Origin of the sequence: Tolypothrix sp. VBCCA 56010 (assembly GCF_050875635.1) — a bacterium.
In the GTDB taxonomy this organism is placed as follows: Bacteria; Cyanobacteriota; Cyanobacteriia; order Cyanobacteriales; family Nostocaceae; genus Hassallia.
In genome coordinates, this window is record NZ_JBPAOH010000049.1 from 1 (window position 1) to 45,863 (window position 45,863).

A 45,863-nucleotide genomic window follows, 5' to 3' on the forward strand; every position below is an offset into this window, starting at 1 on the left:
TAAAAAAGCCCCTTGTCCCCCCCCCCCCCCCTGCCCCCCCCCCCCCCCCCCCCCCCCCCCCTTCCCACCCCCCGCCACCCCCCCCACCCCATACACACCCACAACCTAAACCCACTCCCCCCCTCCCCCCACTCCCCCTCTCCTTTTCAAAACTGTAGTCGCCAATTATGCAAGATATAAGTTAATGATTGAGATAACACTAAATTTACACTTCTGCTTTCCAAGCGCCTATCCTCAAGAAAGGACTATCCTACGGAAAGGGCTACGCTCTCAAGAGCGAATTTGCAGGGATTTTATCTTGAACGGACAGTTTGTGTGAGGATGAAATCACATCCACATCAAGCCCAGTAATGTTAATTTGACTGTCTAGCTTTGCAGCTATTCTTTTTTTGAAATTTCCATGTCAACTCTCGTCATCGTCGAATCTCCTACCAAAGCTCGTACCATTCGCAATTACCTGCCGAAGGACTATCGAGTGGAAGCGTCTATGGGTCATGTACGTGACCTTCCCCAGTCGGCTACAGATATTCCCGCTACTGTCAAAGGGGAAAAATGGGCGCAACTGGGGGTAAATGTAGATGCCGACTTTGAACCGCTGTATATCGTCCCCAAAGACAAAAAGAAAATTGTCACCCAGCTCAAAGATGCCATGAAAGGCGTAACTGAACTGATTCTGGCAACGGACGAAGACCGGGAAGGTGAAAGCATAAGTTGGCATTTATATCAACTGCTCAAGCCGAAAATTCCGACCAAGCGGATGGTATTTCACGAAATTACCTCAGACGCGATTAAAAAAGCGTTGAAAAACTGCCGCAATATTGACGATCAGTTGGTTCGCGCCCAAGAAACGCGGCGAATTTTGGATCGGTTGGTGGGCTATACCCTATCGCCGTTGCTGTGGAAAAAAATCGCTTGGGGATTATCTGCGGGGCGGGTACAATCGGTAGCCGTGCGGGTTTTGGTGAAGCGGGAACGCCAACGCCGCGCTTTCCGTGAAGGTACATATTGGGATTTGAAGGCTTACTTGCAGCATGAAAAAGCTGCTTTCACCTCGCAGTTAGTGACGCTGCAAAAAACTAAAGTAGCAACAGGCAGTGATTTTGATGCAGCGACCGGTCAAATTATTGCTGGGCGCAAAGTCGTGCTGCTTTCAGAAGCGGAAGCATTAGCCCTCAAAGAACGGCTGACTGGTAAACCCTGGAGTGTGACAGACATTGAGGAACGCCCGGTAACACGGAAACCCGCGCCACCGTTTACCACCTCAACGCTGCAACAAGAATCTAACCGAAAATTGCGCCTTTCTGCGCGGGATACGATGCGAATTGCTCAGAAATTGTACGAGGAAGGATATATTACCTACATGCGTACAGATTCGGTGCATTTGTCAGAACAAGCAATTTCAGCTGCGCGTGATTGTGTCGAAAAGCTTTACGGCAAATCATATCTCAGCCCCCAACCAAGGCAATACACTACCAAATCCAAAGGCGCACAAGAAGCACACGAAGCCATACGTCCGGCGGGTAGCAGCTTCCGCACGCCGCAAGAAACTGGCTTAAGCGGTCGAGAACTGGCGCTGTATGACTTGATTTGGAAGCGCACCGTAGCTTGTCAAATGGCTGATTCTCGCCAAACGCAAATTACCGTACAGTTGCAAGTTGAAGATGCGGGTTTTCGTTCTTCTGGTAAGCGAATTGATTTTCCCGGTTTTTTACGCGCTTACGTCGAAGGTTCAGACGACCCCGATGCAGCGTTGGAAGACCAAGAAGTAATTTTACCGCCGATGAAAGTCGGAGATCGCCCGAATTGTACGAACTTAGAGGCGATCGATCACGAAACTCAACCACCAGCTAGATACACTGAAGCTACCTTGGTGAAAACTTTAGAAAGTGAAGGTATCGGTCGTCCCAGTACTTACGCCAGCATTATCGGCACAATTATTGATAAAGGTTACGCCCAATTGGTGAATAATGCTCTCATACCCACATTCACCGCTTTCGCTGTCACCGACTTGCTGGAAAAACACTTTCCCGACATCGTAGATCCCAGCTTTACTTCCAAAATGGAGCAAACTTTAGATGATATTGCTACCGGCGAAGCAAAATGGCTACCCTATCTGCGGGAATTTTATTTGGGAGACAAAGGTTTAGAAACGCTGGTCAAAGAACAAGACAGCCAAATTGATGCTACCAAAGCTAGGACGGTAGAACTAGAAAATCTTGATGCTAAAGTCCGCATTGGTAAATACGGTCCTTACATCGAAGTCGAAAATGGTAACGGTGTTGTCACTGCTTCAATTCCCAAAGACCTCACCCCTGCTGACCTCGACCCGAAAAAGGTAGAAGTTCTACTGCGACAAAAAACTGAAGGTCCCGACCAAGTAGGGCGTCATCCAGAAACTGGCGAACCGATTTATGTGAAAATTGGCGCTTACGGTCCTTACGTTCAGTTGGGTGACAAGACCGAAGAAAACCCCAAACCCAAACAAGCTTCTTTACCCAAAGGTCAAAGTCCAGAAAATGTCACTTTGGAGATGGCTGTTGGTCTTTTAGCGCTACCCCGGACATTAGGAGTTCATCCGGTTACAGGTGGCAAAATTCAAACAAGTTTAGGACGTTTTGGTCCTTATGTTGTTCATGACCAAGGTAAAGAAGGTAAAGATTATCGCTCTTTAAAAGCTAGTGATAATGTTTTAACAATTTCTTTAGAAAGGGCTTTGGAATTGTTATCTGAACCGAAAAAAGGACGCAGCAGCACTAATAGTAAATCTAAGGCTGCTTTACGCGAATTGGGCGCACATCCAGAAGACGGCGAACCAGTCAATATCTACGATGGTCCTTATGGTCCTTACATCAAGCACGCCAAAACAAACGTGAGTATCCCCGAAGGTCAATCGGTAGAAAATGTAACGCTTTCCACAGCACTGGAGTTGTTAGCAAGTAAAGCATCGTCGGCAAAATCCACACGCAAGACAACGAGTAAAACTACAACCAAAACCACGCGGAAATCAACCACTACTAAAGCTAAGTCAACGGCTAAGTCGTCTACCACAACTGCGAAAAAACAAGGGCGAAAGGGAGAATAGGGAACTTGGTAATTGGGCATTGGGCATTGGGCATTGGGCATTGGGCATTGGGCATTGGGCATTGGGCAATGGGAATTAAACAAGTTCAAGATCGCTCATGCGTCTTCTAATACGATTCTTTTCATGCCCCATGCCCCATTCCCCATTTCCAATTCTCCATTCCCTATTTTCTATTTGCTTGTGAAACAATACCTTTCTTTGGTATGATGCAAACCTATAGGTTGCTAATGTGATACTGTAGTAAGTATGGGAGATCGCAACACAAAATTTGACCAATGGCTTATGCCTAAAATAAAGTGATGTGTATCAAGCCAGTTTCAAGCCAGAGGTGCGTTTGAACGCCAGTTTCTGCTTAACTGTGAATCAATTATTAAGGTAGTATCTCAGGAGCGCTCAGTTAAATGGACTATATAGATAAGGTACTGGAGAAGCTTAAAGAATTAGCACGCAAGCTGATTGAAGCCCTGCTAGGTCCAGAGGCTGAGGCAGAACCGGAACTAATTCCGATTCCTGTAAATGACCGATCGCGCCGTCGCTAAAAGCTTAAAAGTGGTTGTATTGACATTAGAATATTTAAGCGTTCTGGTACTACACGGACCAAACCTAAATCTACTAGGACAGCGAGAACCAGGAATTTATGGTTCACTCAGTTTGGCGGAAATTAATCGCCTGTTAGAAGAAGAAGGAAAAAAACTACAGGCGAAAGTTTCTTGCTTGCAGTCAAATCATGAAGGAGTTTTGGTAGATGCGATTCATGGCGCTTTAGGGCAACATGAAGGAATTTTAATTAACGCTGGGGCGTATACTCATACAAGTGTGGCATTGCGAGACGCGATCGCCGCTGTTAATTTACCAACAGTAGAAGTACATTTAAGTAACATCTACCGTAGGGAAGAATTTCGCCATAATTCATATATAGCACCAGTGGCGATCGGGCAAATAAGTGGTTTTGGTGTCCAAAGCTATTTATTAGGTTTACAAGCGTTAGTGGATCATTTAAGAAATAAAACTTAAAATTTCAGACTATTGAGTATGAGCGGGGGAAACCCGCCCCTCCTTTATGCGCTATTCTCTGGAAAGTCGGTTTAGAGGTACAATAATCGGGGCGTTTCTTGGGGATTTAGCCTCTGGGAGTAAAGAACAGCCGAAAAATTGGCATGAAATTGCGCTCTTAGGTGTGGAAAGTTTAATAACGACTTCGCAACTGAATTTAGATGATTGGATTTGCCGTCAGCAAGTACAATTTCCTCATTTAGATACTAGCGATGGCGTTTCCTTAAAAGCGATTATTGCTACGTTGCCAGTGGCGCTGTTTTACTTTGACAATACAGTTAAGCTGCGACAAAACTTGAGTCAGGCGATCGCAATCTGGGATCGCGATTTAGTAGTGCGCGATGCAACACTAGCTGTAGGCTATGCGATCGCGCGATCATTGACAGAAAAACTAGATATAAAAACCCTCATACCCCAAACAATTGACTTTATTGGCGAAACGCCAACTGTCTTACCACAAGCTTTATTAAAAGTCAATAATTTATTACTTCAGGGTGCTGGATTAGAAAGAGTACAAGGGGCGTTAAGCCGAGAAGAAAAGCTAAGTAAAGCTGTTGCTATGGCGTTTTATTGCTTTCTTAGTACCTTAGAAGACTTCCGTTTGTCAATATTGCGGGCTACTGACAACAGCGATGCGCTGTCCGCTACAGGTGCAATTACTGGTGCTTTATCAGGGGCTTACAACAGTTTAACGGGCATTCCCGTAAGTTGGCAGATGAAGTTATCTTCAGCAAATTCGGCAACATCAAGACTCAGCAACCGCAAGCAGATGATAGAATTAGCTGATGGACTGGTGGCTGTATGGTCAGGAGCGTATGACCTTGCCCCATATCCAAAAGATTTACAGCAAGAGGGACATGCAATGTCTGACAAACAGGGTACGCTATGCGTCAGTGCAGCTCCTCGCGTCATTCGGTTGCGTTAATCATCAAAATTGATAATTGGGCATCGGGCATTGGGCATTGGGCATTGGGCATGGCACATGGGGCATTGGGCATTGGGCATTGGGAATAGAAAAAAATTGTCCCCTTGTCCCCCTTGTCCCCCCCTCTCCCCCTGTCCCCCTCTCCCCCTCCCCCCTCCTCAAATTTCCCCAACCGGAAAATTTTAGTGATATTTTATATAGGTACTGTACGGGAAACGCTAAAGCTTATTCTTTGGATAGCTATTGTGGCAAATCAACTTCAATTTGAGTATCGCAAGTGAAGTTTCTATGGATAGAAAAGTGCGATCGCATCAATGTCAGGGTATCTTGTTTTAAGCTATCAAAGTAAGTAACTGCGGTCATAGGTAATGAAAACGCAGCCATTTCTTCAATCAATGACCGAGAAATTGACCCACTGGCAACGACGTTACAAGACGCTACTAAATAAACGACACTTGCTTGGGGCAAGAGGTGTCATCAATGATTTTCTGCTCTCATTATCCCAAAGAAGCGATTGTGGCGATCGGCAAAAACTCAGAACTTCCAGATCGATTCAGGCGTATAAAACTAATAGAGGCACTTGTGTAAGCATATTGGGCTATATTCACCGACGTACCCCGGTTATTTATGCGATCGCATTAGTGTCCCTCACAGGGGTGATGGGGCATAAATTATACAACACAACAAAGCTGAAAGCAGGGACTATCGCCCCACAAACGATAAAAGCTCCCTACTCAGCTAACATCGAAGATAAGAAAAAAACCGACCAAGATCGCAAAACCGCTACTAAAAGTTCTTTATCAGTGTTAATGGTCGATGCACAAGTTAACGAAAAAATTCGTCAAGATTTGCAACAATTTTTGGATACGGGTAACGAAATTCGTGCAACTGCCGGGTATTTTCCTTTTTTTGACACTTTAGTTTTACCTGTTTCTACCCAGCGTTATCTGCGTTCTTGTTCTAATTCTGAATGGCAAACGCTGCTAAATGCCGTAGAAAATACGAACGTGCAGCCGAAGTTCGCACTCAAAACTCAAAAGCAAAGCAGTAAAATTGCTGTCATGAAAACGGCGATAGAAGTGCAAAAAGATACAATTATTCTAAAGACTGCCGGCGGAAAACTTGATAATATTTCCCAAAAACCTGACTTTGCTCAAGCAGTGGCGGAATTAGAAACTTACCGTTTGACGACTTCACAGCAAAACTTGTCCTCACTCACCGCTCAAATCTCCCAAGCCCGTAAAGCATACGCTCAAGCAAACGCCAAATTGTTACAGCTTAAGGCTGTTAACCCGAAAACAGTATATAATGACACTTTTATTTTGAACTTGTCAGATGAGGACTGGGGAAAAACAGAAACGGGAATTCAACAAAGTGCAGAGCGGATTCTCGCACAAGGTATCCCACCAGGACTGCCGCCAAATATCTTACAAGATGCCGTGAGGCTACAAGTGCAGACATCAGTACCACAAGAAGCCGAGTCTTTAGCAAGAAAACTTTTGCTGATTGTACTCAAACCGAATCTCAAGAAAGATGAAGAACTAAGCAAACAAAGTGGGGCACAAGCTGCTGCTGGTGTCAAACCTGTGATGGTGTCGATGCGGCAAGGTGAGGTAATTGTCAAAAAAGGAGAGACGATTACTGCTTGGGACTTTGAGGTGCTAGAGCATTATCATTTAGTACGGCGGGAAATTAACTGGCTGGGTTTGACGAAGCTGGGAGGCATTGTTAGCGCATCTATTGGCATTTTTGCTTTTGTGGAACGGCGAATTCAAACAAAAATGCGGCAACGCGATCGCCTGTTAATATTGTTGCTAACTATAAGTGTGCCCGGAGTGCTAATAGGTACACCTTATACTACTTGGAGCGCCATTGGTTTGTTGTTGGGTAGCTTCTACGGAGCTAATTTAGGTATAACAGTTATCGGATTGCTGGCTTTACAGTTACCATTTAGCTTGGAAATTAGTAGGACTGTGCTTTGGAGTGGTGCTGCTGGCGGAATCTTAGGTAGTTGTATCGCCAAACGTTTGCGATCGCGTGAGGAACTTGCACTTCTTAGCGTTGGTGTTACTTTAACTCAGGGTGGCGTTTATCTAATATTCAAGCTGTTAGTCGGTGCAGCATTTGGTTCTGGCTGGTACATCGTACTTAGAGAAGCCGGATTCTTTGCTTTATCCGGCTTAGTTTGGAGTGTTGTTGCCTTGGGCTTGAGTCCTTATTTAGAAAAACTTTTTGATTTAGTCACCCCGATTCGTTTAGCAGAACTGGCGAATCCAAATCGTTCTTTATTAAAACAACTGGCGACGAAAACTCCTGGGACTTTTCAGCATACCTTGTTTGTGGCTACTCTTGCCGAAGCTGCTGCCAAACACCTTAAATGCAATGTCGAATTGGTGAGAGCTGGCACATTATACCATGATATTGGGAAAATGCATGACCCTCTGGGATTTATTGAAAATCAAATGGGGGGACCGAATAAACACGAGACGGAAATTAACGATCCTTGGAAAAGTGCGAAAATTATCAAAAAGCACGTCAGTGAAGGATTGGCGATGGCGCGAAAACACAGTTTACCTACAGCGATTCAAGCTTTTATTCCCGAACATCAGGGAACAATGCTAATAGCTTATTTTTATCATCAAGCGCAGCAAATGGCAAAAGAAAATCCAAATTTAACAGTAAATGAAGCGGATTTTCGCTACGATGGACCGATTCCCCAGTCGCGGGAAACAGCAATTGTGATGCTAGCAGACTCTTGCGAAGCGGCGCTGCGATCGCTTAAAGATCATAGCCCAGAACAAGCTTTCTTCATGGTTAACAACATCCTCCGTGCGAGATGGCAAGATAATCAACTGCTAGATTCAGGTTTAACACGAGAGGAAATGTCACAAATTGCGGAAATTTTTGTAAAAGTTTGGCAGCAATTCCATCATAAACGCATTGCTTATCCTAAGTTAAAGCCTTGCAATTAAAAGTAGCGATGTTTACATTTTAGTTTGACTTTTGTTGCAAGTGTCTAATAAAGATTAGAAGAATGCAAATTGATATCAATAGTCAACGACACGATGCAGATAATTGCATTATATTAAGCATAATTGGGAAATTATTTTACCTCGAAAAATAAAAATTTAGCATCTTATGTATTAATTATAATTAAAAATATTTATCTATACTGTATTGATATCTTGATAAATTAAATTTTCCGGGAATAGATGGTTTGAAGTGAAATGTGCCTATAGTATGACTTAAAGAGTACTGATGCTGCCTAGAATAGCAACATAATAAATATAATGGATGTCTATTAATCAGCAAAAAAAACCATTGAAGCTGGATGAGGAAGCAAACCAATTTTTATCAGTAAATACTAGGTTATTTTTTTATGAATAGTGATAAAAGATACTTATTGAATGAATCAGCATATATTCTCACCTTAGGGCTGGGATGGTTTCCCAAAACACCAGGAGGGTTGGAGAGGTATATTTATGAACTAACTAAAGAATTAGCCAAAAATGAAGACAAGGTAGAATTATGTGGCGTTGGGCTACCAGAAGCGGAAGAAAATTTGCCGATAAAGTTGACTAACTTAGCTTCTCCAGATACTGTAATTTGGCAACGCTTGTGGTCTATTCGCACTAATTTTCAAAAAACTAGAGTAGGCACACCAGATGCAATTAATTTACATTTTGCATTGTATAGTTATCCGATTTTGAATCTTTTGCCAAAAGAAGTGCCAATTACTTTTAACTTTCATGGACCTTGGGCATCTGAAAGTCACGAAGAAGGAGTTAATAAAATTACCGCTTTTCTGAAGCACTGGCTGATAGAAAAAAGAGTTTACGCTCGCTGCGATCGCTTCATAGTTCTCAGCAAAGCATTTGGCAATATCTTACATCAACAATATCAAGTACCAAGTGATAAAATTAACGTAATTCCTGGTGGAGTTGATATTAATCGGTTTGAAGCAAATCTATCACCTAAAGAGGCTCGTAGCAAGTTAAATTGGACTCAAGATCGCCCAGTAATATTTACATCCCGTCGGTTAGTAAATCGCATGGGGCTTGACAAATTGTTAATAGCGATCGCTACAATAAAACCGAAAATTCCTGACGTTTGGCTGGCGATTGCTGGTCGTGGACCATTAGAAGCTGCACTAAAACAACAAACGGCAGAATTGGGACTCGACGACCACGTTCAATTCTTAGGCTTTTTACCTGATGAAGAATTACCAATAGCTTATCAAGCTGCCGATTTGAGTGTAATGCCCAGTCAATCTTTTGAAGGATTTGGATTAGCAATAGTCGAATCTTTAGCCTGCGGTACTCCAGTTGTGTGTACTCCGGTTGGGGGAATGCCAGAAATTTTAGAACCATTCTCACCACATTTAATTACTGACTCTATCGAAGTGTCAGCTATTGCTGAAAAATTAGAACAAGTATTACTAAGAAAATTGCCAGTACCTTCACGAGAAGACTGCCGCAATTACGCCGTTACACAGTTCGACTGGCAGAAAATTGCAACTCAGGTGCGCTCGATTCTTTTAGCCTAAACAAGTATACATGAAAATTCTCTTTTTAGACCAAAGTGGTAAACCGGGTGGCGCAGAATTATGCTTGATAGATATTGCTAAACCTTATAGCGATCGCTGTCTGGTAGGCTTATTTGCAGATGGTTCATTCAATAATTTACTACAGCAGAATAAAATTACCGTGCAAGTTTTGGCAACTCAAGCAATACAAGTTCGCAAACAAAGCAGCTTGGCACAAGGTTTAGGAAGTTTAGGACAACTTGCGCCGATAATTAGTAAAGTAGTTAAAATTGCGCGTGAATACGATCTAATTTACGCGAATACACAAAAAGCGTTAGTTGTGGGTGCGATCGCTAGTTTTCTCAGCCGTCGTCCTTTGGTATATCATTTGCATGATATTCTTTCTGATGAGCATTTTAGCAAAACCAACCGTCGCATTGCTGTAACTTGCGCCAATTTTGCATCATTAGTAATTGCCAATTCTCAAGCGAGTAAAACAGCTTTTGTGAAAGCAGGTGGACGCGCAAACCTTACGGAAATAGTTTACAACGGCTTTGACTCGAAAAATTATCAAATTTCTGAGTCTGATGTTAAGCAATTGCGGCAAGAATTAAGTTTAGAAGGACAATTTGTAGTCGGACATTTTAGCCGTCTTGCACCTTGGAAAGGACAGCATATATTACTTGAGGCACTTGCTAAATGTCCTCAAGAAGTCACAGTGCTTTTAGTTGGTGATGCACTGTTTGGCGAGCAAGATTATGTTGATAGTTTACATCGTCAGGTAACAAATTTAGGATTGGAAAAGAGAGTCAAATTTTTAGGATTTCGTTCAGATATTCCTCAATTAATGTCAGCCTGTGACTTGGTAGCACATACCTCTATTTCTCCAGAACCTTTTGGTAGAGTGATTGTTGAAGCGATGCTATGTGGAACACCTGTAGTTGCAGCTGCATCTGGGGGTGCAATTGAATTAGTAGAACACGATATCAATGGTTTTTTGGCGACACCAGGAAAACCTCAAGAACTTGCACAAATAATTACCGCTTGTCTTCAAGAACCAGAAAAGACAGCGGCTATAGCTAATAATGCGCGAATTACTGCAAGTCAGCGATTTGATGTGGCAATTATTAATCAGCAAATTGCTGAGTTGCTTGAGCGTTATTTTGAATGTAAATAAACGCTCTAAATGTAGTAAGGGCTTCAGCCCTTGAAAGTTTTAGAATTGAGCGGTGAGCCAGCGCGGTCTTCTCCCAAAGGGAGAGGCTAACGCCAAGGGGAGCCACTGCGTTGGGCGGCTCTGCCGACAGTCACGCAAGTGGCGTGGTTTCCCCCATGAGCGACTGGCGAACCCGTTCGCGCAGCGTCTCGAAGAGAAGGGTGAACCGCTCACTACGTAATTACAAACCAACTAATTCACGAGCTTCAAAATCGTTGAGTTGTTGAACTATAGCTAGTCTCGCCTCTAATTTAGCTACACTAAACTGGTTGCGGAGATATTCTAAATGAGCGATCGCATTTTGTTTTTCTGCGGTTAATCTAATCAGGGTATCCATTGACTTTTGATATTCCTGATTCACCAACAGTACTTCAAAGCGACGTGCTTTGCGTTGAGCATCATTCTTCAAATCAGATTCAAAAGCAGAAACGCGATCGGCATTGCCTTCAAATCGGTTAATTTGGTGCTGAACTGCCATCAACTGAGAGTCTACTTCATTCACTCGTTGGGCAGCTTGAGCGATCGCAGATGGATAATGACTCAGTTGCAACATCAAAATAATTTACCTCTAACAAATCTTAATAAACAAAGCTCCGAAACTGTGCCTTAACTACGCTACTTCCCTCAGCTGAGACGGAACACTCACCTCACCAATATTCAGTGATAGCTGTTCAGCATGAGACACCACAGCTTGCTCTAATACTTGAACTTCGATATTTACACTCACCAAATAACTGCCTGTATCTGCACCAACCGCTTCCGCAATTAACTTAGCAATGTCCGGACGTTTCGCAGTCAGCGGATCGCGTAGAATACAACGATCCCAGTCGTGCTTCGCAGTCGGGTTGAGGCTGAGAATATAGTGTTTAATCATAAAACAAACCCTTGAATCATATTTCTGTGAAGGCTGTCACAGATCCGCGATCGCACTTCACCAGGCTTGGACGCTATATATATATTGTAGTATTTATGTACTGTTTTGCCCACAAGCAAACAGTGAGTTTCCTCTCTGAAGCTGCGTTTATTGGGGAATACTGTTTAGAGGATTCAAAAACAACATGATTCAGCAACTAGCTGAAGATAGTTGTTTTTACTGATTGAATAAGTAAAAAGATAGATATATGTATATCTATCTTTTGGCGGATGAGGTTTATTTAGCATGATTTCCCCTTGGCAAAGTCCACTTCCTCTGGAAGAACACAAAACGAGACGTGTCGTTGTCTACTTTTACAGCGACAGATTAAGCTTATGGATTCCGATAGTGTTTTTCCAGTTGATAGAGGCGCTAGAACTTCACCGCAAAGGACTTTTCAAAGGGGTAGAATTTTTCATTTTCCCACCTGATTTAGATCCTTGCAACTGGGGAGAGGGGGAGAGGGGGGAGCACAGGGGGAGATGGGGAGAGTTCTTGAGAGGGGGGGATGGGGAGCTACATCTTCCCTATTACTCATTACCCATTACCCATTCGCAATTACCCATTACCCATGACGCCAGATGCTTCAAGTCGGCAGAGCCGACGGCAGATGCTCCACTTGGGGAAACCCCAAGACCGCACTGCCTCCCCAACGCACTGGCTCCCCCATGCCCAATGCCCAATGCCCAATAACTAATTCACCTTGTCATCAAACTGAGATTTCAATAATTGAGCATCATTGACCCAAATCGCTTGTTGAGGTAGAGGAATAGAAACTCCCGCTTGGTCGAAGGCGATTTTCAAACGACGGCGAAATTCTCGCGCTACATCCCATTGCTTGAGGGGCTGTGTTTTAATCCATACACGAATTATCAAACCGCGATCGCCAAAATTATCTACACCCAAAACTTTCGGCGTTTCGACAATTTGCTCTTGCCATAGCGGATCTCGATCCATCTTGAAGGCAATATCTTCAATTAATTCCAAAGCCTTGTCAATATTGGTTTGATAGCTAACCGGGATATTTAAGTCTGCACGTGACCACCGACTAGAAAGATTGGCAACAATTTTAATTTCGCTATTGGGAATTGTAATTAAGCGTCCTTCTGCATCGCGTACCTGAGTCATCCGCAGATTTAGATTTTCTACTAAACCGCCAACTTCCCCCACATTAATCACATCGCCTAAAGCGTACTGGTCTTCCAGGATAATCAGAAAGCCGTTAATTGCGTCTTTAATTAAACTTTGCGAGGCAAGGGACAGTGCCACACCAACTAAGCTGGCACCAGCAAGCAAGGGAATAACATCTATTCCCAATATGGTCAGAGTAAATAAAGTACCAACTACGAGCAAAGCAAAGGTAGCAATACTTTTAGTTACACCAGAAATCGTAGAAACTCGTAACTGTAGCCGTTCCGTAGTTTCCGGAGTTAGTAAAGTACTGCTGTTGATTAAAGCAGAGGCGAAGCGGTCAGTTAAAGCATAGGTAAGACGCACTGCCACATAAGTTAACAGTAGCACAATACCTACTTGCAAAGGAATTTTCGCAGCTCTGAGAATTGCGATTTGCAGCGATCGCGTGTAGGGAAATAGACCAAGGATGAAAAAACTGCCCCCTCCCCAAATTATTGCTTGCGCTAGCTGAAACAGTCGCCGCTTTGCTTCTTGAATATGTCGATTTTGCTGTCGATTCAGCTGTACCGTAATCGGTTTGGTCGCAGGTGAAGTTGGGGGAGTTGGCTGTACTGAATTTCTAGATCGACATTGCCACCTATACATCCCCCAACTGATGACAATCATCCCCAGTACGGCTGCACCAGCAATTTTACCTTGGTAAATTAAAAACTCAGTTTTTCGCTCTTGTTTCGCCTGTGGTAATTTTTGCAGCAACAGCTGCTTAAGTTCTTCAGCCAAACTTTCCGGGTCTTGTTGTCTGATGTTGGCATCCTCTTGTGTTACCGTCATCAGATAATTGCCATTGACGCGAATAATCGGTGAACCGTTTGCAGCGTGGTCAATTTGCACCTTAAGCTTCGCATCAGGCGTTTGAAAGTAGTTTTGGCTAATTGTATCTAAAGCTTGTTGGATATTTTCTAAACGCTGTGGAAGATTTGCTCTTGTATCCGCTATTTGAAATAAACGCCGACCATCCAAATAAACTGAGTCATTGACAATTGTTTTTTCTGTGTCAGAAATTCCTAGTTCGGGTGATTGCAGATCGGGTAAAAACGGTATCTGCGCCGTAGCTTTTGGCACATCATAATTAGTGACAACCATAAAGGTGGCGATCGCCCCAACTGCAATCCAAATTAACTTTTGAAGGCGGTTATATCGTAGAATTCGCATGGCGTAACCTGGCATAGCCAAAAATTTATAGCGCACGCTCAACACCTCCTTAAGCTAAACCTACAGCCATCGTGCAAAATCAGTCTGGGTAAATGTACCTGTCTAAAGTTTCATTTTGACAAATCTTTATAATCTAAAGACTTATTTTTTGCATTTTTCATCTGCCCTAAGACAGATGACACAGAAAATGTGGGCATGGGGCATTGGGCATTGGGCAATGGGAATTAAAGACGCTTTTTCTGATGCGCGTTCTAATACAATTCTTTCCATGCCCCATGCCCAATGCCCCATGCCCAATTCCCAATGCCCCAATCAAACATAAAGTTAAGGCAAAGAAAAACTAAATAAAGTTGACATTATTCCCGGCAAACGTCAAGCTAGTGCAAAGAAGCCTTGATTAGTTGCTTAAAATTAACTAAGCATAGCTAATCATGGAATACTCTATTAAAGTACGTAGAGTATTACGTACCTTTTTACATTTTTGAGGAAATTTTGATGACCGCAACTTCTCCCCGATTAAAGCACGAGGTTAAAGACCTCGCCCTAGCTCCCTTGGGAAGACAGCGCATAGAATGGGCTGGACGCGAAATGCCAGTATTGCGGCAAATTCGCGATCGCTTCGCCCAAGAGAAACCCTTTGCAGGGATTCGCCTTTCAGCTTGCTGCCACGTAACAACAGAAACAGCGCATTTAGCGATCGCTCTCAAAGCGGGTGGTGCAGATGCCCTGCTAATTGCTAGCAATCCCCTCTCAACACAAGATGACGTAGCCGCGTGTCTCGTCGCCGATTACGACATTCCCGTGTTTGCCATCAAAGGTGAAGATAACGACACTTATCACCGCCACGTCCAAATAGCCTTAGATCACCGTCCCAACATCATTATTGATGATGGTTCTGATGTAGTTGCAACTTTAATTCAACAACGTCCGCATCAAATCGCCGATTTGATTGGCACCACCGAAGAAACCACAACCGGAATCGTGCGCTTGCGTGCCATGTTCCGAGACGGTGTGCTAACATTCCCGGCGATGAACGTCAACGATGCTGACACCAAGCATTTCTTTGACAACCGCTACGGTACAGGTCAATCAACTTTAGACGGTATTATCCGCGCTACCAACGTTCTGCTTGCTGGTAAAAACATTGTCGTAGTTGGTTACGGCTGGTGTGGCAAAGGAACCGCACTCCGCGCACGCGGACTCGGTGCAAACGTAATTGTCACCGAAATTGACCCCATCAGAGCAATTGAAGCCGTAATGGATGGTTTCCGCGTCCTACCAATGGCGGAAGCTGCACCCGTTGGCGATTTGTTTATCACAGTCACCGGCAACAAACACGTCATTCGCGGCGAACATTTCGACGTCATGAAAGATGGCGCAATTGTTTGTAACTCCGGTCACTTCGATTTGGAAATTGACCTGAAAACCTTGGGTCAAAAAGCAACGGAAGTTAAAAATGTCCGTCCTTTCACCCAAGAATATCGCCTCAACAGCGGTAAATCAATTGTCGTTCTCGGTGAAGGACGCTTAATCAACCTCGCTGCTGCGGAAGGACACCCCAGTGCAGTGATGGATATGAGTTTTGCTAACCAAGCTTTAGCTGCCGAATATTTAGTAAAAAATAAAGGTAAGCTGCAAGCTGGTTTACACTCAATTCCTACCGAAGTAGATCAAAACATTGCCTTGCTGAAATTGCAAGCGATGGGAATTGAAATTGATACTCTAACCCCAGATCAACATGAGTACATCAACTCTTGGACTTCTGGAACTTGATAGAGACGTTCCAGTGAAACGTCTCTACTGGATAGGCTAAATATATTATTTTTGGGATAGGTAATTTACCTATCCTTTTTTAATATTCATAATGAGGGATTGAGCGCTGAAGCGCTCACTACGAATGTTATATCCGTATATTTGCAGAACAAATATAAAAAGTCGATAAACCAGTGTTTTTATATTGACGATAAAAGAATAATTATGCCAAGTTGTAGAAGTTTCTGAAAGTAAAGCAAATCAACTTTATTACAGAACTTTCGATTAATTGGCATGAGTTTATATCAATAAAAACCGGGGTTTTGAATTATGAAAATCAAAAAAGTCCTAGGAATATTTTTGCTATCCAATATAGCGATCGCTAGTTTTTTATCTGCCAATCCAGCAATGGCAGCAAGTGTTAGCGTAAATCATCAATCGACCTCTTCAATCTTGCTAGCTGACATTAAAACCAAATACCTCAAAGATGCTGACGAAAATCTCGACTCTGCTTTAGAAGCAATGAACAATGCGGCTGAGGCTGAAAGCGATGCAGATGCAGTGCAGTATTTCGATACAGCTATGGAACATTTAAAAAATGCCGCCACTGCTTTGAAAAAAGGAGGAATGCTTGATAATGCAAAAAAAATAGAAAATGCCATACAAGCTTTAAATGATGCTGTTGAAACTGATTCAGAAAAACAACAAGATAAACTGATTGAAATCGCAATAGATTCTTTGAATCAAGTAGATGAGGCTCTTAAGGCAGTTTTGAATTAAAACTTAAAAGTGATAAATCAGGATTTAGCATCACTCATAATTTATAAATATTCAACATCCAGGGGCAGGCTTGAGCTTCATATCCCCGACTTCTTTAAGAAGTCGGGGATATTGTCTTTCACACGATTTAATTCCGTAATTCGGAAAACAAGCTTGTATGAATTTAAAGGTGTAACGTATGAGAAAGCAAACATGACCGAACAAACAACTCAAATACCCAACTTATACGCTTTATTGATTGGTATTGACTACTATCTACCAGGTCTATTACCGGATGGAAGTTCATATGCCAGCCTTGGAGGATGTGTACGCGATGTTAAACGGGTAGAAGATTACCTCAAGAAGACGCAGAAGCCAAAGCAAATTTTTAAGCTGACATCTTCTAATACCGGTGCTACGGAACCACCCGAACCTAAAGAGCAATTGCCTACTTACGAAAATATCGTTGTCAAGTTTCAGGCAATTACTGAGATAGCGCAAAAAGACGACCAAGTTTATATTCATTATTCTGGTCATGGGGGGCGTGCAAAGACAATCTATCCAGAATTAAAGGGTGAGGGACAACCTGATGAAGCGCTTGTACCGATGGATATTGCCAAAACAAACGAACGCTATCTCCGAGACGTTGAAATTGCAACACTCCTGAAAAAGATGGTGAATAAGGGGTTAGTTGTCACAGTGGTGTTTGATAGCTGTCACTCTGGAGGTACTACACGAGGGGATACGGCAATTCGAGGACTGGAAGGAGAACCAGACACGACATCACGACCTACAGACAGCTTAGTGGCATCGCGTGAAGAATTAATTAATAACTGGCTTGAACTTACACAGGGAACAGCTCGCAAAGCTAATGCAGGTGATTGGCTTCCAGAATCGCGAGATTATGTTTTGTTAGCAGCTTGTCGCCCTTCGGAGTATGCTTATGAGTCTGTGTTCAATGGTAAGGAGAGTAATGGAGCGCTTACTTACTGGATGTTAGATACTTTAGCTAATCCAAGTCCAGACTTGACGTATAAGTTACTTTACGATCGCGTTTACGCCAAAGTCCAAAGTCAATTTCAAACCCAAACACCGATGCTATTTGGCGAGGGTGAACGTCAAGTTTTTGGCAGAAGTTACGCAAATGTACATTATACAGTAAATGTTCTCAACGTAGATACTGCTAGAAATCGAGTGCAATTAGATGCAGGTAGCGCTCAGGGACTCGGTGAAGGAGCAAGATTTGCCATTTATGCACCAGGTACAACAGATTTTAGCGAGAAAAATAAGCCGTTAGCGATCGCCCAAGTTACAGCAGATATTACTCCCGGTGACGCTTGGGCTGCGATTGACCCAGATTCGCTGCGTGGAGATATTGAGCAAGCATCTCCGGCAATTATGTTATCAGCTGCGATCGCACTTGTGCGACGAGTTCGTCTGTTTGAGAAGCAAGACAATAGCACAAATTTACCAAAAAATCAAGTGCTACCGTCAGAATTGCTGAAAATTCAAACCACAGCACTGACAGCAGTCAAAGCTGCAATTCCCAAATCTGGCAAAGGTTGGGTAGAGTTAGCAAATGAAGGTGAACACTATCAAGTAGCGATTAATGCTTCGGGCGAGTATGAAATATGCGATCGCAACGGTACGCCATTTCCCAATTTACGACCAGCGCTGTTAGCAAGCGATGCGGATGCGGCGGAAAACGTAGTTAAGCGCTTAGTTCATCTGACTAAATATCAGGCTGCACAAGAACTAGAAAATCTTTCCGTTTTAACCAACAAGCTGCTAGTTCAGTTAACTGACAAAAACAAAAAGCCATTAGCTGACCCTACAAAGCAAACATTGCAAACTGGAGAAAATACATTTTTATATATCAAGAATGAGTCTAACCAAGATTTGAATGTTGTCGTCATGGATCTTCAGTCAGATTGGGCTATTTCTCAACTTGACATCTTAGAAGATGGGGCACCTTTTGCTACTTTTAACCCGAAGCAAGAAGAATTGATTCCTTTAAGATTCAAACTGGCAGAGGGGTATAAAGAAGGTAAAGACATCTTAAAGGTATTTGCGACAGTTGGATCTGCTAAGTTTCGCTGGCTAGAATTACCGTCTTTGGACAAACCGATTAAAGCCAAAAAAGCAGCATTTGACGAATACGACGAAAACACACCAAGAAGTGGCGATCCGCTTGACAAACTTTTGTCAGCTATTAGTGCCGATCCTGATGAAGTACCTCCTACCCGTGAAGCACAAGTTATGGCTTCAAATCGAGGCTGGACAACAAAAACAGTGACAATCACTGTGAAAGCGAATTAATCCCAAATCGCCCGCAGGCACCGAAGCCTGGGAGCAACGCGGGCACACAAACAAAGCCTGCCGACCCAGGCTACAACATATTAAGTCCGCGTAGGCGGACTTTGTTCGTTTAGCCGCGACTTTAGTCGTCCGGTACTAAACGATTGAACAACAATTGATTGAGAAAACAAAACTATGACCGAACAAACAAACCCAATTTCAGACTTAGAATTTCGTCAGGCTTATGTTGTAAGTTCAGAGTATGAACCCGTGAATCAGGGACGCTCTATTATTGTGACAATTGGCATCGACAAATATGAGCAATGGTCTCAGCTTCGTAATGCAGTAAATGATGCTGTCGGTATTCAACATAGTATGACGAAAAACTCGCTTTCTGTGGATAAGTAAAGATGCGATCGCTCTCCCCTAGAAACCCGGTTTCTTTAAGAAACCGGGTTTCTGAAGATTCAAGCCGCACAAAAAATAGGGGCAGGCTTGAAACCTACCCCTACTTCTGGTATAATCCGCCCAACTGCGGCGGCTACGAGTCTTAAGCTATCTACCAAATCCACCATGTCTTCTAAAGACAGCGCTTGACGGGCATCAGAAACGGATTTTTCCGGTTCTGGGTGACATTCGATAATTAACCCATCTGCGCCACAAGCTACCGCAGCCTTCGCCACAGGTGCTACTAATTCGCGTTTGCCTACGGCGTGGGAAGGATCGACAATTACGGGTAAGTGAGTAATTTGCTTGAGAGCCGCTACTGCGCCTAAATCCAAGACGTTGCGGGTGTAATCATCAAAGCTGCGAATACCTCTTTCGCACAGTACCACATTTGGGTTGCCGTGACTTAAAATATATTCGGCTGCCATAACGAATTCTTCAATTGTCGCGGCTAAACCACGTTTGAGGAGTATTGGCTTACCCGCTTGTCCTAAAGCTTTGAGTAAATCGAAGTTTTGCATGTTGCGGCTACCAACTTGCAGCATATCAGCATGGGTGGCGATCGCTTCAATTTGCGAGATTGACATAACTTCGGTGACAACTGGGATATTGTAGCGCGATCGCACTGCGGCTAAAATTTCCAGTCCTTCTTCTCCCATTCCCTGAAAAGCGTAGGGTGACGTTCGCGGCTTGTAGACACCGCCACGTAAAGCTTGTACGGGCGCAGCAGAAAGCTTTTCGGCGACTGTTTCCATTTGCTCTAAGCTTTCCACCGTGCAAGGTCCGCCGATAATCACCAGTTCTTTGCCGCCAAAAGCGACTTTTTCGGAGACTTTGACGATTGTTTGGTGCTGAGGATGAGATTGTGAAGCAAGTTTGGCATTAATCACTCTTTAGATTCTCCTTACAATAAAAAAGCCCAGAACTTTTAAGTTCCGGGCGCGTTCGATACATCAGCATGACGCTATTCACCCGGTGCTTGCCCCGCGCCAAAAGTAAAAACCATAAAACCAGCTACCGAAATGAGTCATCACGCTGAAAATCTCCTAAAAAAACAAAAACCGCAGAGTTCGCTCTGCGGTTCACCGGGCTGTTTCCACTGGGAAACTTGACTCACCCCCGGTGAACCACCCTAAACCAAAAATAAAAGTAGGAATTACTGCTTAACATTTGCGCGGTGCTTTGTTGTGAAATTTCATGTAAAACTACATTAACAAAGAACTTATCACAGCGCTTCTAACCTTGTCAAGGCTCCCACCAGACCAAAAAAGAGTTAGAAGTTAGGTAGAGACGTTCCACACTCCCACGTCTGTACAAAAGTTAGGAGGCGCAAAGTTATGAGTTAGGAGGAGCGGAGTTATAAGTTGTAAATTATAAATTATAAATTATGATTGCGACTCCCCACTCCCCCACTCCCCCACTCCCCCACTCCTCCACTCCCCCACTCCCCCACTCCCCCACTCCCCCACTCCCCACTCCCCACTCCCACCTTAAGTTTGATTATGCCTAGTTCCAAAATATTAGCCGTGCCTTTAAATTATCAAGGAGTTTACCCTTGCCCAGTCTGTCGTGTTGGTAAGATTCGCGACATGCATTTAATGGAGGCTATGTCTTGTGACTTCTGTCATGAGATTTTTACCGTCAATCTAGAACAACAGCAACTGAAGATGCCTTCTCGTCAACCACCGCTGACTTGGCGGTGGAATGGCTTTAATTGGACAGAAACTCAGTTGGAAGGTGTGGAATTGGGTTGGGGTTATGCCCTAGGTGCCGTTGCTTTTGTGCTTTTTCCGACTATTATCATCGGCATAGTCGCTTACAATTTTCCTTTAGATCCACATGCTCCGATTACTTGGTTGCCTTCTATCTGGACTTGCTTAACCTTTTTGCTGCATTTCTCAATTATTGTTTGGCTGTTGATTGAGATTTATCAGGTTCCTCTTGGTGCGTATTGGAGAGGTATCGTCCGATGGAGAGAAGTCCGAGCGACGCTTACCAGCGCTCGGAACTTCCAAAGAAATAGCGTTATCAGAAACGGGGAATAGGAAATAAGGAATAGAAAATGGGAAATAACCCTCTGTTTGTACCAGTCGCTAGTATTATTTCTTATGCATTAAAGAAAATTATGTCACTGCGTCAGGTAGCATACAAGTATGTTTTGTTGGGCAGAAAACTCCTGCCGCTTGCGTGAGATATCAAGAAGCGTCAAGTTGCTAAAAATCTCACGGATGGCGGTAAAAAATGGCGGAATATACCGTTATCTACCCAACAAAACATAAATTTGCGCTCAAATTAAGCAAATAAAGGGTTGCATCACTTCACTATTAACTTGATTTTCCATCAAAACGTCTTATGAGCGAGCTGGAGCGGTACTATAGAGTATTGGAATTAGAACCCGGAGCAACACTGGAGGAAGTAAACCAAGCTTACAAAGATTTGGTTTTTGTGTGGCATCCCGATCGCATTCCCTTAGATAATCTCCGCTTGCAACAAAAAGCACAAGATAAGCTGAAAGCAATTAATGAAGCTCGTGATAAATTGCGCTCTTTTAAGGCAAAGTATCAAGTTTCACAAACTTCATCACCTTCTCAACCAAAAAAGTCTTCCGAACCAACTCAGCAACCACCAAAGAAAAGCTCAGACTTGAGTGGCAAAGACTATAGTCGGGCAAATTTGAGCAACAAAGATTTATCTGGCAGAAACCTGAGTTACTCTAACTTGAATGGTGCTAATCTCAGCGATACTTTTATGCACAAAGTTAATCTTAGAGGTGCCAATTTGTCGGAGGCAAATTTGTTTCGAGCAAATTTACTTTTAGCCGATCTTCGAGAAGCTAATTTGCGGAATGCGAACTTGATTGGAGCGGATCTCAGTGGAGCAGATTTACGGGGAGCCGACTTTACAGGAGCAAGAATTCGCTCTGGCGATCGCCTGCTTGTAAAACTAATTGGTGCTAATTTGACTGGCGCAATTATGCCTGATGGCACAATTCATGCCTAATCAATTTAAATAGTTTAATTTATGCTATCACCAATTACGTATTTTCCCTAATTACGAAGTTAGATTTATTGAAAATTAGCAATAACAACTTGTTTTCTCTCGTTTAAATTCGAGCTATGAAACTTTCTTTGAATGTACTGATTAATTAACTACCAACACTTGATTGTAACGGGTTTATATAACTCATAAAAATGAACACAGATTTTTTATTGACCTCTTTCCCAAAGCTAGAGACAGAACGTCTTTTTCTACGTCAAGAAACCTCAAAGGATGCTGAAGCCGTCTTTGCTGTGTTTTCTGACCCAAAAGTAACTCAATTTCATGATCTTGATACCTTCACTCTTATCGAGGAGGCATTTGGTGTCATTGAGCGACGGACTAAACGATTTGAAATGGGACGTGGAATACGATGGGGAATTACGCACAAGCAAGACAATATCTTAATTGGTTCCTGTGGCTTTACATGGAATCAACAAGCAATCGGTGCTGATGTGGGTTATGAACTTGCCAGCACCTATTGGAGACAAGGCATTATGACGGAGGCATTGCAAACTATTCTCCAATTCGCGTTTGATGAGATGCGCTTGCGCTGTGTTACTGCCGAAGTCATGTTGGATAATATTGCTTCTAAGAAACTATTGTCCAAGTTGGGCTTTCAGAGTCGGGGTGTGCTGAAACAGCATGGATTTTGGAAGGGGCAATATCATGACTTGGAGCAATTTCTACTAACTGATTTTGAGAATAATTATCATTATTGTTAAGATTTATATCTTGGCAGCCCCTTTTTTTTATCGGTTTATATCTTTGTCTTTTTCCAGAAATAAATTATAGGAGCTTGTTTCAATTTATTTTTTCATTTTTTATCCTTCTTTTGTCACCAGACCAAGGCGAACATCCTTTTTTTAGTCATCACCAGACAAGGCTTATAATAAAATTGGGCGATCGCTAAGATTACAGACAACGGTTTTAGAATTTCCAGAAAATCAAGCAAAGATATTTGAAATTTTTTCACCACCAAACCTACCATAATTGGTACAGGTTTAGGGTTATCGATTAGTTACCAAATTATAGTAGAAAAACACGGCGCTATTTTTAAGCATAGCAAATCTGATATTGGCACATAGTATAACAAAAGCGATCGCCTTCTTCATGACCGCACAAATCTCTAAGCACGACATCTGCGGAAATTCCTTACTAGCTATTAGTCACAGTTTCTAGTTTTGCCATGTCTACGCTAGTATATCCAGAGGTTTACATCGCCTTAGTTGTTTTCTTAAACCAATATGCCTTAGGACATAAAAAGCGATTATTTTCATTCTCTGATGTAAGTTATATTGTCATTCATGACCTGCAATATGGGAAACTTGGCAATATTCCCTAAAAATCAAATTTAACATGAGCAGCACAATTTCTGATATTACAGTCAAAACCATCAACGGCGAGGAAAAGCGACTAAATGAGTACGCTGGTAAGGTACTCCTGATTGTCAATGTCGCTTCTATGTGCGGTTATACCCCCCAATATGAGGGACTGGAAAAATTGAACCAAATGTATCGAGATGCGGGGTTACGTATCCTCGCGTTCCCCTGTAATGATTTTGGTGAGCAGGAACCAGGAAGCAATGAAGAAATTGTCCAATTCTGCACAAGCAACTATGGCGTTACTTTTGAGTTATTTGATAAAGTTCATGCTAAAGGTTCGCAGCAGCACCCACTTTATGCGCGACTCACTAATGCTGTAGAACCAACCGGACCGATTTCTTGGAATTTTGAAAAATTTTTAGTCAACAAGCTTGGTGAGGTAGTAGCTCGATTTAAAAGTAGTGTAAAGCCATATTCACCAGATTTAATTGCCACACTAGAAGGAGAATTAGCAAAATAATTGGGTAGTGGGTAATGGGTAGTGGGTAATGGGTAGGAGTACTTTTTTACAACGCTCCAACTCACAACTGACAACGCTCCACCTAACAACCAACAACTAACAACTAACAACTAACAACTAACAAAATTTCTACCTAAAGTATGATGAATATTACAATCATTGGTTGTGGTTATGTAGGTTATGCGATCGCTCGATATTGGCAACAAAATTCATCTTTTATTGTCACTGCCACTACAACTACTCAGTCGCGTGTTCCAGCACTTCAATCAGTAGCCCAAAAGGTTGTAGTAGTCTCAGGAAATGACTCAGAAGCTCTACAATCGGTATTGCAAAATCAAGAGGTTGTACTGTTGAGTATTGGCGCAAAAAGTGCCAATGTCTACGAAGAAACTTATCTCCACACCGCCAGAAATTTAGTTTCCGCCTTGCGGCAGATTTCTAGTGTACGTCATCTGATATATACAGGAAGTTATGCAGTTTACGGTGACAGAAACGGTGCTTGGGTTTCGGAAGAAACACCTGTTGCACCTGCTAATTCCAATGGAGAAATTCTCAGTCAAACTGAGGATGTGCTGCTATCAGCAGAAAGCGAAAATCTCCGGGTTTGTATTTTACGATTGGGAGGAATTTATGGACCAGATAGGGAATTGGTGAAAATATTTGGTCGAGCTGCTGGTACAACCCGTCCCGGCGATGGTAATGATGTAACTAATTGGATTCACCTTGATGATATCGTTGGTGCGATCGAGTTTGTCCGTCAACACAACTTACAAGGTATTTATAACTTGGTTGATGACGCACATCTTAAAAGTCGAGAATTGCTTGACAATTTGTTTGCAAAACACAATTTACCTTCAGTTCAATGGGATTCTTCAAGAGACAGTAATCGTCCGTATAATGCGAAAGTGTCGAATCAAAAGATAAAAGATGCCGGATATCAATTGATTCATCCACAAATGATTTTTTAGTAGATATTCAATTAAGGTTGGGTATGCAACAATTATCTTCAACAACAGCATCTCCCACCCAATTTTACACTTGGGAGAATTACCGCTGCGCTTATGAAATTCATCAGCCAATTAATGCAACGCCAGAAGGTATTCCCCTGCTTTTAATTCATCCTATTGGTGTTGGGTTATCGCGGCAATTTTGGCAGCGATTTTGCCGCGAATGGTATAATTCAGATCATCGCAATATAATTTACAATCCTGATTTACTCGGATGCGGTGAAAGTGATAAACCTCATGTGGCTTATACTCCGAGTGATTGGGCGAAACAGTTGCAACACTTTTTACAAACAGTGGTGCAAAAACCTGTAATTTTAGTGGTGCAAGGTGCTTTATTTCCTGTTGCTATAGAATTGGTTAAAACAGAAGTAAATTTAATTGCTGGACTTGTGCTTTCTGGTCCTCCAGCTTGGGCTGTAATTACGAAACAATCACCTCAATGGCAGCAAAAATTAACTTGGAATTTGTTAGATTCACCTTTTGGTAATCTATTTTATCGCTATGCGCGACGTAAAGAGTTTTTACGTTCTTTCTCAATTCGCCAACTTTTTGCTAAGAGCGATGCTGTCGATGAAGAATGGTTAAATACTTTAATTGCAGGTGCAGAAAATACCCAAACTCGTTATGCGGTGTTTTCTTTTTTAGCTGGATTTTGGCGACAAGATTATAGTCAGGCGATCGCTTCCATCAAACAACCAACTTTGGTAGTTGTCGGCGAAACTGCTTCTAGCATCAGCCAAGCAGGTAAAAATGAATCACCACAAGAACGCTTGGCTGACTATCTCGCTAGTTTACCTCAAGGTAAAGGAATTAAAATGACTGGACGAAATGTCCCACCATATGAGTCTACCGCTGAATTTGTTGAGGCGATCGCCCCATTTATCGATGAAGTTTCTCAAAGCGTGAAAATATCTTAATTTCATTGAATTTCCTTTTTTAACCTAGTTTTTTGCAAAACTGGGTTTTTAGCACGCTTGACATGTCATAATCATTATGAGTACGCTTAATCTGAACTGCTATTCAAGGAGCCAAATTCATGTTGTCTAATCGCGAAGGACAAAAAGTACCACAAGTTACCTTCCGTACTCGTGTGAACAACGAGTGGGTGAATGTTACCACCGATGATTTATTTGCTAATAAGACAGTGGTTGTCTTTTCGTTACCAGGTGCTTTTACACCGACTTGTTCATCTACGCATTTACCTGGTTACAACGAGTTAGCTAAAGTATTTAAAGAAAACGGCGTGGATGACATTATCTGTATTTCCGTCAATGATGCCTTTGTGATGAACGAATGGGCAAAGTATCAAGAATCAAATAATGTGACTGTAATTCCCGATGGCAACGGTGAATTCACTGAAGGCATGGGAATGTTAGTAGATAAAGCAGATTTAGGTTTTGGTAAGCGATCGTGGCGCTATTCGATGCTAGTGAAGAATGGCGTGGTGGAAAAGATGTTTATTGAGCCAGACGAACCAGGAGATCCGTTTAAAGTGTCGGATGCAGAGACAATGCTCAATTACATCAACCCCGAAGCTGCAAAGCCCAAAGCTGTCTCTCTGTTTACAAAAGTGGGTTGTCCTTTCTGCGCTCGTGCTAAGGATATGCTGAAGCAGAATGATATTGATTACGAAGAAATCGTTTTAGGTAAAGATGCTTCCACACGCTCTTTAAAAGCGGTTACAGGTGCAACAACAGTTCCCCAAGTATTTATTGATGGTAAGTTAATTGGCGGTTCTGAGGCATTAGAAGCTTACTTTACTGTTAAATAAGTCCCTACTTTTCTAGTAGTCTGGCAATCAAAGTCTGCACTCTTTGCGATCGCCAGATCCCCGACAATTTTTACGAAGTCGGGGATCTCATAGTCTTTCAAAAGTTGGCTTGGTAGACTTCTCTACTTACTTTTTGTCAGTTAGTTGGGCAATAACTGCAACTAATTCTGCTGGCTCAATTGGCTTGGGGACATGCATTTGAAAACCAGCTGCAAGTGCTTGTTTTTGGTCATGTTCCCCTACGTAAGCTGTCAGGGCGATCGCCGGAATTTTTCGTTGTTGCTCGCTTGTGCTAGACCTAATTTGACGCATTAAAGTATAGCCATCAACTTGGGGCATCCCAATATCGATTACTAGTATATTTGGCTTTGATTGTGCTAGTGCTGAAAGCGCTTCTTGACCTGATGCGACTGCAATTACATCAGCGTTATACTGTTCGAGTGCGAAGGCAACAAACGATCGCGTCCCGTCATCGTCTTCTACTACCAATACTTTTATTCCGCTCAAATCTAAAGATGGTACAGAAGGTTCAAGCTCTGAGTTCGTCTTTTGGGAAGTCGTCATTAGGGGTAATCTAACAGTAAAAGTTGCCCCTCCTCCAATACCAGGACTTTCTGCGGCGATCGTTCCTCCATGCGCTTCGACTATTTGCCGAGAAATCGCCAATCCCAGCCCCAAACCGCCAAATTTGCGCGTGATTGAGCTATCTTCCTGCCGGAAACGGTCAAAGACAAATGGTAAAAAGTCTGTATCAATACCTTGTCCTGTGTCTTTGACTACGATTTGAGCATAGCGATTGACTCGTTCTAGTTCTATAGTAATGCAACCCCCCTCGCTGGTGAATTTGATGGCATTTGAAAGCAAGTTCCAGAACACTTGTTGCAGTCTGCCTGCATCCCCCATTACTTGTCCCACCGTTACGTCAAGCATCGTCTTAATATGAATTGACTTTGCCTCAGCTGCTAAATGAACCGTTTCTAAAGCAGCAGCGATCGGTGCAACTAATGTGACTTCAGTTAAATTAAGTGTTAATTTCCCCCGGATTATCCGCGAGACATCGAGCAGATCGTCCACCAATTTCGCTTGACGTTTGGCATGTTCTTCAATTGTTACCAGTGCTTCTTGAAGCTTCTTTTCCGGTAGCTTTTTTGTTTGCAGCAGCTTTGACCAACCAAGAATTGGGGTGAGAGGAGTTCTCAATTCGTGGGAAAGCATTGCTAAGAATTGATCTTTGATGCGATTTGCCGCTTCTGCTTCCGAACGAATAGCTTGCTCTTGCTCGAGGAGGCGATCGCGTTCTTGCTCCATCAGTTTGCGAGCGGTAATATCTCGTTGAATCGCTACAAAATGCGTGATTGTTTCGTTGATATTACGAATTGGGGTAATATGCCATTCGATATAAAAATGTTTGCCGTCTTTGCGATAGTTGATTGCCTCTGCGTGAAAAGGTTCTCCGTCAGACAGATGTTGACGCAGATCGTCTAAAATGGCACGATCTGTTTTTGGACCTTGCAGCAAACGTGGAGATTTGCCCAGCACTTCCTCAATTTTGTAACCAGTCATCTGGCTAAAAGCTGGATTGACAAAGACTATTTTTGGATGCGGTGGATCGAGTAAGGCAGTGGTAATGATAATCGAATCTTTCGATTGCTGCACCGCAGACAGCAAAAGTCGGATGCTTTCTTCTGTTACCTGCAATTCTCTTAAAGTATTAGTCAATCTCTCAAGGTCTTGAGTAAACTGACTTTGTTGCTGTAACGGTAATTGGCTGGCATTAAGTTGTAGTTCAGCCATCCGTTTCTGCAAGTCTTGAATCTGCTTAACAAACTCGTCTCCGTTCACTTGGTCTTTTCCGAGGCGATCGCTTCAAATTATATTGTGCATTATCAAATTGATAAAAAAAATTTACATTTCGAGAGATTTTTATCACGCACTTTACTAATATAGCGGGAAAAATGCTGCTAAATCAAGCTTGTTTTTTGGCAATTATCTACCTTAAGGTAGTTTCTTACGGGCGATCGCATCAAAAGTTGCTTCGATTCGTTTCTATTTTACTGCTCTTACTTTCCTCGGAAAGATTTCTCCCTTAGCTTAGTTATTATCTATCAACTTGAAAAATGCTTGGTGTAGTCTATTAGGAACTAAAAATATCATTTTCGGACGAAAGTTTTTTGGTTGTTCTGTTATCTGTACAAATTTTGCCTTTGTATGTCTGAAAGATTTCTCTTTAGGTTTCACAAAGGCAAAAATTAGATAATTTAATGACTGTAAATATTTAAATAAACGTTTATCCGGAAAAACTTCGGATAAAATTAACGGCTGATCTCGTGTAATTAAATTTATCGCTCCCAGCAACACATCAAAGTCAGCACCTTCAACATCAGTTTTGATTGCTGTCACCTTTAATTGAGGATTAACGAGCGCAAAGTTATCAAGTGTATTAACTTTAACGTTTACACAACCAACAGTTTCAAAAGTTTTTTTCAGGTGGCTAAACTCAGGTAATCCAGCGATATTAAATTGCATTTCTCCAACTTCTGAGTAAACCGCTTCTTGAACAATAATAATATTGTCAACTTGTAAAGCATTTTTTTGTAAAGCATCAATACTTCTGGGATCTGGTTCAAAAGCGTAAACGCTACGACAATAAGGAGCAACAAGTAAAGAATAGTAGCCAATATTCGCACCGACATCTAAGAAAGTTTTATCTTCTTCTAAATGCTTAATTAAATATTCTTCGCTTCCCCAATCAACAAATCCATTATTTAAAAAAACTTCTGTACCAAAGCGACTATCTCGCGGAAGTTGCATGACAATTTGATTCTTCAGTTTGATGGTATTATCAATTTTTAAAATTCGCTTGCAAATTTGTCTGATTGGATATCTAAAGAAAAATTTATAATAACCAACTTCCCGAGCAAGACGCCAATCTAACATAAGCTGACAAGTTCTTTGATTGTTTCTCTCATAACTATAACAATCCTAAATAATAGCGTGAAAATTTCTCTCTTTTCTTTCCTCCGTGTCCTTTGTGTCCCACCGTTCGCGTAAAGCCCTTGCGGGCACACTTCGTGAACGCCAAGCGTCTCGTAGAGAAGCGTCTCCGCGATTGAGAAGGTTTGAGCGGAGGTTTCCTCCGCTCAAACTTCTCTGTGCGGTTAGTTAACTCAAGTCTTTTTCAATGAATGCAGATAGGACTGTTATATATTAGCCCTTAGCAATCTGACGGTGTAAAGACGTTGTTAAGACTTACGCAAAAAACCTGCCAGTTCCTTAATTTACGAGTGCGATAATTCATGAATTATCGCTACCTACGATATGTTTTGTGCGTTGTATTGCGACATCGTGACGGTTCTTGACTTAAAGCTTTCATCCTGGTAAAGTTAAAAAGACCAATCGGTCGGATATATTTCATGTCTAAAGGCGAAGAAACCAAAGAAAAAATTCTCGCGTCAGCAGCGGAACTGTTTAATCAGCAAGGGTATGCTGGTTCGTCGATTTCTGACATCATGCGGGTGACAGGATTGCAGAAAGGGGGAATTTACAACCACTTCAAAAGCAAAGATGAACTAGCGTTATTGGCTTTTGATTATGCGATCGCTCAAATCAAACAGCATTATCGAGTTGCATTGCGAAGCAAACGCCATGCAATCGAACGCTTGCAAGCAATTATTCATGTATTTCGCAGCAATATAGATAATCCTATCATCAAAGGAGGATGTCCGCTACTGAATACTGCGGTTGAGAGTGATGATACTCATCCTCAGTTGCGCGATCGCACTCAACAAGCGATGAATTCTTGGCGGGATATGATTTGCCTAATTATCCAAAAAGGTATTGAAAGAAAACAAATTCGCTCAGATGTTGATGCTGATGAAGTTGCAACTATCATTATTTCCACACTTGAAGGAGCTGTAATGATGACCAAGTTATACCAAGATTCGATTCACATGGAAAGAGTCATCAAGCATTTGAATAATTACATTGAAACATACTTGCAGATATAAATAACCTGCGATTTTATTCTACCTAAATTTTGTTGAATATTTGTAGAGACGTAAAGCGCGTAACGTCATTGCTAGAGACGTTCCACTGGAACGTCTCTACCAGGAATCATGAATTTAATATCTAATGTTGTTATTTTTGACAAACCGATTGTCCTGAAACCCTAAATCCCAAAATAAAATGCAACAAAAACCTTTCCGTCTGATTACAATTTCCGTGAGTCATTATTGCGAAAAAGCACGTTGGGCATTGACAAAACTAAAACTTCCTTACGTCGAAGAAGCGCACATGCCGCCATTTTATCGACTTGCAACTAATCGTGTTGGCGGAAAATCTACTCCGGTTTTAATAACGGAATCCGGCATTTTTACTGACTCAACTGATATTTTACAATATCTAGATAAAATTGTCCCGGACAACGCCAAACTTTACCCTACTGATACCGAATTGCGGCAAAAAGTAGAAGAACTAGAAGATTTATTTGATGAACAACTAGGACCAGCTACACGTCGTTGGGGTTACTTTTATACGATAAATGATTCCCAGTTTCTCAAAAAAAGATGGACTCAAGGCGTTCCTTTTTTTGAAGAGGCATTATTTCCTATCGTTTATCCTTTAATGCGTCCGGTTGTTCGCAAAGCATTTAATATTAATTCCGAGTCTGCGGCACAAGCTTATGAACAAATTAACAGCGTTTTTCAGAAAGTAAATGAGTTGTTAGCAGATGGACGTAGTTATTTAGTTGGAGAGAACTTTTCCGCCGCAGATATCACTTTTGCCGCGCTTGCTGCACCCGTGATATCGCCACCAGAACACCCGATAAAGCCGCGTCCATTGCAAGAGTTACCCGATTCGTTTGCGTCAAAAATTAGCGCTTTTAGAGAAACTCCAGCTGGTGCTTATGTGTTGCGTTTGTATCGCGATAGAAACAGTTAATTTTCTCACTTTAAATTGGAGGAATTCATGATGCTGAAGTTTTATTATAATCGGCGATCGCCTATGGCGAACCTTGATATGTGATACACTAATAATACACATCAACAGTGTGGGTGCTTAATATATATATCACCGCATCAATGTGACACTAGCGAGTGAAACCTTGAAACAACTCTACGGAGTATGCTTTGGCAAGCGATCGCAGTCGTTTCATCCATGAAGCAATTCAACATTACATTAACGAAATTCACCAAACAAAAGCTGCGAGAACAATTGCAATTCGGGTCTATTCGCAATCTCTGAACGCGATCGCGTTCTTAGCTTTATACTGGGAGCGTAATTGAGGAAGAACCCAGGCAGCAAAGCGAAAGCTAGCCCTTCCTTAACGGGGAGAAGTTTATCTAGTACAGTGTGGCGGAAATAAAGCTACCATCCCAAATCACTGAAAAGCTTACGCTGTATTCATTTTGAATGAGCGAATGCTGTTACATGACAGGCGATCGCTTTGATTCGCGGAAAATCACTCAAACGATCAATTCTGATTCTTTCGTTCACACATTAACCAAGGTTTCTGTCAAGACTGATTTTTGCATACTGTGCGCCGTTATTTTTAGGAATTCCCTTTATTGAAAGTGAGGGTGCAACTTCATCGAGAATTGGTATAAACCCTAATTTGTATTTTAAAAAACATCATATTTTAATATTTATTCAATCTGAAGATAGAGAAGTTTCAACTTGAAAACCGCTAAAGTTTTGACCTAGTACAATAGTTTTTTGGGCTATAAAAATCTTTTTTATTTAGCGAATTAATAGCTTTTCTTGTTTAAGAGAATAGAATTGTGGAGATTTTTCAACTTGTTATATCACGTACTTCTTGATTTTTTTAAGATTTCACTTACAAACAGAAATCCCCAACAATTCATTTGCTATAACATCCCTATAAAAGCAACAACAGATTCCATCTACTCTAAACAATCGTGATAAAAATTAATTATGCGCCAGACTCGCGATAGTATTGCTGACATTTGGGGAGAACGCACTCCCTACATTGATAACTGGTCTGTACGAGTTGATGAGCGCACTCTAGAAGAACCAGACTCTTGGATACAATCAGCCTGCGTCCTCTGCTCAAATGGCTGCGGTATGGATATCGGTGTCAAGGATGGTCGAATCGTTGGCGTTCGTGGTCGCGCAGTCGATGCGGTAAACCAAGGTCGGCTTGGTCCCAAGGGGCTGCATGGATGGGAGGCAAACAACAGCCCAGACCGTTTGACAGAGCCGCTGATTCGTCGTAGCGGCAAGCTAGAACCAGCAAGCTGGGACGAAGCAATGGGTTTGATTGTAGGGCGTTCCAAAGAGATTATTGACCAACACACAAGCCTTGGAATTGGCTTTTACACCACCGGACAACTGTTTATTGAGGAGTATTACACCCTCGGTGTCATCGGCAAAGCCGGACTGGGTACACCTCACATGGACGGCAATACCCGTCTTTGTACAGCGACAGCTGGGGCAGCACTCAAGGAGTCCTTCGGTTCTGATGGGCAAGTTGGCGGATACCACGACATTGATACTACAGAGGCAATTTTGCACATTGGGCATAACATTGCTTCGCAGCAAACTGTCATGTGGATGCGGATTTTAGACCGGCGACGGGGTCCCAATCCCCCCAAGCTGGTTGTAATTGACCCCCGTCGCACCTTTACTGCTAGTGAAGCAGATGTGCATTTAGCACCGCAAGTGGGCACGAATGTCCCGGTAATGAATGGTTTGCTGAATTTGATTATTGAAGCAGGACAAATCAACCGCGAGTTCATCGACAAGCACACAATTGGCTTTGAAAAACTCAAGCAGACAGTCTCGTGCTGGACTCCAGAACGGGTGGAACAAGTCGCTAAAGTACCTGCACAGGAATTGCGAAAAGCAGCAGAAATTTTGGGAACGGCAAAAACGCTTGTATCGACAGTACTGCAAGGGGTGTATCAGTCAATGCAAGCGACAGCAGCAGCCGTGCAGGTGAATAATCTCCATATAATTCGGGGTTTGATTGGACAAGATGGGTGTGGCATTCTGCAAATGAACGGACAGCCAACGGCGCAGAATACCCGTGAATGTGGTGCTGATGGCGACTTACCTGGTTTCCGTAACTGGGCAAATCCCGACCATATAGCAGAATTGGCGCGTCTGTGGAATGTCGATGTGGATGTTATTCCGCACTGGAGTCCACCCACCCACGCAATGCAGATTTTCCGTTATTGCGAGACGGGTTCAATCAAACTCCTTTGGATTCAAGCTACGAACCCCGCTGTTTCGATGCCAGATCTCTCCCGGATTCGCAGTATTCTGGGTAAGGATGACTTGTTTGTGATTGTTCAGGATGCCTTTTTAACAGAAACTACCGAGTACGCGGATGTGGTTTTACCTGCGGCGATTTGGGGTGAGAAAACTGGATGTTACACCAACGCCGGACGCACGGTACATATTTCCCACAAAGCAGTCGAACCCCCTGGTGAAGCGCGTTCCGACTTTGATATCTTCCTCGATTATGCACGGCGCATGGACTTTCGCGACAAGGATGGCGCACCCTTAATTAAATGGAGTGACCCAGAAGGTGCGTTTGAAGCTTGGAAGAAGTGTACTCGCGATCGCCCTTGCGATTATACAGGTTTGAGTTACGCCAAACTTACAGGTGGTTCTGGTATCCAATGGCCCTGCAACGAAAAATTTCCCGACGGTGTGAATAACCTTTATACCGACAACATCTTCGCGACTGCTGCTGATTACTGCGAAACCTACGGACAGGATTTTGATACAGGTGCAGGTGTTTCGGAACAAGAATATCGAGCAAATGACCCCAAGGGTCGCGCCTTGATTAAACCCGCCGATTACTTGCCCCCGCACGAGCAACCGGATGATGAATATCCCTTTTGGCTGACAACCGGACGGCTGGTGTATCACTTCCACACACGCACAAAGACGGGGCGGTCGAAGAATTTATACAACGCTGCTCCCGATGCGTTTGTGCAGATTTCGCAAGAGGATGCGGATAAGTACGGTATTGCTGATGGCGATTTTGTCGCAGTTGAATCGCGTCGAGGCAAGGTGATAGAACCTGCAAAGGTAGGTGATATCAAACAGGGGACACTATTTATTCCCTTCCATTACGGTTACTGGGATGACCCAGGGCGTAGCCGTGCTGCTAACGAATTAACTATCACTGAGTGGGACCCCGTAAGTAAACAACCCCACTTTAAATACGCGGCTGTTCGTATCCGGAAAGTGGAGGGTTGAAATGCACGTTGGAAATTATTTGGGATTGGTTCATCACAGCGAGCAACAATTAAGTAATGCATTGATGATGGTTGCCTCACATCACGGTGATGAACCTGATATCACCCAAACTTGTAAACTTCTTGCCTCCTGGTCGCGTGCTAATATTGAGTCACTCAAACCGCTGATTGAGCGTTACGCCGAAGAAAAAAGCGACGAACCCGAACGCCTTACCCAAGTGTTGTTTAAGGAACCTCGTACAGGTAGTCTTGCCCTCTTGCGGAATTTACACGACCTGTGGCTATTAGCAAACGAAGTGCAACTGTGCTGGATGGTGCTGCTGCAAGCGGCGAAGGCACTACGCGACAAAGAACTAGAAGCAACTTGTGTTTCTTGTAGCGGTCAAACCAAACGACAAGTTGCTTGGTTAATGTCTCGTATCCAGCAAGCTGCGCCGCAAACGTTAGTTGTAGCGTAGGTTCATAGCATGACTAGGCAACAGCAAAGTCCTCAGAACGCCACTTCACCAATCCGACCAAATCCAGTTCCTGATTATATCTGGGCACCTTTTGCCTCCGGTGGACTGATGCTGTTAGTGGGATTGCTAGGACTAGCGGTACATCAACCTTTGATTTTTCCCAGTCTCGGACCCACAGCATTTCTCCAAGCAGAACAGCCAGACCAGCCAAGCGCCAAGTTCTACAACGTTGTTGTCGGGCATTTGTTGGGGCTTTTTGCGGGATTGTTAGCAGTAAAATTGCTGGGAGCCGATAATGCGCCGAGTGTGTTGGGAACTGCACAACTTGCCCCTGTGCGTGTATGGGCAGCAGTTTTAGCAGGGATGTTGAATATGTTGACAGGTTTGCTACTTCATGCATCCCATCCTCCAGCAGCTGCCACAACGCTACTCGTCGCATTAGGCGGCTTCAAACCAACTATAGACAGTATTGTAACAATTATGACTGGTGTTTTCATTGTGGCAGTGGTAGGTGAAGCGTTGCGTCAGATTCGCCTGCGTCAACTGCGAAACTTTGCGCGTGGTTCCCAAATTGATACACACAAGGAACTATGATTACGAAATTAATTGAGAAGAAGTCAGAAGTCAGGAGTCAGAATGACTACTAAAGGAACTGTTGCTTTCGATATAATCGGCACCTGCTTCAGTTTGGATAAGCCGCTGAAGAGATTAATAGAACTGGGTGCGTCACCCCAGGCAATGCAACTTTGGTACGCTCAAACCTTAAGAGATGCGTTTGCTCTTTCCCACGCAGGTCATTACCAGCCATTGAAAAACATCTTGGAGGCAGAACTACCGCGATCGCTTGCATTATTGGGAATTGAGGCAGGTTCAGAGCAGCGATCGCGGGTGATTGATGCGTTTAACGAACTAGAACTACAGACAAGTGCTAGGGCGTGCTTTTCACACTTAGCAAGTGCAGGGTGGCGATTGATTGCCTTAACTAACGGTAGTGAGGAGTCCACTCGCAAGCTGCTGGACCAAGCCAATGTTCTACCGTTCTTTGACCGCATTCTTTCCTGCGATGCCATTCAAAAAACCAAGCCACACCCAGATGTTTATGCTTTAGCACAACAGGACAGTGGAGGTGAAGTTTGGATGGTTGCGGCTCATGCTTGGGATATTATGGGTGCAGCAACTGCTGGCTTACGAACTGCCTTCATTACTCAGGAAGAAAAGGCTTACCTTGCTGTTTATCCGCAACCGGAAATTGTTGCCAGCGACTTGGTAGAAGCTGCAAATCGCATTGTGAGTATCAGTAAGTAAAAAATAGATGTAATATCGTGTTCGGTTAAAGACTTATTATTAAGATCGCAGCGGGGCAGAAAGTAGGGAGCAGAGGGAAAGAGGATTTTCTGATTTTTGCACAGATAAGCCAAATAATAACTAATTTACCGAACATGATGTAACTCTAACTTCGCCCTGGATAAACAACGACTAATAAAACGACTAGGTAAACTAGAAGAATCGACAATGAAGCAAGTTAATCAAGCTATTCAAATTAGTTTAGGTTTGGTTGAGCTTTAATTAATAGACGAAATTTTTAGGATTTAACTATGCAACAACCGATACAAGTGATTGGAGGTGGGCTAGCGGGAACAGAAGCAGCGTGGCAAATAGCGTCTGCGGGAGTCCCGGTGATTTTTTGGGAAATGCGACCGAAACGCTTTAGTCCAGCACATCATACAGAACATTTAGCGGAGTTGGTGTGTAGTAATTCCTTTGGGGCAATGGCAAGCGATCGCGCTGCGGGTCTATTGCATGAAGAATTGCGTCAACTCAATTCTATCGTCATTTCCAAAGCTGATGAACACGCCGTTCCCGCTGGTGGTGCGCTAGCTGTAGATAGAGGACAATTTAGCCAAGATTTAACCGAAACTTTAGCGAAACATCCTTTAATTGAATTTCGTCGTGGTGAAGTTACAGCGATTCCAGAGGGAATTGTCGTCTTAGCAACCGGTCCATTAACCAGTCCCGACTTAGCGGAAGATTTGCGACGTTTCAGCGGAATGGAATATCTCAGCTTTTTTGATGCCGCTAGCCCGATTGTTGTGGGAGAATCGATTAATCGCGATATTGCTTTTATGGCATCGCGCTACGACAAAGGGGAAGCTGCTTATCTCAATTGTCCGATGAATAAAGAACAGTATTTGCGGTTTTGGGAAGAACTCCGCAAAGCTGAACAAACCGAATTGAAAGATTTTGACCGGGAAACGGCGAAGTTTTTTGAAGCTTGTTTGCCCATTGAAGAACAGGCACGACGGGGAGAAGATACCATGCGTTACGGTCCGGTGAAGCCTGTAGGATTGTCAGATAGCCGCACTGGGGAACGTCCTTACGCGGTGGTGCAGTTGCGGCAAGAAGATAAAGCCGGTCAACTTTGGAATATGGTAGGATTTCAAACTAATCTGCGTTGGGGCGAACAAAAGCGAGTATTTCAGCTAATTCCCGGTTTGGAAAATGCCGAGTTTGTCCGGCTGGGTGTGATGCACCGCAACACGTTTATTAATGCCCCACAGTTGATGTCTGCAAGTTTGCAATTTAAGCAACGTCCGACATTACTTGCAGCTGGGCAGTTGATTGGTACTGAAGGCTATACCGCAGCATCTGCCGGTGGTTGGCTGGCGGGAACGAATGCAGCGCGGTTAGCGTTGGGTAAAGAACCGTTGACGCTACCGAATACAACGATGATGGGGGCGTTGTTTGAGTTTATTAGTTCCGCTTCGCCGAAGCATTTTCAACCGATGCCGCCGAATTTTGGTATTATACCAGAATTGGGTGAGAAAGTCAAGAGTAAACCGGAGCGTTACGGACGTTATCGCGATCGCTCTTTAGCTGACCTTGCTGCATGGAAAGCTAATCAGTTATAGGGTATTGGGCATTGGGCATTGGGCATTGGGCATTGGGCAAAATTCCTCTCCCCCTGCCTCCCCTGCCTCCCTCTCCCCCTCTCCCCCTCTCCCCTCCATTGATAGGGTGAATCGGATTTTGGGAATACTCTTCATGGTGTTTGTGATTATCAAAAACAACATGAAAGAGCGATCGCTTCCAAAAATTCTGGTATTTTGCGGCATTTTGTCTGTATTCTTGGCATTATTGCCAGTATATGCAGGCAAGAGTGCAAACACAATTGACACTTTGCGTGTTCAGCAGCAACAAGTTAAACAACAGCGTCAAAATGTTGTCAAAGAACGCGATCGCTTAACAAATCTTCAGCAATCAGCGCAACAACGTCTCACTGGTTTAAAGCAAAATCTGCAAACCACCAACAGTCACATTACTGACAGCGAGTTGCGGTTAAAAGTTGCTAGTGAACGTCTTCAACAATTGCAAGCTGATTTAGGTGTAGCTGAACAGAATTATCAAAATAGACAAGCAGCGACAATTGGACGATTACGCTATCTGCAACGTTCCCCAGCATCTGTTGGATGGGCAGTTTTGTTGCAAAGTCAAAATATCAGCGATTTTCTTGACCGTCGTCGGCAATTAAAGTTAGTTTATCAAGCTGACCAGAAAATTTTAGCAAAACTCACTCAACAAGCAAACCAGATAAAGAAGCAGAAAACCGAAGTAGAAGAGCAAAAAAATGAAATTGCTTTGATTCATCAGCAGTTGCTAGCGCAAAAAGCCGATTATCAAGGACAAGCAGAGTTACAGTCAGATTTGATTTTACGCTTAAATAGCGATCGCCTAGCTTTAGAAGCAGCGCAAAATCAACTAGATAAAGATTCTCAAGCTTTAAGTGCTTTAATTCAACAAAAGGTAGCCGAAGCGCAAAATAAAACTAACAGCCGCAACAGCATTCTTCTGCGCGGAACTGGTATAATGGCTCTTCCCAGTGATGCTTCTACCAGCAGTCCTTTTGGTTGGCGGATGCATCCTGTTTTAGGATATCGCCGCTTTCATGCAGGTTTAGACTTTGCCGCTAGCTATGGCAGTACAATTCGCGCCGCAAATTCGGGAACGGTGATTATGGCTGGGTGGTATGGTGGTTATGGCAACGCACTCATTATCGACCACGGCAAAGGCATTACTACATTGTACGGTCATACGAGCCAATTGTTCGTTTCCGAAGGGCAAACAGTGCAGCGAGGACAAGCGATCGCTGCTGTTGGTTCCACCGGTTTATCTACCGGTCCTCACCTCCACTTTGAAGTCCGCAGAGACGGTACACCCGTAGATCCCGCGAATTTTCTTTCTTAGTGCGAGTTTGTGTTGAACTCAATCGCGCTTATGTGTTATAATGAAGAAAAGCGTGGGCGCGTGGCTCAGTGGATAGAGCAACAGATTCCGGTTCTGTGGGTCGGGGGTTCAAATCCCTCCGCGCTCGTTTTTATATAAAGCCTAACCACAAAATCGAGAGGTGATTTTCTCTCACCTCAATCCAATGTATCCCTAAAACAACAAAATAGGGATGATTAGTTGAGTTGAGATAAAGTTATCATCAACCCATATTTTTATAATTCCATATTATAGTTTATTGAGTAACCTATATGATAACGTTATAAAGGTCTACCAGATGAGGACTTGAGTTATTTTCACTCATAGCATCTCTATTTTTAGTTTCAGGTGATGCAACCTTAATATTCTTGTGTAACTTTCGTTAGAAAATAATCTCTAAGCCTTGTTATTAAGTACTTTTTGCAACAAGGTAATTTAAATGACAAACAGGGTAATGCGATCGCAAAAACCTTGATTATCGTTATATAGTGAGCAATGAAGTACTATTTATATTGTTGTTTAGTTAATCAGTACTTTTTTGCAGCTTATTTTTTATCTTTAATAGCAGTATAATTATTACGATAATAAATTAGTTTTTCTTTGGCTTTTCTTGAAATAGAAGTGCCTTCTGGAATGGAGCTTAATAAGTTAATTGCTTGCTGCAAATTTAACTGAGCTTCTTTCCAAACTTTTTGGTCTTTTGGAGGATTTTGAAGCATGAGAGCAGTTTTCCATGCTAGTTTTTGAGCAGTTTCAAAATCTTGCTTTGCTTTTAACTCAATGAAAATTCTTTGACTGATGGCGGTATGGTTAGCACGATAAGAAACTAGTCTATCTTTTATCTGAGGATAGATTGAAGAATCCTCTGGAATGGTTTCTAAAAGTTTGATAGATTCCTGCCACTTTATTTGGGCTTGCTGCCAGGTTTCTATTGGGTGAGGTGGATTTTGAACTATAACTGAGGCTTCTATTGCTGTTTTTTTGGCAGCTTCCAGGTTACTTTCAGACTCTAAATTTACAGATACATTTTCTTTTTGTTTTACAGAATTAGTTTGCGAGACTTCTTCTATTTTGATATTTATATTGTCTTTAACAGTATCTTTAGAAAAATTAAGATATGTTATTAGATGCTGAGTTTTTAAATCTTTTAAACCAATACCTAAACTAATAATAACAAAAAATAGCAACGCTAATACCGTATATATATTCTTCTGTTTCTGTTTCTGCTTAATTATTAACAATTGTTCTGCTTTTTCTATGATTTTACTAGCTTCCGGTATTAAATTGTTTATATACTGCCTTAACTCTATGTATGGATTAGATGTATCATTAAATTGTGATTTTTTACCATTTATAAATAGAGATATTTGATCATTTGTATCAAGTTGTAATTCTGTAAGATTTTCGCAAAATATAGATAATAAAGTTTCTACTGTTTTTGGCTCTAGCTTACAGGTAAAACAATTTTTCAATAATTGGATAGTTGCTTCAAGCTCTGTTGCTAATTTTTTTAATGATTTTTTGCTTATAGTAATTTTATCAATAGATTCTTGAATAAACTTTGTTTTGCGGCAACCATAATCAATTCTTATTTCTTCTGCAAGTTGATTGACTTTATTTATAATGCTTTGCAAACTATCTGTAGTCACTTTAGACGTAAATTTAGACTCTTGAATATTTTGAAGATAATTAGTGATATTTTCACAAAATATATTACATTTTTTACATTGTGATTTGAGAAAACAAATATTGCTTTCTAAGTTATTTAAATCATTAATGATATCTACTAGTTTTTTTGGTTTTTTATTGTGAACTAGTATAACTAACTCTTTATCTTTATTAATCTTTATTCCTAAAATATACCCTTTAAAAATAGACAATAATATTTCTAGTGTATTAAGATTCAAAGTATACTTGATATTAAATTTCTTGTTTTTATCAATATGATTATTGAGTGTCGTGATAATTTTCATGATTTTATTTTGTAAATTATTAAGTGAATTTTCTGCTTCGCTAATTTTTTGGATTTGTAATTTAAATAAGTTAATATCTTCAAAAAATTTTATTTTTATACTTTTAATAATATCTCTAACATCTGTTTCTAAATTAATCACCTCATCTCTATTAGACAAACAATCAATAAAAATTTTACTCTTTATACATTCTTTGGCGAACTGATTAATATTATCAATTTTGTCGATAATATCATCGCAAATTAACTTGATAGCTAATAAATCTTTTATTTCATCTTGTTTCGATTTGCTAACATCTTTATTTTCAAAAGCTTCAGCTAAATGATTTACTCCCGATCCTAGTAATTCTTCCCCCTTATCAGAAACCACATCTGATACTATAGGGATTGCTATGTTAGCAAGCATCAGTTTAATTCCTAACGCTGCTTCACCAACACCTCTACTAAAATTGAAAGCACGGCTACCCAGTTCTCCTGCTTTATTCAAAAAGTTTGTAAACCCTAACTTTCTAAACTTAGAGTCTATCTCACCTTGAATTTGATAAATTTCCTTCTTGATATCATCAAGATTATTAATCTGCCGTTTTATAGAATCAACACTATCAAATTTAATTTGAATATCTTCCGCAATAACTTTTTCTAGTTTTACCTTTAAATTATTATTTTTCTTCATAAAATAAGTTTAAAATTTATTATTTTTTTAATTATTAGCTATTTCAATCGCCATAACTATAGCATTGAAAATTAGGTACTTTCTTGAGTAAAATCACTTAGATAAAGAATATATTTCTATTTTTATAACCCGCAATAATAATTAAAGTTTATTATTAGCAAAAATTGCTGTCACAAAAATTTTTGTTTTTTAGTTTATTTTTTACGTATTTTCAACAATGCGTGTGGAACCTTCAACAAAACCCTTACGAAGTGTTAAAATTACAACTTCCGCTCAATTTGTGGATAAACTAAAAAACAGGAGAATATCATGACAGAAGGGTTGCAACAAAAACGGGTAGTAGTTGTAGGTGCAGGTTGGGCTGGTAATGGTGCAACTTACCACTTAGCCAAACAAGGTTACGATGTGACCCTTCTCGAAGCTGGTGCTAATCCTGGTGGACTGGTAGCGGGTTGGAAAACAGCAAGGGGACAATCAGTAGAAGCCGGTGTTCACGGCTTTTGGTATCCTTACAGAAATATATTTTCTCTTATTAACGAACTTGGAATAAATTCCTTTACAACTTGGACTCGTTCATCTCAATATTCGCCTTTTGGTTTAGAAGTTGAATCACCAATTTTTCAGGATTTACCGCGACTTCCTACACCTCTTGGAACATTTTTATATACACAATTTAAACGTTTACCATTAATTGATAGAATTAGCGCTCTACCTTTACTTTACGCCTTAATTGACTTTGATAATTCCGATGAAGCTTGGCGACGTTATGACTTTGTGACAGCGCGGGAATTATTCAAAGATTTTGGAGTTTCAGCGCGGCTTTATCGTGACTCTTTTGAACCGATGTTGTTAGTAGGTTTATTTGCCCCAGGTGAACAATGTTCTGCCGCTGCAACTTTGGGAATGCTGTACTTTTTTATTCTCGCCCATCAACCAGATTTTGATGTCGTTTGGTGTCGCGGAACAGTGGGAGAAAAGATATTTCGCCCTTGGGTAGAACAAATTGAAAAAGCTGGCGCGAAGAAGTTAGTAAATCGCCGCGTTACCGACATAATAGTTGATAATAATCGGGCAAAAGGTGTTGTCTGCGGTGATGAAGTGTTTGATGCTGATGCGGTAATTTTTGCAGTTGGTATCACCGGGATGAAGAAAATCGTATCAAATAGCCATAGCTTACAAAGCCGTCAAGAATTCAGAAATTTGAGCAACTTAGGGGCAATTGACGTTTTAGCAACTCGACTGTGGTTTGACCGGAAAATTAACATTCCGCGTCCTTCTAATGCTTGCTTTGGCTTTGATGCAACTACCGGATGGACATTTTTTAATTTGAATGAACTACATGATGAATATAAAAATGAACCTGGGACAGTTATTGAAGCAGATTTTTATCACGCCAATCAATTTTTGAATTTAAGCGATGAAGAAATTGTACAGAGAGTTCAACGCGATTTAGCAACTTGCATTCCCCAATTTCGGCAAGCGAAAGTGATAGATAGTAGCGTAATTCGTTTAGCAAACGCAGTATCTCACTTTGCACCCGGTAGCTATCGTTATATGTTGCCAGCTTCGACAAGTTATGATAATGTATTTATGAGTGGTGATTGGATTGTTAGTCGTCACGGTTCATGGTCGCAAGAAAAGGCTTATGTGACAGGTTTAGAAGCAGCGAATTTAGTAGTTGATTATTTAAAACAGGGTAAACCTGCTGAGATTTTACCTGTAGAAGCAGATGAACCGCACATTCAAATTGCCAGAAGTGTTAATAAAATAGCGCGTGACTTAGGTAAATCTATTTTGCCTAATTTTTGGTTGCCGTGATGGGAATTAAAGGATTATCTCACGCAGAGAGAAGTTTGAGCGGAGGTTTCCTCCGATCAAAGCTTCTCCTAAGGGAGACGCTGCGCGAACGGTGGGCGCAGAGGCGCAAAGGAGTAGGAATGAGCGCAAAAACTCTTTCAAACTCTCATTACTCTGTGTACTCTGCGTTCTCTGCGGTTCGTTTCTCTAATTGTGCAGAGCGTGAAAATTACATAGGATTATTCTTGTAACTTTCTGGTACACCCATTGTGGACAAACCAGCGATCGCTCGTAAATTTTGGCAGCGAATCAACTCGCTAAAATTTAAACCAGAACGTCCTTCAATTTTCGCTACCGTCTCAATTGCAGTTAACAGATGTTCTGCGGCTTCAGTTTCTGAATAACCGCGACGCAGTGCGATTCTAATTGCCGCTGTATCTGCATTTAACTCTGATTCTTGGGAATTATTAGTACGCCAAATGCGAATTAAGGCGATCGCACTTAATCCCCCAGCGACAACTACACCTACCACATCTTGTTGCGCTGATTCCACGAATCCGCCTAAAATCCCCGCCACTACCACACCTTGATAAATGTCGGGTTTAAACCACTTTACCCCGGTTAACCAGCTAATTGTCCGCAACAGCAGTAAATCGCGTTGCGGCTGCTTCAGGCGACGCCACAAATCAAAGTTAATATATACTGGTCGCTCCTGATTCCAAGGTAAGGGAAAAGAAGCATCAATCACCTTTGACTGTTCTGGCTTGCTGACGAGTTTCACCGTCATTCTACCAGAAGCCGGCATCACATCTAACAAACGACGAATTTCAACATTAGGCTCCATGATTAATATTATTAGGCATAATGAGCAGTAAAATTAGAATTTTTACTACATGGAAGCTTTTGCTCTTATCCCACCTGAATGGACTAATCAGGGAATTCATGCTCATAAGTTTTGCTGTCCTAAATGCGGCGCAAGTAGCTTAGAAGCCGAAAAAGTTTGGATTAATCGGCGATCGCCTGTCCTTACAGAAGAACGTCGCCGCAAATGGCAGGAATTTTACAATTGTAACTGCGGTTGTGTGTGGTGGGCTTGGAGTAGCGATCGCCCTCCAACAAATTTATCCAAACAAGATAATAATCTCACATAACCAAATTTTCAACAAACAAAAGCCAGCAGAGGCGGGCTAATATTAATTTACCTTACTATGAAGCCCGCTAGTCATGGCATTGTTTGTGTAGCTTCATTCTTAAAAACTGAAAGTGGTACGCACTGTACCTACATAAATAGTGTCATTCCTATCATTATGCTCAGGACTCAAAATCACCAATAAACCGGGAGTAACAGAAATATTGTCGTTCAGTTGCAGCCTGTAGAGACCTTCTAAATGGTAAGAGGATGTCTGAGAAGTTTTAGATAGGTGATTTTAATTACGCAAGTTGCTTTAGCATCAAACGAATCATGGCAACATAAATAAATGCTTCAGTCGTCTCAGG

General features: G+C 42.0%; 43 protein-coding genes, 1 tRNA gene and 1 pseudogene. 34 read left to right on the forward strand and 11 right to left on the reverse strand.

All coding sequences use genetic code 11. From position 1 onward, the window contains the following. The first annotated feature begins 400 nt into the window (after nt 1-400). The 5 genes from topA to AABK37_RS17945 all read left to right on the forward strand — a co-directional run bounded on the left by topA (nt 401) and on the right by AABK37_RS17945 (nt 5,060). Nucleotides 401-3,082, forward strand: a complete 2,682-nt coding sequence (gene topA / locus AABK37_RS17925; RefSeq protein ID WP_432552905.1) for a type I DNA topoisomerase — start codon at nt 401-403, stop codon at nt 3,080-3,082. A gap of 12 nt (nt 3,083-3,094) precedes the next feature. After that, the gene (locus AABK37_RS17930) at nt 3,095-3,289 is read left to right on the forward strand and encodes a hypothetical protein (protein WP_432552906.1); all 195 of its coding nucleotides are present in this window, start codon (nt 3,095-3,097) and stop codon (nt 3,287-3,289) included. A 194-nt stretch (nt 3,290-3,483) separates the two neighbouring features. Continuing rightward, entirely contained in the window at nt 3,484-3,621 is a 138-nt protein-coding gene (locus AABK37_RS17935) for a hypothetical protein (protein WP_200819221.1), read from the forward strand. After that, the gene (gene aroQ, locus AABK37_RS17940) at nt 3,599-4,096 is read left to right on the forward strand and encodes a type II 3-dehydroquinate dehydratase (protein WP_432552907.1); all 498 of its coding nucleotides are present in this window, start codon (nt 3,599-3,601) and stop codon (nt 4,094-4,096) included. The genes AABK37_RS17935 and aroQ overlap by 23 nt, the downstream gene beginning before the upstream one ends. A gap of 46 nt (nt 4,097-4,142) precedes the next feature. Next, the gene (locus AABK37_RS17945; protein WP_432552908.1) at nt 4,143-5,060 is read left to right on the forward strand and encodes an ADP-ribosylglycohydrolase family protein; all 918 of its coding nucleotides are present in this window, start codon (nt 4,143-4,145) and stop codon (nt 5,058-5,060) included. Here AABK37_RS17945 and AABK37_RS17950 read toward each other — a convergent pair. Next, complete coding sequence (locus AABK37_RS17950; RefSeq protein ID WP_432552909.1) at nt 5,044-5,232, reverse strand: hypothetical protein; 189 nt, start codon at nt 5,230-5,232, stop codon at nt 5,044-5,046. The two genes, AABK37_RS17945 and AABK37_RS17950, sit on opposite strands and share 17 nt — an antisense overlap. A gap of 68 nt (nt 5,233-5,300) precedes the next feature. After that, nucleotides 5,301-5,444 carry a hypothetical protein gene (locus AABK37_RS17955; protein WP_432552910.1) on the reverse strand — a complete coding sequence of 48 codons (144 nt, stop codon included), beginning with the start codon at nt 5,442-5,444 and terminating at the stop codon, nt 5,301-5,303. Between AABK37_RS17955 and AABK37_RS17960 the strand changes: the two genes are divergently transcribed. The 3 genes from AABK37_RS17960 to AABK37_RS17970 all read left to right on the forward strand — a co-directional run bounded on the left by AABK37_RS17960 (nt 5,429) and on the right by AABK37_RS17970 (nt 10,762). Next, the gene (locus tag AABK37_RS17960; protein ID WP_432552911.1) at nt 5,429-8,032 is read left to right on the forward strand and encodes an HDIG domain-containing metalloprotein; all 2,604 of its coding nucleotides are present in this window, start codon (nt 5,429-5,431) and stop codon (nt 8,030-8,032) included. The genes AABK37_RS17955 and AABK37_RS17960 overlap by 16 nt on opposite strands. A 407-nt stretch (nt 8,033-8,439) precedes the next feature. Next, nucleotides 8,440-9,606 (forward strand): glycosyltransferase family 4 protein, encoded by a 1,167-nt coding sequence (locus AABK37_RS17965; protein ID WP_432552912.1) that lies wholly within the window; start codon nt 8,440-8,442, stop codon nt 9,604-9,606. 10 nt (nt 9,607-9,616) lie between these two features. Beyond that, nucleotides 9,617-10,762, forward strand: a complete 1,146-nt coding sequence (locus AABK37_RS17970) for a glycosyltransferase family 4 protein (protein WP_432552913.1) — start codon at nt 9,617-9,619, stop codon at nt 10,760-10,762. A 220-nt stretch (nt 10,763-10,982) separates the two neighbouring features. Here AABK37_RS17970 and AABK37_RS17975 read toward each other — a convergent pair whose 3' ends face one another. Further along, complete coding sequence (locus AABK37_RS17975) at nt 10,983-11,354, reverse strand: hypothetical protein (RefSeq protein WP_039737115.1); 372 nt, start codon at nt 11,352-11,354, stop codon at nt 10,983-10,985. A gap of 57 nt (nt 11,355-11,411) precedes the next feature. After that, nucleotides 11,412-11,675, reverse strand: a complete 264-nt coding sequence (locus tag AABK37_RS17980; protein ID WP_039737117.1) for a hypothetical protein — start codon at nt 11,673-11,675, stop codon at nt 11,412-11,414. A 285-nt stretch (nt 11,676-11,960) separates the two neighbouring features. On the opposite strand from AABK37_RS17980, the gene AABK37_RS17985 reads away from it, so the two are divergent. Further along, the gene (locus tag AABK37_RS17985; RefSeq protein ID WP_432552914.1) at nt 11,961-12,407 is read left to right on the forward strand and encodes a hypothetical protein; all 447 of its coding nucleotides are present in this window, start codon (nt 11,961-11,963) and stop codon (nt 12,405-12,407) included. Here AABK37_RS17985 and AABK37_RS17990 read toward each other — a convergent pair whose 3' ends face one another. Then, nucleotides 12,408-13,991 (reverse strand): mechanosensitive ion channel family protein, encoded by a 1,584-nt coding sequence (locus AABK37_RS17990; RefSeq protein ID WP_432552939.1) that lies wholly within the window; start codon nt 13,989-13,991, stop codon nt 12,408-12,410. A gap of 244 nt (nt 13,992-14,235) precedes the next feature. On the opposite strand from AABK37_RS17990, the gene AABK37_RS17995 reads away from it, so the two are divergent. From AABK37_RS17995 to AABK37_RS18015, 5 genes are all read left to right on the forward strand, one after another. Continuing rightward, nucleotides 14,236-14,382 carry a hypothetical protein gene (locus AABK37_RS17995; protein ID WP_432552915.1) on the forward strand — a complete coding sequence of 49 codons (147 nt, stop codon included), beginning with the start codon at nt 14,236-14,238 and terminating at the stop codon, nt 14,380-14,382. A gap of 173 nt (nt 14,383-14,555) precedes the next feature. Beyond that, nucleotides 14,556-15,833, forward strand: a complete 1,278-nt coding sequence (ahcY, locus tag AABK37_RS18000) for an adenosylhomocysteinase (RefSeq protein WP_432552916.1) — start codon at nt 14,556-14,558, stop codon at nt 15,831-15,833. Nucleotides 15,834-16,142: 309 nt separating this feature from the next. Beyond that, a complete protein-coding gene (locus AABK37_RS18005; RefSeq protein WP_432552917.1) occupies nt 16,143-16,592 on the forward strand; it encodes a hypothetical protein in 450 nt (149 codons plus the stop codon). A 192-nt stretch (nt 16,593-16,784) separates the two neighbouring features. Continuing rightward, nucleotides 16,785-18,890, forward strand: a complete 2,106-nt coding sequence (locus AABK37_RS18010; protein ID WP_432552918.1) for a caspase family protein — start codon at nt 16,785-16,787, stop codon at nt 18,888-18,890. A 174-nt stretch (nt 18,891-19,064) separates the two neighbouring features. Beyond that, nucleotides 19,065-19,277, forward strand: coding sequence for a hypothetical protein (locus AABK37_RS18015; protein ID WP_432552919.1), 213 nt, complete (start codon nt 19,065-19,067; stop codon nt 19,275-19,277). A 59-nt stretch (nt 19,278-19,336) separates the two neighbouring features. On the opposite strand, the gene aroF is transcribed toward AABK37_RS18015, so the two are convergent. Continuing rightward, on the reverse strand, nt 19,337-20,206 hold the full coding sequence (gene aroF, locus AABK37_RS18020; protein WP_432552920.1) for a 3-deoxy-7-phosphoheptulonate synthase: 870 nt from the start codon (nt 20,204-20,206) through the stop codon (nt 19,337-19,339). Between the two features lie 612 nt (nt 20,207-20,818). Here aroF and AABK37_RS18025 point away from each other — a divergent pair. The 8 genes from AABK37_RS18025 to AABK37_RS18060 all read left to right on the forward strand — a co-directional run bounded on the left by AABK37_RS18025 (nt 20,819) and on the right by AABK37_RS18060 (nt 26,975). Continuing rightward, a complete protein-coding gene (locus AABK37_RS18025; RefSeq protein ID WP_432552940.1) occupies nt 20,819-21,361 on the forward strand; it encodes a hypothetical protein in 543 nt (180 codons plus the stop codon). Between the two features lie 307 nt (nt 21,362-21,668). Further along, a complete protein-coding gene (locus tag AABK37_RS18030) occupies nt 21,669-22,316 on the forward strand; it encodes a pentapeptide repeat-containing protein (protein WP_432552921.1) in 648 nt (215 codons plus the stop codon). Nucleotides 22,317-22,507: 191 nt separating this feature from the next. Beyond that, nucleotides 22,508-23,077: a GNAT family N-acetyltransferase gene (locus AABK37_RS18035; protein WP_432552922.1), complete on the forward strand. Its 570-nt coding sequence runs from the start codon at nt 22,508-22,510 to the stop codon at nt 23,075-23,077. 464 nt (nt 23,078-23,541) lie between these two features. Further along, nucleotides 23,542-23,697, forward strand: coding sequence for a hypothetical protein (locus AABK37_RS18040; RefSeq protein WP_432552923.1), 156 nt, complete (start codon nt 23,542-23,544; stop codon nt 23,695-23,697). Nucleotides 23,698-23,711: 14 nt separating this feature from the next. Continuing rightward, nucleotides 23,712-24,197, forward strand: coding sequence for a glutathione peroxidase (locus tag AABK37_RS18045; RefSeq protein WP_432552924.1), 486 nt, complete (start codon nt 23,712-23,714; stop codon nt 24,195-24,197). A 143-nt stretch (nt 24,198-24,340) separates the two neighbouring features. Continuing rightward, nucleotides 24,341-25,165 (forward strand): SDR family oxidoreductase, encoded by an 825-nt coding sequence (locus tag AABK37_RS18050; protein ID WP_432552941.1) that lies wholly within the window; start codon nt 24,341-24,343, stop codon nt 25,163-25,165. Nucleotides 25,166-25,188: 23 nt separating this feature from the next. After that, nucleotides 25,189-26,121, forward strand: a complete 933-nt coding sequence (locus AABK37_RS18055) for an alpha/beta fold hydrolase (protein WP_432552925.1) — start codon at nt 25,189-25,191, stop codon at nt 26,119-26,121. 119 nt (nt 26,122-26,240) lie between these two features. Then, entirely contained in the window at nt 26,241-26,975 is a 735-nt protein-coding gene (locus tag AABK37_RS18060) for a glutathione peroxidase (RefSeq protein WP_432552926.1), read from the forward strand. 126 nt (nt 26,976-27,101) lie between these two features. Here AABK37_RS18060 and AABK37_RS18065 read toward each other — a convergent pair whose 3' ends face one another. Both AABK37_RS18065 and AABK37_RS18070 read right to left on the reverse strand, forming a co-directional pair. Continuing rightward, nucleotides 27,102-28,817, reverse strand: coding sequence for a hybrid sensor histidine kinase/response regulator (locus tag AABK37_RS18065; RefSeq protein ID WP_432552927.1), 1,716 nt, complete (start codon nt 28,815-28,817; stop codon nt 27,102-27,104). Between the two features lie 249 nt (nt 28,818-29,066). Beyond that, the gene (locus tag AABK37_RS18070) at nt 29,067-29,912 is read right to left on the reverse strand and encodes an FkbM family methyltransferase (protein ID WP_432552928.1); all 846 of its coding nucleotides are present in this window, start codon (nt 29,910-29,912) and stop codon (nt 29,067-29,069) included. A gap of 476 nt (nt 29,913-30,388) precedes the next feature. Between AABK37_RS18070 and AABK37_RS18075 the strand changes: the two genes are divergently transcribed. The 10 genes from AABK37_RS18075 to AABK37_RS18120 all read left to right on the forward strand — a co-directional run bounded on the left by AABK37_RS18075 (nt 30,389) and on the right by AABK37_RS18120 (nt 40,033). Next, the gene (locus AABK37_RS18075) at nt 30,389-30,982 is read left to right on the forward strand and encodes a TetR family transcriptional regulator C-terminal domain-containing protein (RefSeq protein WP_432552929.1); all 594 of its coding nucleotides are present in this window, start codon (nt 30,389-30,391) and stop codon (nt 30,980-30,982) included. A gap of 178 nt (nt 30,983-31,160) precedes the next feature. Further along, complete coding sequence (locus tag AABK37_RS18080) at nt 31,161-31,916, forward strand: glutathione S-transferase family protein (RefSeq protein WP_432552930.1); 756 nt, start codon at nt 31,161-31,163, stop codon at nt 31,914-31,916. A gap of 993 nt (nt 31,917-32,909) precedes the next feature. Then, nucleotides 32,910-35,207: a molybdopterin oxidoreductase family protein gene (locus tag AABK37_RS18085; RefSeq protein WP_432552931.1), complete on the forward strand. Its 2,298-nt coding sequence runs from the start codon at nt 32,910-32,912 to the stop codon at nt 35,205-35,207. 1 nt (nt 35,208) lies between these two features. Beyond that, entirely contained in the window at nt 35,209-35,664 is a 456-nt protein-coding gene (locus tag AABK37_RS18090; RefSeq protein ID WP_432552932.1) for a hypothetical protein, read from the forward strand. 9 nt (nt 35,665-35,673) lie between these two features. After that, nucleotides 35,674-36,258, forward strand: coding sequence for an HPP family protein (locus AABK37_RS18095; protein ID WP_432552933.1), 585 nt, complete (start codon nt 35,674-35,676; stop codon nt 36,256-36,258). 42 nt (nt 36,259-36,300) lie between these two features. After that, on the forward strand, nt 36,301-36,969 hold the full coding sequence (locus AABK37_RS18100; RefSeq protein WP_432552934.1) for an HAD-IA family hydrolase: 669 nt from the start codon (nt 36,301-36,303) through the stop codon (nt 36,967-36,969). Nucleotides 36,970-37,125: 156 nt separating this feature from the next. Then, entirely contained in the window at nt 37,126-37,230 is a 105-nt protein-coding gene (locus AABK37_RS18105; protein ID WP_432552942.1) for a type II toxin-antitoxin system PemK/MazF family toxin, read from the forward strand. A 29-nt stretch (nt 37,231-37,259) separates the two neighbouring features. After that, nucleotides 37,260-38,573, forward strand: coding sequence for an FADH(2)-oxidizing methylenetetrahydrofolate--tRNA-(uracil(54)-C(5))-methyltransferase TrmFO (gene trmFO / locus AABK37_RS18110; protein ID WP_432552935.1), 1,314 nt, complete (start codon nt 37,260-37,262; stop codon nt 38,571-38,573). A gap of 160 nt (nt 38,574-38,733) precedes the next feature. Continuing rightward, on the forward strand, nt 38,734-39,906 hold the full coding sequence (locus AABK37_RS18115) for a murein hydrolase activator EnvC family protein (protein WP_432552943.1): 1,173 nt from the start codon (nt 38,734-38,736) through the stop codon (nt 39,904-39,906). Between the two features lie 54 nt (nt 39,907-39,960). After that, nucleotides 39,961-40,033 (forward strand) — tRNA-Arg (locus AABK37_RS18120). A gap of 436 nt (nt 40,034-40,469) precedes the next feature. On the opposite strand, the gene AABK37_RS18125 is transcribed toward AABK37_RS18120, so the two are convergent. Beyond that, nucleotides 40,470-42,569, reverse strand: a complete 2,100-nt coding sequence (locus AABK37_RS18125) for a hypothetical protein (RefSeq protein WP_432552936.1) — start codon at nt 42,567-42,569, stop codon at nt 40,470-40,472. 309 nt (nt 42,570-42,878) lie between these two features. Between AABK37_RS18125 and AABK37_RS18130 the strand changes: the two genes are divergently transcribed. Then, nucleotides 42,879-44,387 carry a hydroxysqualene dehydroxylase gene (locus AABK37_RS18130; protein ID WP_432552937.1) on the forward strand — a complete coding sequence of 503 codons (1,509 nt, stop codon included), beginning with the start codon at nt 42,879-42,881 and terminating at the stop codon, nt 44,385-44,387. A gap of 208 nt (nt 44,388-44,595) precedes the next feature. Here AABK37_RS18130 and AABK37_RS18135 read toward each other — a convergent pair whose 3' ends face one another. Next, nucleotides 44,596-45,210, reverse strand: a complete 615-nt coding sequence (locus AABK37_RS18135) for a DUF3318 domain-containing protein (protein WP_432552938.1) — start codon at nt 45,208-45,210, stop codon at nt 44,596-44,598. A 49-nt stretch (nt 45,211-45,259) separates the two neighbouring features. On the opposite strand from AABK37_RS18135, the gene AABK37_RS18140 reads away from it, so the two are divergent. Next, the gene (locus tag AABK37_RS18140; protein WP_039737153.1) at nt 45,260-45,517 is read left to right on the forward strand and encodes a hypothetical protein; all 258 of its coding nucleotides are present in this window, start codon (nt 45,260-45,262) and stop codon (nt 45,515-45,517) included. A 99-nt stretch (nt 45,518-45,616) separates the two neighbouring features. Here AABK37_RS18140 and AABK37_RS18145 read toward each other — a convergent pair. Next, a pseudogene (locus AABK37_RS18145) lies at nt 45,617-45,772 on the reverse strand (carbohydrate porin); the annotation flags it as partial. Nucleotides 45,773-45,863: the final 91 nt, after the last annotated feature.

Excerpts from the sequence above, each read along its gene's own strand:
- topA (WP_432552905.1), top strand. The coding sequence starts at position 401 with ATGTCAACTCTCGTCATCGTCGAATCTCCTACCAAAGCTCGTACCATT.
- AABK37_RS17935 (WP_200819221.1), top strand. The coding sequence starts at position 3,484 with ATGGACTATATAGATAAGGTACTGGAGAAGCTTAAAGAATTAGCACGC.
- aroQ (WP_432552907.1), top strand. The coding sequence starts at position 3,599 with ATGACCGATCGCGCCGTCGCTAAAAGCTTAAAAGTGGTTGTATTGACA.
- AABK37_RS17945 (WP_432552908.1), top strand. The coding sequence starts at position 4,143 with ATGCGCTATTCTCTGGAAAGTCGGTTTAGAGGTACAATAATCGGGGCG.
- AABK37_RS17960 (WP_432552911.1), top strand. The coding sequence starts at position 5,429 with ATGAAAACGCAGCCATTTCTTCAATCAATGACCGAGAAATTGACCCAC.
- AABK37_RS17955 (WP_432552910.1), bottom strand. The coding sequence starts at position 5,444 with ATGGCTGCGTTTTCATTACCTATGACCGCAGTTACTTACTTTGATAGC.
- AABK37_RS17965 (WP_432552912.1), top strand. The coding sequence starts at position 8,440 with ATGAATAGTGATAAAAGATACTTATTGAATGAATCAGCATATATTCTC.
- AABK37_RS17970 (WP_432552913.1), top strand. The coding sequence starts at position 9,617 with ATGAAAATTCTCTTTTTAGACCAAAGTGGTAAACCGGGTGGCGCAGAA.
- AABK37_RS17975 (WP_039737115.1), bottom strand. The coding sequence starts at position 11,354 with ATGTTGCAACTGAGTCATTATCCATCTGCGATCGCTCAAGCTGCCCAA.
- AABK37_RS17980 (WP_039737117.1), bottom strand. The coding sequence starts at position 11,675 with ATGATTAAACACTATATTCTCAGCCTCAACCCGACTGCGAAGCACGAC.
- AABK37_RS17985 (WP_432552914.1), top strand. The coding sequence starts at position 11,961 with ATGATTTCCCCTTGGCAAAGTCCACTTCCTCTGGAAGAACACAAAACG.
- AABK37_RS17990 (WP_432552939.1), bottom strand. The coding sequence starts at position 13,991 with ATGGTTGTCACTAATTATGATGTGCCAAAAGCTACGGCGCAGATACCG.
- AABK37_RS17995 (WP_432552915.1), top strand. The coding sequence starts at position 14,236 with ATGACACAGAAAATGTGGGCATGGGGCATTGGGCATTGGGCAATGGGA.
- ahcY (WP_432552916.1), top strand. The coding sequence starts at position 14,556 with ATGACCGCAACTTCTCCCCGATTAAAGCACGAGGTTAAAGACCTCGCC.
- AABK37_RS18005 (WP_432552917.1), top strand. The coding sequence starts at position 16,143 with ATGAAAATCAAAAAAGTCCTAGGAATATTTTTGCTATCCAATATAGCG.
- AABK37_RS18010 (WP_432552918.1), top strand. The coding sequence starts at position 16,785 with ATGACCGAACAAACAACTCAAATACCCAACTTATACGCTTTATTGATT.
- AABK37_RS18015 (WP_432552919.1), top strand. The coding sequence starts at position 19,065 with ATGACCGAACAAACAAACCCAATTTCAGACTTAGAATTTCGTCAGGCT.
- AABK37_RS18025 (WP_432552940.1), top strand. The coding sequence starts at position 20,819 with ATGCCTAGTTCCAAAATATTAGCCGTGCCTTTAAATTATCAAGGAGTT.
- AABK37_RS18030 (WP_432552921.1), top strand. The coding sequence starts at position 21,669 with ATGAGCGAGCTGGAGCGGTACTATAGAGTATTGGAATTAGAACCCGGA.
- AABK37_RS18035 (WP_432552922.1), top strand. The coding sequence starts at position 22,508 with ATGAACACAGATTTTTTATTGACCTCTTTCCCAAAGCTAGAGACAGAA.
- AABK37_RS18040 (WP_432552923.1), top strand. The coding sequence starts at position 23,542 with ATGTCTACGCTAGTATATCCAGAGGTTTACATCGCCTTAGTTGTTTTC.
- AABK37_RS18045 (WP_432552924.1), top strand. The coding sequence starts at position 23,712 with ATGAGCAGCACAATTTCTGATATTACAGTCAAAACCATCAACGGCGAG.
- AABK37_RS18050 (WP_432552941.1), top strand. The coding sequence starts at position 24,341 with ATGAATATTACAATCATTGGTTGTGGTTATGTAGGTTATGCGATCGCT.
- AABK37_RS18055 (WP_432552925.1), top strand. The coding sequence starts at position 25,189 with ATGCAACAATTATCTTCAACAACAGCATCTCCCACCCAATTTTACACT.
- AABK37_RS18060 (WP_432552926.1), top strand. The coding sequence starts at position 26,241 with ATGTTGTCTAATCGCGAAGGACAAAAAGTACCACAAGTTACCTTCCGT.
- AABK37_RS18070 (WP_432552928.1), bottom strand. The coding sequence starts at position 29,912 with ATGTTAGATTGGCGTCTTGCTCGGGAAGTTGGTTATTATAAATTTTTC.
- AABK37_RS18075 (WP_432552929.1), top strand. The coding sequence starts at position 30,389 with ATGTCTAAAGGCGAAGAAACCAAAGAAAAAATTCTCGCGTCAGCAGCG.
- AABK37_RS18080 (WP_432552930.1), top strand. The coding sequence starts at position 31,161 with ATGCAACAAAAACCTTTCCGTCTGATTACAATTTCCGTGAGTCATTAT.
- AABK37_RS18085 (WP_432552931.1), top strand. The coding sequence starts at position 32,910 with ATGCGCCAGACTCGCGATAGTATTGCTGACATTTGGGGAGAACGCACT.
- AABK37_RS18090 (WP_432552932.1), top strand. The coding sequence starts at position 35,209 with ATGCACGTTGGAAATTATTTGGGATTGGTTCATCACAGCGAGCAACAA.
- AABK37_RS18095 (WP_432552933.1), top strand. The coding sequence starts at position 35,674 with ATGACTAGGCAACAGCAAAGTCCTCAGAACGCCACTTCACCAATCCGA.
- AABK37_RS18100 (WP_432552934.1), top strand. The coding sequence starts at position 36,301 with ATGACTACTAAAGGAACTGTTGCTTTCGATATAATCGGCACCTGCTTC.
- trmFO (WP_432552935.1), top strand. The coding sequence starts at position 37,260 with ATGCAACAACCGATACAAGTGATTGGAGGTGGGCTAGCGGGAACAGAA.
- AABK37_RS18115 (WP_432552943.1), top strand. The coding sequence starts at position 38,734 with ATGAAAGAGCGATCGCTTCCAAAAATTCTGGTATTTTGCGGCATTTTG.
- AABK37_RS18125 (WP_432552936.1), bottom strand. The coding sequence starts at position 42,569 with ATGAAGAAAAATAATAATTTAAAGGTAAAACTAGAAAAAGTTATTGCG.
- AABK37_RS18130 (WP_432552937.1), top strand. The coding sequence starts at position 42,879 with ATGACAGAAGGGTTGCAACAAAAACGGGTAGTAGTTGTAGGTGCAGGT.
- AABK37_RS18135 (WP_432552938.1), bottom strand. The coding sequence starts at position 45,210 with ATGGAGCCTAATGTTGAAATTCGTCGTTTGTTAGATGTGATGCCGGCT.
- AABK37_RS18140 (WP_039737153.1), top strand. The coding sequence starts at position 45,260 with ATGGAAGCTTTTGCTCTTATCCCACCTGAATGGACTAATCAGGGAATT.